We start from the raw sequence: 51,172 nt of genomic DNA, 5'->3' as shown, positions 1-51,172 counted from the left end.
AGACAACCTATAGTAGGATTATTAAGTTTAACCAGTCAACCAAAAACAGGACGATACACTTGTAGGAGGAGCTTTAACTCTCAATTCTCAACTAAAAAATAGTGCCTTCACTCTAATTGGCTATTCACTAATGATTTATATCCGGAGCGTGATAAGGTGAAGGTAGAAAAAGTATAATTTAAAATATGCATAAAAAGAGAAATCCGTGTTTGTGGACAGCACTATTTCAGGATTTAGCTTAGCTCCTTTTATTCTGATAAAATGATTTTAAATATCTTACACCCATCTTTTTCTTGTAGATATAGTAAATAGATGCCTTCGGGCAAATGCTTTATTGATATTTCCGGTTGTGATTCAGAACGTTGCATCAAGCATTTTCCTGCCAGATTGTATAACCGGAATCCATTATATTCTCCTGAAATGTAGATGGTTCCATCGGTAGTTTTGACAGAAATCTGATCCAATGATTTACTGTTAATATCCGATTCGCGCTTGGTGAGCTTCACTTGTGCGGAATTATAAATGATGCAGTTGGTGATATTGTCGCTATCATAGTTGCCAACGGAAGCTATAACGTGCATGTCATCACAACTCCATGTGCCGTCGATGGTTACTTGGTAATCTTTTGAGAAGTTGTCCGCATCTATAGCTTCCCCCCATGTATCTGTTAAGACTTGGCGGAGCGTATGCTGGTGGTAGAAACTGCCACCTGAACCGTCTTGTTTTGTTGTATGTATATTGTCTTCTGTCAGATAAATAAACAGCCGATTGTCGGTGCCGGATAAAGGTAAAAGTCGTTTCCCGTCTATATGTATAGTGGCTTCCCTACTTTCTTCGTTATATTCGGTAGTTAAATTAAGGCTGACGAAAGCTGGTAAATCCAGGAATTCGTTCAGTAGTTCCGTAGTTAAACTACCTGCACTAAATGAAGGGTTGGTAGCGCTTAATTGGGGAGCATATTGGTTGGGTTGTGTTCGGTCGATCATTAGAGTTGGCGCACTTCTGACGTCATAGAAACTTGCATACTCTGTACTTGCCGGGTGTGTATATGGATCATATCCATATCCGGCATGGTGACCCATCATGATGACACGATTGTTTCCATTGACGATACTCTTAATGTGTTCATGACCTTTGGGACAATTAGAACATAATTCTGTTGAATAAACTTCCATTAAAACATTTCGTTCGGTTAGGGATGCTACACATCCAATAGTATAAGGTTGTGAAATGTTGTCTGTCGGATCAATATCGACCTCACCGTTAAGGTCGCTGATGGAGACTTCCACGATGTATTCTCCTTCTTTTGGAAAAGTCAGATGGTCTGTTTTAAAATTGTATGAAGCTTCATACGGAATCGTTACATTCTCTATTTTCTCCGAAATCCACTCACCTCCATCTATCCGGTAATTTACTTTGAAATTATGAAGTGTTGCTGTCGCTACGTTAGTGAATGTTCCGGAAATCGTCGCGTTTTCACCTAACTTTACGAAAGCGGGGAGTTTGGTTTGCTGTAAGGTAATGTTGTACCGGGGTAACTGATCTCCTTTAACTATACCTTGTATAGCTAACGCGTGATCATGAATATCGGATGAAGGAATCCATGAGCCATCTTTATATACCCAGTCCATGGAGGTATCTTCTGTTGAGGTTAATTTACCTACAAGGTTATTACTTGATTTATATTCATATCCGATATAGATTCCTTCGTCAGTGTTTATTTTATATGGAGTATCCAGCTGAATACTATTCCAACCCGTCTTCTGTCTTGCGCTAACCGTCTGTTGATAGGTATATGGCTGATTTAAATCTTTCGTAACGAAGATATTCAGTTCTGTAAAGAATATATTCGGAGCCAGGGCGAATCTGATGGCGGTGATACTGTTGCCTTTATAAAGCTTCATCTTTGATGCGGGAATGTGGATGGCGGCAGCGCGTTTTAAACTCAGATCTTTATCCGGATTGCTCAACTTATCATATTTATCGTATGATTCATCAGAGTGACCTAGCCGGATGGAGTCTGCGAAGTTTTCATTGGCATATAAAGAAATCCCGGAGATAAATATTAGAAATAATATTGTAATCCGGATGAGTGCATGTCTTTTCATAATCTTTTATTTGCTTTTAAGTAAAGATGATATTCGCAAATATATAAGTTGGGAAAGACTTTTTTTATTTTTAAGGTTTGTAGTTTATCCTAAATCATGATTTAGTAAAAGAAAACCGATCAAACTGGTGTTTGCCCGCTAATTTATTTTCCCGTCCACCATGTGGATAGTCCTGTCTGTAAGAGCGGCCAGACCTTCATCGTGGGTGACGATAACAAAGGTTTGACCAAGTTTGTCGCGCAAATCAAAGAATAGTTGGTGAAGCTCTTCTTTATTGTGCGTGTCGAGGCTGCCGGATGGTTCATCGGCAAGAATGACGGCCGGATTGTTAATTAGCGCGCGAGCTACGGCGACGCGTTGTTTTTCTCCACCGGACAGTTCGTTGGGCTTGTGTTCGGAGCGATCGGAAAGACCCATGAAGTGCAGGATTTCTTTGGCTTGCTTCGTAGCTTTACTAACAGGAGTTCCGGCGATAAAAGCCGGGATCATAACGTTCTCCAATGCGGTAAATTCCGGCAGTAACTGATGAAACTGGAAGACGAACCCGATATGTTTGTTGCGGAAAGCGGAAAGTTCTTTCTCTTTCATGCGGCTTACTTCAACGGTGTTGAGGAAAATGCGCCCGGTGTCCGGCTGGTCCAGTGTGCCCATAATTTGCAGGAGTGTGGTTTTGCCGGCACCGCTCGGGCCTACGATACTGATAACTTCGCCTTTGTTTATTTCGAGGTCGATGCCTTTCAATACTTGCAGCTCGCCGAAACTTTTCGTGATTCCTTCTAGTTTTATCATTATTTTATAATTTTCTGATTACGTATTCCGCCAGATAGCACCCGAAGACGGCGGGCATATAACTTACCGTGCCGGCTGTGGACTTCTTGTTCTGTTCATCTTCCGTGAGTAGAATGGCGTGGGGATTGGCTTGCTCGGTGCTGAATACGACGGGTAGCTTATGCCTCATACCCATTTTTTGCAGGCGTTTCCTGACGGCTTTGCTCAGTCCGCAATGGTAGGTTTCCCATAAGTCGGCAAAACGGATTTTCGTGATGTCCGTTTTTGCACCGGCGCCCATGCTGGAAATTATTTTGATGCCTCGCGTGCACGCATTATATATAAGGTAGCATTTGGGGCTGATGGTATCGATTGCATCCACGATGAAATCAAAATGTGCCGAGTCCAGTAATTCGGGGATATTCTCGTCTTTCAGGTAGACGGGCATAACGTTTAATTTGATCTTGGGGTTGATATCCCGGAAACGTTCGGCAAGTATCTCCGCTTTGGACTGCCCGATGGTGGAGTGCAGGGCGGGAAGCTGACGGTTGATGTTGGTGGGCTGCACCGTGTCGGCGTCTACGATGGTCATTTTGCCGACACCTGCGCGGCAGAGCATTTCCGCTGCGTAAGCGCCTACGCCACCTAAACCCACAACGAGGATATGTGCCGTATGGAGTCGGTCTACTTTTTCTGCTCCCAGAAGGAGTTCTGTTCTTTGCTGCCAGTTTTCCATCCTTTACTTCTTAAACCATTTATAAATCCACTTGCCGATATCATCGTAGTGCTGAGATTCGTTGTGCCCGCGCGGATCGGAGAAGGAAACAATCTCTTCCGGATCACCGTACTGGTCGGGGTAGAGTATCAGCAGACTATTGTTGGAGAAGTACTTGCTGATTTGCGATGCCAGTTTCTCAAATGCGGGTGTATAGGAAATTCCTCCCGGACGGGCGCTGATGATGACCAGCAGGTGGTCGTAGTTTACCTGTGCCGTGAGCATTAACAGATCGTCCCACTCCTCAAGGACGGAGAACTCGGTAGGCGTTCCGTCGTACTTCTTACGGACGATGGCTTCGAGCTGCCGTAAGGTTTCCGTAGTGGCGAAGAAGTGCACACGGCAACCGAGTTGGCTACCCATGCGGCAAAAATGTTCCACCCACTTGTGAAATCCCGGCTCGTACTCCGCTTTCGGCGGCACGGCGATGATGACCCGGCGAAGGGTGTTGACAGGCATCAGGAACTTGGCAATCATAATTTGCCTGTGCGTACCTTTCAATAAGTTCTCGGTCAGCGAACCGAAGAAGGAGTCTACGATATTGGCTTTGCGGTGCAGACCGATAATGACATCCGTCACCTGATATTCTTTCATCGTATGGATGATGCCGGAAGCAATATTGAGGTCGTAACGGCTTACGGTACGTACCGGCACATCGGCGGCAGCGGCTACCATTGCCGTTCGCTCCAAGTTGCGCTTGCCTTGCAATTCTTTCGTTTCGGATTTGTTATTGTCGTTGATGACATTGAGCGCGATCAATTCGTTTTTCTGGCGCGGGTCTTTGATAACGAGTGCGAGGTTCACCAGTTCGTCGATAGTCTCCGGGTTGGCAACCGGTATCAAGAGCTGTTCTTTTTCTTTCGATTCGTCCTTGTTCAGCAGTATTTCCTCTTTGACGGCGATGCGGCGGGCGGCGCGTTCGGTGGCAAAGGAGCTGATGATACAGGTAAAGAGAATCATGACTACGGTGCCGTTCAGCACATCGTCGTTGAGCAGCCGCTCGCCGTTTTCCATGATGATGTCGTGCCCGATAAGGACGGCGGCAAGGGTGGCGGCTGCCTGTGCATTACTCAACCCGAACATCATGTTGCGCTCTTCGGGTTTCATGTGGTAGATCTTTTGGGTAATCCATGCGGCAATCCATTTGCTGGCGGTTGCCATGACGGTCATTACTACCGCCACTTTCAGCGCTTCTCCACCTGTGAAGAGACTGCGGACATCAATAATCATACCGACTCCGATCAGGAAGTAAGGGATGAACAGGGCGTTGCCGACAAATTCCAAACGGTTCATCAGGGGGGACACGTGCGGCACGAGGCGGTTCAGCACCAATCCGGCGAGGAATGCACCGAGGATACCTTCCATCCCCACAAACTCCATCAATCCGCTACCGAGAAACACCATCGCGAGCACAAAGACAAACTGCATCACGCTGTCTTCATATTTCCGGAAGAACCAGCGGCCGATGCGGGGAAAGAAGAAAATGATGAGGAATCCCAGAAAGATTACTTTCAGCAGCAGGAACACCCAGTACAAGCCGTTGACGTCTCCTTTGTACATGCCTCCGATGACGGCGAGTATCAAAAGCGCCAGGGCTACCGTGATAGCCGTTCCGCCGATGGTGATGCTCACACTCCGCAGGCGCGACAGGCCGTAGCGACTTACGATGGGGTAGGCTATCAATGTGTGCGAGGCATACATACTGGCGAGGAGCACAGAGGTGGTCATTCCGTAATCCAGCAGGCTCATGCTGCTCCATACGCCGAGAATCATCGGGATAAGGAAGGTGAAAAGACCGAAAACGAGCGCTTTGACCCGGTTCTTCTTGAAATCTTCCATATCCATCTCCAAGCCGGCAAGGAACATGATGTAGTAGAGCCCCACTTTTCCGAACAGCTCGAAACTGCTGTCGCGCTCCAGGATATTGAATCCGTATTGCCCTACGACAACTCCGGCAAGAATCATGCCGATGATATGCGGGATGTGCAAACGCCCCAACACCATCGGAGCAAACAGAATAATGATGAGCACAAGGAAGAATATCCATGTGGGATCGGTTATCGGGAGCTGTAAACTGAATTCCAATAGTTGCATATAAGACAATTTAAAAGGGATTGCACCTAAATCTCTTGCAAAATAACGAAAAAGTAAGGAAACTACAAGAAAAAACATCTACATTTGTACGCGTTAACTTAATAAACGTTGTGATAATGACACGTATTTTTCTGATCGGATACATGGGGGCAGGTAAGACGACGCTGGGAAAAGCGTTGGCGAGAGAAATGAATCTGTCTTTCATCGACTTGGACTGGCATATAGAGGGGAGGTTTCATAAAACGGTAAGCGAAGTGTTTGCCGAGCGGGGCGAGGACGGTTTCCGCGAGTTGGAACGGCAGATGCTCCATGAGGTGGCGGAATTTGAGGACGTCATTATCTCTACCGGCGGCGGCACGCCCTGCTTCTTCGACAATATGGACTTCATGTGCGAGCACGGTTCTACGGTTTTCCTGAATGCCAGCCAAGACACCCTTCTCCGCCGGCTGAAAGCCGCCAAGCAATCACGCCCCCTGCTTCGCGACAAATCCGACGAGGAGCTGATGGACTTTATACGGAATGCGCTGGAAGTTCGCCTACCTTATTATATACGCGCCGAATATGTAGTTCCTGCCGATGAGCTGGAGACTAGAGAACAAATAGCAGAAACGGTGCGCCGCTTCCGTGAACGGCTCGGAGTGTGAATGAAGCGGTAGTTATTTATCCTGACAGTCGTTTCCCATCGTTTCCCCCTTTTTCGCCCATGCGTGAAAGGGGTATTTTATTATTATCCCCTGCCTGTACCTCCTACACGGGCATCTCTCCTCGAAAGTAAAAAACAGCTCTAAAAAGTGCCCTACAGTACCCTGTAGAGGGGGCGAATTTTCGTCCCGATGATAATTATTTAGATGGCGATGATAATTATTATCGTCGGGAGTAGAATAATTATCATCGGGACGATAATTTTTATCTTCGCGGGAAAATTTTTTTTCCTGCCAAAAATAAAAATCGCGGGCTCGAAATCCTTGCAGATTCCCGGCTTGCGAAACGGTCGTAAAAACGTCTTATTTCTTCAAGAAATCTTGACGTATGGGACTGAACGTATCTATTAAAATTCCTGCCTCGAGACAAACACATCCATGCTCTGCTCCGGGTTTCATATAAACACCGTCTCCGGCGCGGACGATGCGGGTTTCACCGTCCGTGGTAAATTCAAACACGCCACTTGCTACATAGGTCGTTTGTGTGTGAGGATGTGTGTGCGGAGTGCCTGCCGCTCCTTTTTCAAACTTGACCTTTACCATCATCATGTTGTCATTATAACCCATAATCTGACGTGTCACGCCTTCGCCGGCAGGTTCCCAAGGCATCTCCCGTTCATACTGAAAGTTCGCACTTTGAAATTCCATATCTCTGTTGTTTTGAAATGAATGTAAATGGTGATTTTTTGCGGCAAAGATAAAATATTTGCGGTACTTTCCGCCGTATTTCTAAAAATAACGGATATTAAGGTTGTAAACTATAGATTATTACGTATTTTTGCCAAACTAATATTTTTCACTTAAAAACAGGATCATACGGAAATGAGAAAATGGCGTATTGAAGATTCAGAAGAGCTTTACAACATCACCGGCTGGGGCACTTCTTACTTTGGTATCAATGAGAACGGGCACGTAGTTGTCAAACCCCGCAAAGACGGTGTAGAGGTGGATTTGAAAGAATTGGTAGACGAGTTGCAGTTGCGTGACGTGGCAGCTCCGATGTTGCTTCGCTTCCCCGATATTTTGGACAACCGCATCGAAAAGATAGCCAAATGCTTTGAACAGGCATCGGAAGAGTACGGCTATAAAGCCCAAAACTTTATCATCTACCCGATTAAAGTGAATCAGATGCGCCCTGTGGTCGAGGAGATTATCGGTCACGGAAAGAAATTCAATCTCGGTCTTGAAGCCGGCTCCAAACCGGAACTGCATGCCGTGATTGCCGTGAACACGGATTCCGATTCCCTGATTATCTGCAACGGATACAAGGACGAAAGCTACATTGAGCTTGCCCTGTTGGCACAAAAGATGGGCAAACGTATCTTCCTCGTTGTAGAAAAACTGAATGAGCTGAAGCTTATCGCGCAAATCTCCAAACAACTCGGTGTACGCCCCAATATTGGGATACGCATCAAGCTCGCTTCCTCCGGAAGTGGCAAATGGGAAGAGAGCGGGGGAGACGCCAGCAAGTTCGGCTTGACATCCAGCGAGTTGCTCGAAGCGCTCGATTTCCTCGAAAAGAAAGACATGAAAGAGTGCCTGAAGCTGATCCATTTCCATATCGGCAGTCAGGTGACAAAGATACGCCGCATCAAGACGGCATTGCGTGAGGCTTCCCAGTTCTACGTACAGCTGCACGGCATGGGCTTCAATGTGGAGTTCGTGGATATAGGCGGCGGACTTGGAGTGGACTATGACGGCACCCGCTCGTCAAACAGCGAAAGCAGTGTCAACTATTCCATTCAGGAGTACGTGAATGACTCCATCTCCACGCTGGTGGATGTGAGCGACAAGAACGGTATTCCACATCCGAACATCATCACCGAAAGCGGACGCTCGCTTACGGCGCACCATTCCGTACTCATCTTCGAGGTGCTGGAGACTACCACCCTACCGGAGTGGGATGACGATATTGAAGTATCCGAAAATGACCATGAACTGGTGCGGGAGCTCTACGAGATATGGGATAAGTTGAATCAGAACCGGATGCTGGAGGCTTGGCATGACGCCCAGCAGATACGCGAAGAAGCGCTCGACCTCTTCAGCCACGGAATTGTGGACTTGAAGACACGTGCGCAGATCGAACGTCTGTATTGGTCCATCACCCGCGAAATCCATCAGATAGCTTCCGGCTTGAAGCATGCTCCCGACGAATTCCGTCAGTTGAGCAAACTGCTTGCCGACAAGTACTTCTGCAACTTTTCACTCTTCCAGTCCTTGCCGGACTCTTGGGCCATCGATCAGATATTCCCCATCATGCCTATCCACCGGCTGGATGAAAAACCGGATCGCTCGGCAACACTTCAGGATATCACCTGTGACTCCGACGGGAAGATTGCCAATTTCATTTCCACCCGCAACGTGTCACACTATCTGCCCGTACACTCCCTCAAGAATCGCGAACCTTATTATATAGGTGTATTCCTTGTGGGCGCTTATCAGGAGATATTGGGGGATATGCACAACCTATTCGGTGATACCAATGCCGTGCATGTTTCCGTGAGTGAAAAAGGCTACTCCATCGAGCAGATCATCGACGGTGAAACCGTGGCGGAAGTGCTCGACTATGTACAATATAGTCCGAAAAAGCTCGTGCGTACGCTCGAAACTTGGGTGACAAAATCCGTTAAGGAAGGCAAAATATCCGTAGAGGAAGGCAAAGAATTCCTCTCCAATTATCGTTCCGGACTATACGGATATACTTATTTGGAATAATTAGGAGATAGATAACGATGGACGAGAAAAGTGAAAGTATACTTCCGAAATTAACGCTAATCAAAGTAGGCGGAAAGATCGTTGAAGAAGAAGATTCGCTCAACCGATTTTTAGATGATTTTGCAGCCATCGAAGGACGTAAAGTCTTAATACACGGTGGTGGTCGTTCGGCAACAAAAATTGCAACTTCACTTGGTGTTGAGAGTAAAATGGTGAACGGCAGGCGTGTTACCGATGCCGAAATGCTGAAAGTAGTTACGATGGTTTATGGCGGGCTGGTCAATAAAAATATCGTAGCCGGTCTGCAAGCCCGCGGTATCAATGCTTTGGGGCTTACCGGAGTCGATATGAACATTATCCGTTCCGTAAAACGTCCTGTTAAAGACGTAGATTACGGTTACGTGGGCGATGTGAATCAAGTCAATGCCGCATTGTTTTCCTACCTTCTTTATAGAGGTGTAGTGCCCGTGCTCGCTCCCCTTACCCATGACGGTGAGGGGCATTTGTTGAACACCAATGCCGATACCATTGCCGGGGAAGTAGCCAAAGCACTTGCCGGTTTTTTTGATGTAACGCTGGTTTATTGTTTTGAGAAGAAAGGAGTCCTTCGTGATGAAAATGATGATAACAGTGTTATCCCGCAACTTACCCGTGCCGATTTTGATGCTTATGTGGCGGACGGAACGATACAAGGCGGTATGATTCCTAAACTGGAGAACTCTTTTTCTGCAATAGATGCCGGAGTATATCGAGTCGTAATAACTTCAGCTTCAGCTATTAATACAGGCACAGGTACGGTTATAAAAAAATAAATCGAAAAAATATCATTCCGGGTGTAACTTTTGTGTTACCAGCCCGTCATTATTATAGAGATGCAAGAAATCAGTTTCCGAAATGACATTCTGCCATTAAAAGATAAACTTTATCGGTTGGCTCTCCGGATAACACTGGATAGCGCTGAAGCGGAGGATGTAGTGCAGGAAACGATGATTCGAGTCTGGAACAAGCGGGAGGAATGGACACAGTTTGAATCGATTGAGGCTTATTGTCTGACGATAACAAGAAATTTGGCGATTGACAGAAGTCAGCTCAAAGAAGCCCAAAACGTAGAACTCACTCCCGAAACGCGTGAAACTCCGGACGCAGGCTCTAACCCTTATGACCAATTGGTGAGTGAAGAACGAATGAATATCATTCACCAATTGGTTAATCATTTGCCTGAAAAACAACGCACGGTTATGCAGTTGAGGGATATGGAAGGGAAAAGCTATAAGGAAATAGCAGAAGTCATGCAACTGACAGAGGATCAGGTAAAAGTGAACCTTTTCAGGGCGAGGCAAAAGATTAGGCAACAGTTTACAGAGATAGATGAATATGGATTATAAGTATATAGAACAGCTTTTGGAACGTTATTGGCAATGCGAGACTTCTTTAGAAGAAGAGCAGATATTGCAAGCCTTTTTCCGTCAGGAAGACATTCCTGTCCATTTGCTTCAATATAAGAGCTTGTTCGCTTATGAGCAGGTTCAGAAAGAAGTAGGGCTGGGTGAAGACTTTGATGCAAAGATTCTGGTTAAGATAGAGAAGCCTGTTGTAAAAGCACGTCGTCTGACTTTGGTGAGTCGGTTTATGCCGTTGTTTAAAGCAGCAGCTGTGGTAGTCGTTGTTCTTTCTTTGGGTACGTTTGCTCAACGTTCGTTCAACGGTGAAGATAATTTAGATTATAATTACGAAACATACAAGGATACATATGATGATCCGCAGGTGGCTTATGAGCAAATATCATCTGCATTGAAGATGGTATCCGAAGGTATTAATAAATCTCAGTCGCAACAGCATATTGCCGATAGCTTATCGCGTATGGAAAATGCAGGTGGGATTGATGAATGATGAAAAGAGTTCTATTAACAGGCTGGATAATGTTCATATCCTTGGCAGTGTCTGCACAGGATTTTGTAACTCGTTTCTTGGATAAACGCGAACCGGATGCCCATTTGATTTGTGTCAGTGTTAGTCCGAAAATGATGCAAGAAGTGTTGAAGATAGATGTGGTTGAGGAGAATAACGATCTGTTGGATATGATATCGAATTTAAAAAGTATGCAAATGCTGACATCCGAGGTAGAAGGTGCGAAGTATTTTAAGGAAGCATTAGGCATCTTAGATAAGAATTCAGAACGTTTCAAGATATTTGGTTCTTATGATGGTAATTCTGAAAATTATAGGATTATGGTTCGTAAGAGGAAAAATGAAATCGTAGAGTTGGTAATGTTGGTTAATGATAATAATAAGTTTGTTGTGATTAACTTTACTGGTAATATGAATGATAAGTTTATTAGTCGTGTAGTTGACTCTATGAAAATAAAGCGTTCTTAAAATTATGACATTTTCATTTGCTTAATAAATATAGTTAGTATGCTTAATTAAAACACTCGAAGCTGTGAAGTTTCAATTCTCTCAAATTTATGAATAACTAACTAAGATAAAAAGGATTACTGCGTGATGTAGTAATCCTTTTATTTTTGGTAATGCGGTGGTTAATAACGTGAATATTTATCCTTTTTAGCATACGGTCGATTGATTGCAAACGATAGGAGTTTGTGAATAATTGACCGTATCTTTGTTGTCAATCGTCCTAATGTTTTTTAATCATCAAGGTGATTTTGAAAATGTTATATCCCTTATGAAAATATTAGAGCTGTTTTGCATTAAATGGAATTACTTTTATTTGCTTTCCCTTTTCACGTTTTATGCTCTTGTGGTTGAATGTCAATGTGTTGTGGTGAAGGTACTTTTTTGTAGTCCCGCCGGGAATCGAACCCGGATCTAAAGTTTAGGAAACTTTTGTTCTATCCATTGAACTACAAGACCAACTGAATCTTTTGCAAAGGTAGCCCTTTTTATGAATATCGCAATATGGATAATTAAATTTTCCTTGTTTTGTTTTATGTTAAATAAAGAAAACGGATTAAACCTTTGATGAGAAAGAAAGTCATATGCCAATAAAGAAATAGAACGTCTTGATATGAAAAGGTTTTTAATAGGTATTGTCTTGGGATTATTGTGTGTGTATGTGAGTGCTGAACCCGATTTATCCGGAGGTGTAAAAGGTAAAGTTATTGATTCGAAGTCAAAAGAGGCATTAGAGTATGTGAACGTAAGTGTCAGGAAAAAAGGCTCTGATGAATTGGTAAAAGGTACAGTTACGGATCAAATGGGAGCGTTTGTCGTAGGGAATTTAGCTGACGGAACTTATGAAATGACCATCTCATATATTGGCTATAAGCCTTTTCTGAAAGAATTTGTGATTACATCCTCCAATAAAAACGTGAACTTACGGATGATTCCTTTATCAGAGGATAGTCAGGTGCTTGGTGAAATTCAAGTAGTCGGTCAGAAAGCCCAGATGAAATTCGAGATAGATAAGAAAGTTTTCAATGTTGACCAGAATATAGCTTCTACCGGAGGTTCAGCCAGTGATGTGTTGACTAATATCCCTTCTGTGGAAGTGGATAACGAAGGTGAGGTTTCTTTGCGGGGAAGTTCTAATGTGACTGTATGGATTAACGGGAAAGCTTCGGGACTGTCTGCTGATAATCGTGCACAAATTCTGGAGCAGATGCCGGCTGAAAGCATTGAAAAGATTGAAGTAATAACCAATCCTTCAGCTAAGTATAGCCCGGAAGGTACGGCGGGTATCATTAATATTGTTTTAAAGCAAGACCGTAAGGCTGGTTATTATGGTAGTGTACAAGCCGGAGTTGACACGAAAGGTGGTTATAATGCCAGTGCAAATATTAATTATAGTAGTAGTAAATTGGATGCGTATGCTAATTTGGGTTACCGGGAACGTAAGAGAGATGGAGGAGGGTACACCAACCGTCTGAATATTAATCCTAATGATACTACTTATCTGAATCAAAAATCATCAAGTGACGGTAGTGGCGGGAATTTATTTGCTCGTCTAGGATTAACTTATCACTTAACGAAAGATGACCATTTTACATTGAATGGCTTCGGTATGTTTGGAAATAGAACGAATAAAAATACAATAGATTATCTTAGTAATGTGCCGGGATCTTATCAAACGAGTCGACGTTTTTCTGATGCGGATAATGATATGAACGGGGGGAATGTGGAGCTTGGTTATAAACATGATTTTTCTAAGAATAGCAATATTGATTTTACGGTTTCTTACAATAATTGGGGGATGAATAATGAGACAAATTATATACAAACGTCTCAATATGCAACGGGCGTAGAAACTTCTTCTTTTCAACGGCAAACAAATAATATTCGTAACCATAATTGGGAAGCACAACTCGATTATGTAAATTCTTTTAATGATAATAATAAACTTGAAACGGGATATAAAGGAACCTTCTCAAGAGAAAATAGCCCTGTAGAAACATTTTCAAAACAAAATGCAGTAGCTATTTGGGAGGAAGATGAGGCATTATTCAATCGTTTCATGTACGATCAGGATATCCATGCTCTATATGCTACTTATTCCGGTAAGATAGAAAAATTGGGTTTTCAGGTTGGCTTGCGTGGAGAATACTCTCGTATAAATACAAAATCTTTAGCGTTTGGTCAATCGGAAGGTAATGTAGAACCATATAAGAATGATTATTTCAGCCTTTTTCCTAGTGTTTTTCTTTCTTATGCATTGCCTAAAGGTAATGAAATACAGGCAAATTATACAAGACGCATCTCCCGTCCATGGGGTGGTCAACTCAACTCTTTCATGAACATAACGGATTCTGCTAATATCTCTTTTGGAAATCCACATCTATCTCCACAATATTCCAATGCATTCGAAGTAAATTATATTAAGAACTGGGAAAATCATATGCTCTCTTTATCAGGGTATTATCGAACGACGGATGATGTAATTCAACGAATCCGTTTCTTGGATGGGAATGTGATGAAGACTACTTATGAGAATATTGCAAAGACCCGTTCGGCAGGTTTGGAACTTGTAGGGAAAAACAAGTTATTTACTTTCCTTGATTTAACCACTACTGTTAATCTTTATTATTCTAAACTTGATGGGTTTACTTATCAACCGGCCGATGCAAAAGAACCGGTTATCGGAAAACCGGAAGAAGACTTTTCATGGAATGCACGTATGATTGCGAATGTAATACTTCCTTATGCTATTTCTTTGCAAGTAACAGGAAATTACAATTCTCGTCAGGTGGTGGCACAAGGACACAGGGAAGCTAACTATTCGTTGGATGCAGGGCTAAGAAAATCTTTCTTGAATAAAAAGATTAGTGTGAGTATCAATGCACGCGATATTTTGAACTCTCGCAAATGGCATACAATTACCTCAGGTGCCGGTTTTGAACAGGATTCTAAGAATTGGAGGGGTGGCAGACAATTTGGCTTAACGCTTACACATAGTTTTGGAAATATGCGTGCGAAAGGTAATAAATCTACTAAACGTCCCGATAATGATAACAATATGATGGACTCGATGGATGCGGAATATTAGTTTTGTATATTTATTCTTATAATAAAAACAATCCGTATTTTTATTTGCCGATTTTGTTATATGATGGTATTTTAATGCAAAAAGATTTTGCAATTTCATTTAACTTTCCGACATTTGCAACCGCAAGTCAGTTAAAATACATCGGTAGGGTTATTATGTATAACTGCGTAAAATATTTATGCAAACCGATAGTATGGAATGGTTAATCTTAATTTAAAATAGCAAAGTTATGACAGATGGAATGATGGTTAAAGAGCTGAAAGAGGTTGTTGTCCGCTTTTCGGGAGATTCTGGTGACGGAATGCAGTTGGCAGGGAACATTTTCTCGAATGTATCAGCTACAGTGGGCAATGATATCAGTACATTCCCCGATTATCCGGCGGATATTCGTGCCCCACAAGGTTCACTAACCGGAGTATCAGGTTTTCAAGTGCATGTCGGCGCGGATAAAGTGTTTACTCCCGGTGATAAATGCGATGTATTAGTTGCCATGAATCCGGCAGCGTTAAAAACACAATATAAATTCTGTAAACCGCAGTCTGTTATTATTATAGATACGGATTCTTTTGGTAAGAAGGATTTGGAGAAAGCTCTTTTTACATTAGAGAATCCCTTCTCTGAACTAGGCATTAAGAATGAGGTGATTGAGGTGCCTATTTCTTCTATGTGTAAGGAAAGTCTAAAAGATTTTGGACTTGACAATAAAGCAGCGGTACGTTGCAAAAATATGTTCGCGTTGGGTTTGGTATGCTGGCTGTTTAATCGTGATATTGCGATTGCAGAGAAAATGCTCCGTGAGAAATTTGCTAAGAAACCACTTATCGCCGATGCAAACGTAAAGGTGTTGAATGATGGCTATAATTATGGTGCTAATACACATGCTTCCACTTCCCTTACCTTTAAGATAGAAAGTAAAGCTCCGAAAGCAAAAGGATTATATACTGACATTAATGGAAATAAAGCCACAGCTTATGGCTTAATCGCTGCAGCAGGGAAAGCTGGAATGGAATTGTATTTAGGTTCTTATCCTATTACTCCGGCAACGGATATTCTTCATGAATTGTCAAAGCATAAATCTCTAGGCGTTAAGACGGTTCAGTGTGAAGATGAAATAGCAGGGTGTGCTTCGGCTATCGGAGCTGCATTTGCCGGGGACTTAGCCGTGACAACGACTTCCGGGCCGGGTATCTGTTTGAAAAGTGAAGCGATGAACTTAGCTGTGATAACAGAACTTCCGCTTGTTATTGTTGATGTGCAACGTGGAGGACCTTCTACCGGTCTGCCTACCAAATCGGAACAAACGGACTTGTTGCAAGTCCTTTTCGGACGCAATGGCGAGAGCCCTATGCCGGTAATCGCTGCTACTTCCCCTACTAATTGCTTTGATGCTGCATTTATGGCTGCAAAAATAGCGTTGGAGCATATGACTCCGGTGGTTTTATTGACAGATGCATTTATCGCAAATGGTTCGGCAGCTTGGAGATTACCGGATTTGAGTGAATATCCGGAAATCAAACCTCCATACGTTACATCGGATATGGCAGGGAAATGGACTCCTTTCTTGCGGAATGAAGAAACAGGGGTGCGTTATTGGGCATTGCCGGGGACTGAAGGATTTATGCATCGTATTGGTGGCTTGGAAAAAAGTAATGAAACGGGTGCTATTTCAACGGACCCGAATAACCATCATTTAATGACGCAGCTTCGTCAGGCTAAAATCGATAAAATAGCTGATTGTATTCCGGCTCTTGAAGTTCAGGGCAATCCGGATGCAGATCTTTTGGTTGTTGGTTTCGGTGGTACATACGGACATCTTTATTCTGCTGTTGAACAAATGAATGAAGAAGGCAAAAAAGCTGCTTTGGCACATTTTGAATTTATCAATCCGTTGCCTAAGAATACAGAAGAGGTATTGCGTAAGTACAAAAGGATTGTTGTTGCAGAGCAGAATATGGGGCAGTTTGCCAATTATTTGCGCATGAAATTACCGGGAATTATGGTTCATCAATATAATCAGGTAAAGGGACAGCCTTTTGTGACAGAAGAACTTGTAAAAGCATTCACTAAATTATTGGAGGAATAGACATGAGCGAAACTAAATATACAGCAGCAGATTATAAAGCAGGATTACCACGCTGGTGTCCGGGATGTGGCGACCACGCTTTTCTGAATTCATTTCATAAAGCTTTGGCCGAATTGAATATACCTCCTCATGAAATAGCCGTTATTTCCGGTATCGGATGTTCGTCACGTTTACCTTATTATATGAATACATACGGTATGCATACAATTCATGGTCGTGCGGCTGCCATTGCTACGGGAGTTAAAGTAGCCAATCCGGAGTTGACTATTTGGCAAATTTCAGGTGATGGAGATGGTTTGGCTATTGGTGGAAATCATTTTATTCATGCTGTTCGTCGTAACATCGATTTGAACATAGTGATGCTGAATAATCGAATCTATGGCTTGACAAAAGGACAATATTCTCCGACTTCAGCGCGTGGCTTTGTTAGTAAATCTTCTCCTTATGGTACGGTGGAAGATCCATTTAGACCGGCGGAATTAACCTTCGGCGCACGCGGACGTTTCTTTGCTCGTTGTGTGGCTGTGGATGGTCCGGCTTCTGTGGAAGTGCTGAAAGCGGCAGCTAACCATAAGGGTACTTCTGTTGTGGAAGTACTTCAGAATTGTGTTATCTTCAATGATGGTACGCATGAATCTGTCGCTACGAAAGAAGGACGTATGAAAAATGCGATTTATTTGGAGCACGGTAAACCAATGTTATTTGGAGAAAACAAAGAATTTGGTCTTGCCCAGGAAGGCTTTGGTTTGAAAGTTGTGAAGTTGGGTGAAAACGGAATAACCGAGAAGGATATTCTCATTCATGATGCTCATTGTATGGATAATACTTTGCAGCTGAAATTGGCTTTAATGGAAGGTCCTGATTTCCCGATTGCTTTAGGAGTAATTCGTGATGTGGAGGCTCCGACATATAATGATGCATTGGTAGAGCAGATAGAAGAAGTTTCTTCTAAAAAGAAATACCATAATTTTGCAGAGTTGTTGATGACAAATGACACTTGGGAAGTGAAATAGTAATCACTTTGGGAAGTATTTATATTATTGAGAGCTATCTTTATCTATTTGTATAGGTGAAGGTAGCTCTTATTGGTTAGTAACACCTGCTTTTCAACATACGGTCGATTGTCTGTAAACGATAGGAGTTTGTGAACAATCGACCGTATCTTTGTCTTCAAACGTCCTTATGTTTTTTGAAAACAACCCGATGCTTTTAAAAAACATCAAGGTGTTTGCAGGTGAAAACAGTATAAAAAACAAATTCGCTCAAATAACCTTCAATCTTTCAGTCTGCGAATTTATGTTTGATTATCAGTGCGTTATCCTGAACTTTCTTTAGGGAAAACATTCAGCCGACGCAAGTGTTAAGTGAACTCGCTGAATGATCCTGTCTTTCAGCCTAACTTGTTAATTATCAGTATGAAATTGGCAAACTGAAGGATGAAGCTTATGGGTGATTATTGGTCTGAGAGTATGTAAAAAAGGGATACCTATGCGTATCCCCTACAAATATCGGATGAACCAAACTCTTACTTGGTGATTTATTTAATTGTCCTTTCCGTTTTCCTTATTCTTTCTCTCCGAAAGCAAGATCTCCGGCATCACCCAGTCCGGGAACAATATAAGAATGCTCATTGATCTCCGGATCTATTGCTGCACACCAAATGGTTGTTCTGTCTTCCGGAAATATTTGTTTAATATGTTCCACAGCTTTCTGGCTTGCGATGATAGAAGCCACATGTATTTCTCGTGGATGTCCTTTAGTCAGCATTGCTTGGTAACTTAGTTCCATCGAACTTCCGGTGGCCAACATCGGATCGGTGATGATGAGTGTTTTGCCGTCAATTCTTGGAGAAGCTATATATTCAATATGTATATCGAATTTTAATGTGTCTTTATATTTACGGTAAGCCGATACAAAAGCATTCTCTGCATAATCGAAATAATTTAAGAATCCCTGATGGAAGGGAAGTCCGGCACGGAGGATAGTGCTGATTACCAAATTATTATCGGGAGTGTTGACGGAAGCTATTCCCAATGGCGTTTGAATGTTCTTGGGCGAGTAAGTCAGTGTCTTGCTTATTTCATATGCCATCACTTCGCCTATACGTTCTATGTTCCGTCTGAATCTTAGGCGATCACCTTGTACTTCAATATTTCTGATCTCAGAAACATATTGGTTCAGGATAGAATTACTTTCATTTAAATTGATAATTTTCATGAGTTTAATGTTTAAAGAAAACGGTTTTGGTTACTGTTTCGCTTGCAAAATAAAGAATAAATTTCAAAAGTGTAATGTTAAAGTTGCATTTTTGTTACCTAAGTATAAAAGTATAAGCAATTAAAGAAAAATTTCTTTAATATGTGACTTGTTTAAAAATAAAGTATTACTTTTGTAGTCGATTTACAAGAGGATGTTGTAAAGCATATAATTTAACGGTGAAAGAGATTATAAAATTAGTATACCCAAATTTAAATTTAAAACAAAATGGCAAATTTAGATCTTAGCAAGTACGGTATTACCGATGTAAAAGAGATTGTTCACAATCCTTCTTATGACGTACTTTTTGCAGAAGAAACCAAACCAAGTTTGGAAGGTTATGAAAAAGGTCAGGTTACTGAACTAGGTGCTGTAAATGTAATGACTGGTATTTATACAGGTCGTTCTCCTAAAGATAAATTCTTCGTTAAGAATGAAGCCAGCGAAAAGACTGTATGGTGGACATCTGACGAATACAAAAATGATAATAAACCTTGTTCTGAAGAAGCTTGGGCTGATTTGAAGTCTAAAGCAGTAAAAGAATTATCAGGAAAGCGTTTATTTGTTGTTGATACTTTCTGTGGCGCAAATCCTGCTACTCGTTTGAAAGTACGTTTCATCATGGAAGTGGCTTGGCAAGCACACTTCGTAACAAACATGTTCATTCGTCCGACTGCTGAAGAATTAGCTAATTATGGCGAACCTGATTTCGTTTCATTCAATGCTTCTAAAGCAAAAGTTGACAACTATAAAGAGTTAGGTTTGAATTCAGAAACAGCTACAGTATTCAACTTAAGAACAAACGAACAAGTTATTTTGAATACTTGGTATGGTGGTGAAATGAAGAAAGGTATGTTCTCTATCATGAACTACTTGAATCCACTGCGTGGTATAGCTTCTATGCACTGTTCTGCTAATACTAACATGGAAGAGACTAGCACTGCTATCTTCTTCGGTTTGTCAGGTACTGGTAAAACAACTTTGTCTACAGATCCAAAACGTAAATTGATTGGTGACGACGAACACGGTTGGGACGATGAAGGTGTATTCAACTATGAAGGTGGATGCTATGCTAAAGTTATCAATTTGGATAAGGATAGCGAACCTGATATTTACAAAGCTATTCGTCGTGATGCTTTGCTTGAAAATGTAACGGTTGATGCTAACGGTAAGATTGATTTTGCAGATAAGAGCACTACGGAAAATACTCGTGTTTCTTATCCTATCTATCACATTGAGAATATCGTTAAACCGGTATCTAAAGGCCCGGCTGCACAACAAGTTATTTTCTTGTCAGCTGATGCTTTCGGTGTATTGCCTCCTGTATCTATCTTGAATTCAGAGCAAGCTAAATATTACTTCTTATCTGGTTTTACAGCTAAATTGGCTGGTACAGAACGTGGTATTACTGAGCCGACTCCGACATTCTCTGCTTGTTTCGGTGCTGCATTCTTGTCATTGCACCCGACTAAATATGCTGAGGAATTAGTGAAGAAGATGGAGAAATCAGGTGCTAAGGCATATTTGGTAAATACAGGTTGGAACGGTAGCGGCAAACGTATCTCTATTCGTGATACCCGTGGTATTATCGATGCTATCCTAGATGGTTCAATTGATAAAGCTCCTACTAAGGTTATTCCTTTCTTTGACTTTGTTGTTCCGACTACATTACCGGGAGTTGATCCGAAGATTCTTGATCCTCGTGATACTTATGAGTGCGCTTGTCAATGGGATGAAAAAGCAAAAGATCTTGCTGCTCGTTTCATTAAGAACTTTGCTAAGTTTGAAGGTAACGAAGCTGGTAAGAAGTTAGTAGCTGCTGGTCCGAAATTGTAATTCTAAGTAATTTTATATACGAAAAAAGGGAGTTGCCTGAAGGTAATTCCCTTTTTTTATTCTTGTATTGGGTTGCTATATATAATAAGGTGGAAAATAAACCAAATCAAAATGCAACTAAACAAAAAGAAAGTATTTTATTTTGTTTTTTGAAATTTTACCTACTAATTATATGTCTTTTTAACACAATAGTGCCAACTATTCAATATATAGGTTCTATATTTGTGATATAGAGGTTTTATATTGTTTCTACTTTCATATTATTACCTATCTTTACGTTCATCAACAAAAAATATCCAAATAATCTTTTCTTTTCGATAAAATTATATATCTTTGTGGCATATCAAAATGTAGCAATATTGTTTTATAAGTTTACATGATGAAAAACGAACCGTAATTTGGTACTTTTGTATAGCGAAATTTTGATAGATATCCCGATTAAGGGTGTATAAAGAATGAGATATTAGAGAGTAAATGATATTTCTTGTTTTTATTAAAATTGTGTATGCGTATGAAAAAATTAACCTCTACCTCAAACTACGTTTCTTTCAACATGGGTATAAGAATGCCCGGGTTTGTAGCTGCTTTAAGAACTGTTCCCGATAAACAGAAAAAGATTTAGTGAAATCATTTAAAACTTGTAAAGTAATAAAGTTATCTATTCAACATTGTAATTTTAATTTTTATAAATTCATTAAAATAAATCGAGAGTATTTATGAAGAATTATTTACGTATATTCCTACTATTCTTCTTTATCTCGTCTGTGGCTTATGCACAGCAGATAAAAGTGAATGGTGTGGTAATTTCGGCGGAAGATAATGAACCAGTTATTGGGGCATCTATCACGGTTAAAGGGAATACCTCTATCGGTACAGTCACTGATATTGATGGTAAGTTTCAATTGAGTGTGCCTTCGGGGGCAAAGACATTGGTCGTTTCTTATATTGGAATGAAAACTCAGGAAATTGCAGCAAAAGCTGGCTCTGTTAAGGTTATACTAAAATCTGATGCTCAGGAATTGGATGAGGTTGTGGTAACAGGTTATCAAAAGATTGACCGCCGTTTGTTTACGGGTGCCGCTGAAAAGATCAAAGGTAAAGATGCAAAAATTGATGGTGTAACAGATGTTAGCCAGATGTTGCAAGGTAAAGTTGCCGGTGTATCTGTTCAATCTGTTTCCGGTACTTTTGGCGCCGCTCCTAAAATGCGTGTTCGTGGTGCAAGTTCTATATATGGTGACCAACGTCCTTTGTGGGTAGTTGATGGTGTCGTTTTGGAAGATTTAGTAAATGTAAGTGCGGATGATTTATCTTCGGGTGATGCTAAGACTTTAATTAGTTCTGCTGTTGCGGGATTGAACTCTGATGATATTGAAGATTTTCAGATTTTGAAAGATGCTTCTGCTACTGCACTTTATGGTGCAAGAGCGATGAATGGAGTTGTTGTTATTACAACTCGTAAAGGCCGTACAGGTTCTGCTTCTATCAATTATGTAGGTGAATTTTCTACTCGTTTTAAACCGTCATACGGAGAATATAATATTATGAATTCTCAGGAACAGATGGACGTTTACAGACAAATGGAAAATTCCGGTTGGTTAAATAATGCTGCGATGGCACGTATTTCTAATGGTGGTGTATATTATAAGATGTATGATCTTATTAATCAGTATAATGAAACTAATGGAGGTTTTGGACTTCCTAATACAGCTCACGATCGAGCATTATATTTGCGGGATGCAGAAATGAGAAATACAAACTGGTTTGATGAATTATTTAGAAATTCATGGACACAGAATCATTCAGTTTCTCTTTCCGGAGGTACGGATCGCTCTCGTTATTATGCTTCATTGAGTTATTTTAATGATCCGGGTTGGTCTGTTGCAGATAAAGTAGAACGTTATACAGCAAATTTTAACTCATCGTTTGACCTTACTAAGAACTTTTCTTTATCGTTCTTAACTAACGCATCTTATCGTAACCAGAAAGCTCCTGGTACATTAGATAGAACGGTTGATGTTGTAAATGGTGAAGTAAATCGTGATTTTGATATTAACCCTTTCAGCTATGCTCTGAATAGTAGCCGTGCTTTGGATCCGAATGAATACTATCGTATGAATTATGCTCCGTTCAATATTAAAAATGAGTTGGAGAATAATTATATGGATATTAATGTGATGGATATGAAGGCGCAGTTGGAGTTAAACTGGAAGCCGATAAAGAAGTTAGATTTTAATGCAATCGGTTCTTTCCGTTATGCAAAATCGGTGAATCGTCATAAAATCATGAATAATTCCAATATGGCTAATGCTTATCGTGCAGATGACGATGCAATTATTCGTGATGGAAATAAATTCTTATTCCGTGATCCGGATGATCCTAATGGATGGGCTGAAGTCGTTCTTCCTAAAGGTGGATTTTTAAATTCATCTTCCAATTCTGTTTTGAATTATTATTTTAGAGGAACTGCCAATTATAATGACTCATTTAATGACAAACATATCGTTAATATTTTAGGTGGTGCGGAAGTAAGACATACCAATCGTGAAGAAGATTCTTATAATGGTTACGGATATGATTATGATAGTGGTGAACCATACGTAGATTATCGAATAATTCGTCAAATCTTGGAAGGAGGATTTAATTATTATTCATATGGAGAAAGTTGGGACCGTTTCGTTGCTTTCTTTGGTACGGCAAGTTATTCATATCAGGGAAAATACACAGTAAACGCTACCGGACGTTATGATGGTTCTAATAAAATGGGTCAATCAAAGAGTTCAAGATGGTTGCCGACTTGGAATGTCAGTGGTTCTTGGAACGCAAGTGAAGAAGAGTTTATGCGTGATATTGATTGGATATCCAGATTGAGTTTCCGTGGAACCTATGGATTGGTTGCAAGTATGGGACCTGTAACAAATGCTTTGACTGTTTATAAGTCAGGTACAACTTATAGACCTTATCAGAATGAAAAGGAACCGTATATTTATATTAGTGAATTGCAGAATAAGGATTTAACATGGGAAAAGCAATATGAAGGTAATGTCGGTTTTGATTTTGGTGTATTGAACAATCGTATTAGTTTAAGTTTGGATGCTTATTGGCGTAAAAGTTTTGATTTGATCGGTGTGATTTATACCGGTGGTACAGGTGGTCAGAAAGCTAAATATGCAAATTATGCCGATATGAAATCAAGAGGTGTTGAATTTACTTTGAATTTTAAACCGATTGTTTTAAAAGATTTCAAATGGAATACGGATATAACTTTCTCTTATAATCATAATGAGATTACAAAATTAGATTCTAAACCTCGTGTTATAGATTTAGTTTCAGAATCAGGTTATGCTTTGTTAGGAAAGCATGTAAGAGGTCTATATTCATTGCAGTTTAAAGGATTGGATGAAAATGGTATCCCGACTTATATTAATGAAGATGGGGAACTTACCAATGGTGATATTGATTTTCAAGAAAGTGATAAGTTGGGACATTTGAAATATGAAGGTTCTGTAGATCCTCCTTATTCCGGTGGTATGAATAACTCTTTCCAGTATAAGAATTGGAAATTAAATGTTTTCATTACATATCAATTTGGTAATGTAATTCGTCTGAATAGTGCATTTAAGTCTTCTTATTCCGATTTGGACGCAATGCCTCGTGAGTTTAAGAACCGTTGGCGTACTGCAGGTGATGAAGACCTGACATCTATTCCTACAATTTTAAGTGCTTATCAACAAAGTGCAGATAGTAATTTGAAGATAGCTTATAATGCCTATAATTTCTCTACAGAGCGAGTTGCGAAAGGTGATTTCATTAGAATGAAAGAAATTTCATTATCTTATGATTTCCCTCAGGATTGGATTTCGAAAGCGAAATTTAAATCTCTTCAGTTGAAAGCACAGGTTACAAATCCGTTCTTGATTTATGCAGATAAGAAATTGAATGGACAAGATCCTGAGTTCTTACGTTCGGGTGGTGTGGCTATGCCTAATGCACGCCAATTTACACTAACTTTAAGATTTGGTTTATAATAAAGGTAAAGACTATGAAGTTGAAAAAATATAATATTATATTATTGGCAAGTGCTTTTACTCTACTTGCTTGTGACGATTACTTGAGCCAAGTTCCGGATAATCGTGCTAATCCTCAATCTCCGGAAGCCGTACAAGAACTTCTTGTTTCCGCTTATCCTGAAACTTCTTATACATTTGTGGAATTGATGTCTGATAATGTAGGCGATGTAGGAAAATGGACTATGGATTATGATAGAGCACAAGAAGAGGCTTATTATTGGAAGGATGTATCTGGGGATAATGTAGATACTCCTGATGGTTTTTGGGATGCTTCTTATGCAGCTATAGCTGCTGCCAATCATGCCCTTTCTATCATAGAAGAAGCAGAGAATCCTGCTGATTATGATGCTCAAAAAGCAGAAGCCTTATTATCCAGAGCTTATAATCATTTTATGCTGGCTAGTATTTTTGCGAAACCATATGACCCTAAAACAGCTAAGACAGATTTAGGAGTACCTTATGTTACGACTCCTGAAAATGTTCCTTTGAGGGATTATTATCGTGAAACGTTGGACAAGACCTATGAATTGATCGAAAAAGATTTGTTAGAGGGTATAAAACTCGCAAATGATAATATTTATAATAATAGTACCGCAGGCGAACTTGCTTATAAATATCATTTTACTAAGTCTGCGGCTTATGCTTTTGCTGCACGCTTCTATCAATATCGTGGATTATTCAATAATCCGGAGAATTCTTTGAATGAATATGGTAAAAATGACTGGGAAAGAGTAATATTCTATGCAAATAAAGTTTTATATGCTGAGCCTGCCGCTCAATTAAGGGATTGGAACGGAACCTATAGTTCGATGTCTTATAGTGAGTTGGAAATAGCCTATTCAAAGGCAGAGCAGACTCCTAACATCATGTTAATAAGTCAGATTACACTTTGGGGACGTTATGCTATGTACCGTTATAAGATGACTCCGTCTTTTGTTGCGAATGTTATTCAAGGGTTGCAGCCTTGCCCAATGGGATCTAGTAATAGTTTGTCATTCCCAATCTTTGGTCAGAATATTTTAAATCACATACCGAAGTTTAAAGAACATTTTAAATATGCCAGTATTAATGCTACGACTGGTTGGCCGTATGTTATGTTTACTGCATTTACAATGGATGAACTGTTATTAAACAGGGCTGAAGCTTATATAATGACCGAGGATTATACTTCTGCATTGAAAGACTTGAATTCTTATTATTCAAAACGTGTTGATAATTATAGTTCTAGAACTAATACTGTGACTGATGCGACCATTGCGAAGTATAAAGCACGTTCTATTGTTGATCCTTGTTATACCTTGAATGATAAGCAGGCTTTGTATCTTTCTGCTTTGGCTGATATCAGACAATTAGAATTTTTGGAAGAAGGATTACGTTGGTTCGATGTTCGTCGTTTTAATATAGAAGTGACTCATATGTCTTATGATGAGAAAATAAAAGATGTATTGAAAAAAGGGGATCCGCGGAGAATTGTTCAGATACCTTCTCAAGCCAGAAGTTTGGGACTTACTCCTAATCCGAGATAGTAATTCATTTAAATCGTAGACAAATTATGAAAGTAAAGTTTATAAAATTTATAAATATAGCAATGCTTGCCGGTTTATTCCTGTCTGCATGTTCAAATGATGATGTTGATAGTACATCACGTATTACAGTTCCTGAACTTCCTAATGAAACTTCTGTTAGTGAAGATTATTGGATCTATCAAAATCTGGTGGTTCCTTATAATATGGAAGTTAAATATCGTTGGGATGATTCAGAGGCTGACTTGACAAAGAATTTGATTCCACCACGTTTAGATTATGTTGTGCCGTTGCTAAGTATCATTAAAAAAGCATGGATTGAACCTTATCAAAAGTTGTCGCAAAAAGGTGGAGAAGAAATGCATTTTATGGAAAAGTACATTCCTCGTCTTTTCTATTTAATTGGTTCTGTGGAATATAATAGTGATGGAACTGTTACGGAAGGATCGGCAGAGAGTGGTCGTAAGATTATTATTAATAATGTTAATGCTTTTACGAAAGATGAATTGATTGCTAAGTATGATACATTAGAAGATACACATACTTTCTTCCATGTAATGCACCATGAATTTGCACATATTTTGAATCAAAAGAAGAATTATGATGCGGATTTTAAGAATGTAACTCCGAGTGATTATACAGCTCAATGGTTCAATGAGAATTTTATGAAATGTCGTAGATTAGGATATATTTCTAAGTATTCAAGGGAGAATCCTGATGAGGATTTTGCAGAGATGGTTGCTTGGATGCTAACCAGAACTAAGGAGGATTTTGATAAACTGATTGATGATCCCCGTTTGCCTGCTGAAGCTCAAAATAAATTACGTCGTAAAGAGGAGTTTGTTCGTAAGTATTTCAAAGAAGCTTATGGTATTGAAATTTATGAGTTACAAGCGGAAATAATGAAACAAGTCAGTGAAATTATCAGTGATGATTATGACTTGTTTAATGTTCCTGGTTATACTCCTTCGATTACTAACAATTAATAGATAAATTGGTATATGAAAAAATATATTGTAATATTATTAGCTTGTATTTGTGGCGTATCATGTTCTCGATATGAGGATGATATATTTCCGGAAGGCCGTATGGAAAAACTAGCCACAGAGTGTGATAATTTATTGGTTTCGGCTGATAATGGGTGGAAGGTTCTTTATTATCCTAATCCGGAAAAATTTGGAGGGTTTACATTAGCGATGAAGTTTACTGCTAGTGGTAAATCGGATGGAAAAGGTACTGTTGTTGTATATGGCGATGAAAAACAATTTGGTAGTGAAGGTACTAAAGGTTATTCCAGCCATTATTCAGTTTCATTGAAACAAGGCGTAGATTTGACTTTTGATACCTATAATAATATTATTTCTTATTTGTCCGATCCGGAAAATGTACTTGGATATGGTACAGGTTATGAGGGAGATAATGAGTTTATATACGTATCTACAAGTGCTGCAAAAGATTCGATTCGTTTTAAAGGAAAGAAAAGAGGAGGTAATATAATTTTTATAAAATTGAATGAATCTCCTGTTGATTATATGACTAAAGCAAATCAGAGCCTTTCCAGTTATGCAGCAGATCCTTATTATTTTAAGGAAGTTGAATTTCCAAATGGTAAGAAGATGACATTGGTAGACTGTAATAACTTTGTGATTAGAGCAGCACGCCCGATTGTTGAGGAAGAAGGGGCTTTTGAAGATGATTATGTACTTCCTTTTGGTTTTGACGACCAAGGAATGAATCTTTATCATCCGTTAAACTATGGGGAATATAGCATTTCATCTTTTGTAAATAAAGGGTCTCAATATTATGCGAAATTGGCAGATGGTCAAGAATTGTTATTGAAAGGTGTAGTACGCCCAAGTCAAACTTTGTCGCAGGCAGTTTATTTCTTTGATAAAAATGCGGATTCTGACCTTCGTGTTTCAACAGCTTCTCCCGATATTGAAGAAATGATAGATGCATATAAAAAGGCTTTTGAGGAATCGGTGGAAAGCACTCCCGCTCTGAAAGATAAGGCTTTTGTGTTTTATGATATGCGATTCGTCAAGAATATGAATGTAGATATCAATAAAGGAGAGACCCGAGAGAGTGTTACCTATCCAGACGCATTTATTTCTACAGCATTTAGTGTGAAAGAAAATAAATTGTATATTTATGAAGATATGAGTTGCAAATTTGAACAGGCTACGGAAGACGAAATTACTTTTTCTTTTAATAGATTCTCTTCTTCTGGATTGAAGCCAATATTTTCATTTTTGGATAAAAGAATAAATAATGCTACTATAGTAGTGGTTCCATCTGCTGATTATTCTTCTTCTGTACTGGTTAGCACAGTTGATCAACAATGGATACAGTTAAATTAAGATACAGTTAAGTTATATATTATTTTTGTTAAAAAAAAGTGTTATGAGAAGAATGTTACTATTAGCAGGTATGGCTACATTCCTGTTTGCATTTTCTGCAAATGCGCAGAATAGTGTTAATGCTTCATCTTTAAAGAAGCAAGTTGTGATGGAGAAAATAACTAATAAATCTCCGTTGAAAGTACAGTCAGTTCAAGTTTCTGATTTCTCTATTTCTAAAGATGGAAGAGGAATTATTAAAGCTTCAACTTCTACAAGAGCTGACGCATATAATGTGATGTATCCACGTCCGGTAGGTTCTTTCCTTGCTGGTGTTGACGAGGATGGTGGTCTATATAAACCTTTATTTATCGCTCCTGCTAGTTTTGATCTTCAATTTTTAGCATATTCCAATGCTAATGGTCAAGGAAATTTTTCATGGTATGCCCTTAATGATAATGAGCAAGAAGTGGATTTGAGTGAGTATGTTACAGACGGTGTATTATCTTTTAAAGGAGATGCAGGGGACGCTTATTTTATGCCGATTCTTGAAGGAGAATATAATGGTGCAACTGCTGAATATAGATATGGAGATGAGAATGCAGGGTATGTTTTCTTTAGCCCGAACGATGCATTCCCTTTAACAAATGGAGATTTTTATGGTGATATATATACTGGTTTTGATAATGCTACTGGCTTTTTCCCGGGTTACAAAGTAGGTGGTGTTCCGTGTACGGGCTTTTTGTCTCGTTTTGATGCTCTCAATGCTCCATTAATGGTTGATCATATAAGTCTATTTGCATATTTAAATGATGAAAATGGAGGGGATATTATTCCTGCAGGGACAACAATGACTGTTGATTTATCTAAATTAGAGAATGGGACGTTCCAGCAACCATTTGCTACAGCAACTGCTACTCCTGATGATTGTATTGAATTGCTTGATAAAGGTGCATCTACTGGTGTATTCGTTATTAACTTTTATTTCCCTAATAAACAAAGTGCGAAAATTGATAGTGGGACAGCATTTGGAGCATTAGTAAATGTTACAGCACAAAATAATATACTTCTTCCATTTTCTGAAAATGCTTTTGGTTTAGGAAGTGCTTATACGTTGCATGGTGATAAATTTGATTATTTTATCTCTTCCCAAAAAGTTAATGTTTGCGATATCTTCCTTCAATTGAATGGTAAATTTGAAACAGATCCTTCTTCAATTGCTAGTGCTAAGTCTGAGGCTGATATTAAGGTTGTATCTTCTGTTAATGCATTTGAATTAACTTATCCAGAAGCTGTAACTTCTGTTCAGGTAGTAAATGTTGCCGGTCAAGTAATTGCTACATACGCATTGGAAGGAACTTCTGCTACAATTCCTGCCGCTAACTTAGTTAACGGTTTGTATTTGCTGAAGTTTGATAATGGTGCTACAGTTAAGGTAATGAAGTAAAATACATTATCCATATGATATTGGAAAAAAGGATGCTAGTAATAGCATCCTTTTTTATTACCATAGTGTCAGTGAAAAAGACTAACCTATATCTAATCCAATCTTTTTCTCTATCCTTTTGATATTTTTATCCCTCCGAATAGCAATTTTTTCAATACTTTTTCTGATATTTGCTAAAAATCTAATAACATGGAACCGATAAGAAACTTTAATCAATTGACTGCTCACCTGCAAACATTGAAAAAACGCAAAAGGGTTGCTGTGGTATGTGCTAATGATGAAAACACAGAATACGCTATTGCCCGTGCATTGGAGGAAGGTATTGCAGAATTCCTGATGATAGGAGACTCTACCGTCTTGGAGAAATATCCTGCATTAAAAAAGTATCCTGAATTTATTTCTGTAATTCATGTGGAGGATTCGGATGAAGCGGCGCGTGAGGCTGTGCGTATCGTGCGTGAGGGAGGAGCGGATATTCTGATGAAAGGTATTATCAATACGGATAATCTGTTGCATGCTATTCTGGATAAAGAAAAGGGTTTATTGCCCAAAGGAAAGGTGCTTACCCATTTAGCGGTAATGCAAATACCTACTTATGACAAGCTGTTGTTCTTTTCGGATGCAGCGGTAATTCCTCGTCCTACCTTGCAACAACGCATTGAAATGATTTGGTATGCTATAAATACTTGCCGTCATTTTGGGATTGAACAGCCACGTATTTCTTTAATTCACTGTACGGAGAAGGTAAGTGCTAAATTCCCTCATTCATTGGATTATGTGAATATTGTGGAACTTGCCGAAGCCGGAGAATTCGGTAATGTAATCATTGATGGTCCGCTTGACGTGAAAACATCTTGCGAGAGGACAAGCGGAAATATCAAAGGTATTGTTTCTCCGATTAACGGGGAAGCCGACGTCCTGATCTTTCCTAATATCGAGTCGGGAAATGCTTTCTACAAAGCTGTCTCTTTATTCTCTCATGCAGATATGGCAGGATTGCTACAAGGACCGGTTTGTCCGGTTGTACTCCCTTCTCGAAGTGATTCCGGTTTGTCGAAATATTACAGCCTAGCCATGGCATGCTTAACCAGTAATTAACCTTTTAAACTTTAACCTTATGAGAATACTTGCTATTAATCCGGGTTCTACCTCCACTAAGATTGCTGTCTTTGAGGATGAACAACCTATTCTTCGTACCACAATCCGACACTCTGCTACAGAGTTGGCCCGTTTTAATACCGTGGCGGAACAATATGATTTTCGTAAACAGTTGATTCTGGAAGAGTTGGATAAAGAGAATATTCCTTTGAACTTTAACGTGATAATGGGACGTGGCGGTTTGCTAAAACCCATGTCCGGTGGAGTGTTCGAAGTAAATGAATTGATGCGTGAGGAGATTGTTCATGCACGTCGCCAGCATGCTTGTAATTTGGGAGGTCTGATTGCGTCCGAACTTGCTTCGGGTATCGAAGGATGTCGTGCTTATATAGCCGATGCCGGGGTTACAGATGAACTGGATGAAGTAGCCCGTGTGACAGGATGCCCTTTAGTGCCTAAAATTACTATTTTTCACGCATTAAATCAGAAGGCGGTAGCACGCAAATATGCGGCTTCTATTGGTAGGCATTATGAGGATTTGAATTTGGTTATTGCTCATTTAGGTGGAGGAATCTCTGTCGGAGCGCATCGTAAAGGTCGTGTGGTGGATGTAAATAACGCTTTGGATGGCAGTGGCCCTTTCTCTCCGGAGCGTTCGGGTACTATGCAGGCAGGAGAATTGGTTAGTCTTTGTTTCAGTGGAAAATACACGCAAAAAGAAATTACTTCGATGATATTTGGCAAAGGCGGTTTGATGGCTCACTTCGGGACTAATGATGCTAAAACTTTATCTGACGAAGCTAAGGCGGGAAATGAACAAGTGAAATTGGTGCTTGACGCTATGCTTTATAATGTAGGCAAAGAGATTGCGGCAATGAGTGCTGCCCTTTATGGTAAAGTGGATGCCATTTTGCTAACCGGGGGTATGGCTTACGATAAAGAATGGATGGAAGCAATTGAAGAACAAGTTGCATTCTTAGCTCCTGTTCATGTATATCCGGGCGAGGATGAGCTCGAGGCATTAGCCATGAGTGGTTTAAGAGTTTTGCGTGGAGAAGAAGTCGTTCAGGAATATTGTTGATATATTTTCTCGGGATTTGTTCGCCGATTTATATAGATATATACGTTTTTCAAATTGTATTCACTTTGCCTTCACTTATCACTTTTTGAATGTATAGTGTTGATATATAGCATATTAAAGTGAAGGCACTTTTTGTTTGAGAGTTAAGAGTTCAGAGTGGAAGGCGTTTGGATGGAAATTTTAAATTTCAACTCTCAATTAAAGAAAGCCGATGGTTCACGGATAACACGGATTAAGCCGATGAAGACGGATTTTAAAATTATTAATCCGTTATAATCAGCTTAATCCGTGTTATCCGTGAACCAAGTTCTTTAAGTTTCTTGTAGAAAAAGTTTATGCAATCTATTTTGGGGGTGCAGTTCAAAATGAGTTACCTTCACTATAACCAATTGAGAACCAGTAGCAAAGGTGCAAATGGTGATAAGGTGAAGGCAAGTCCAAGTAAAAGTTGAAACTGTTAAATTGACAGAAGGAGCGAGCTAAAACGCCTAAGGGGGCGATAGACAACGCTCCAGTAGATGTAAGCTATCGCTCCCTTAAGCGTTAAGCAACGCCTCCTTGAGTGATAGACAACACTCCCTTAGACGATTAAAAACGACCTTGATGTTTCTCACAAACACCTTGATGTTTTTTAAAATCATCAGGTTGATTGAAAAGAACATCAGGACGATTGAAAACAAAGATACGGTCGATTGATTACAAACTCCTATCGTTTGCAATCAATCGACCGTATCCTGTAACTATAGACAAAATGTCGATAAGGAACGGATCAGTATTTTCTTTTGGGATTCTTGGGGAACCATCCCTTTTTTACCCGTTCTACTTGTTCGAAGATCTCTTTGATAGTCCAGAAAGATGAAAAGGCAAACACGCCTAACAGGGAAGATATTAAGATGTTTTCTACATATATGGAGCCGATGACTCCGCCTATCCCCAGTAATAAGAATATCCACCAGCTCTTTGTTCCCCAGTAATATTCCGCTTTAACGACGATGGGATGGAACAAGCCTATAATGAGAAATGTACAGATTCCGATGAATAGTCCGGAAAGGTGGTATGTGCTTAAAAACTCCATGTGAATGATTTTAGTATTTAATATAGACAACAATTGGCTGAACCCTTTGTTTCAAAGAGTCAGCCAATTATCTTGTTTTTTTGTATTGAAAGATTTATTTCTCCGTTCTGATCGGAATTTCTTTCTTGATACTTTGCTCTAATGAAATAAGTGTCTCGGTAGCAACGACTCCGGGTATTTCTTGCATTTTTGAATTCAGAAGTTCCATCAGGTGCTCATTGTCGCATGCATATACTTTGGTAAGCATGGTGTAAGGACCGGTGGTGAAATGACATTCTACAATTTCCGGGATCTTCTTTAATTGGGCAACCACATCTTTGTACATAGAGCCTTTTTCCAATTTGATTCCTACATAAGTACAAGTTCTGTAACCTAAGCTTTTAGGATTAACATGATATCCTGAACCTATGATGACGCCAAGATCGATCAATCTTTGTACGCGTTGGTGAATGGCTGCACGTGAAACTCCACATTCTGCTGCAACATCTTTGAATGGTATGCGGGCATTTTGGGAAATAATCTCCAGAATTTGTCTGTCGAGGCTATCTATTTTTTCCATGTTTATGAGTATTAAATTGCTATCATTGTCATATTGTAAGCAAATATAGGGAAATTTTTCAATTTATCTATATAAAAGAAAGAAAAAACGAAATAATTGCATAATTTTATTGCTTTAGTTCCGGATATACAGAGAAAAAGGGGCGTGAAACCCTTTCACGCCCCTTTCTTAAATGTATGTTTTACTCTTATTTTTCGATGTCAACAAGCTCAACTTCGAATATCAAAGTAGAATAAGGTTTGATTTTACCCATATTTCTTGAACCGTATGCTAATTCTTCAGGAATATAAAGCATCCATTTTGAACCGACAGGCATCATTGTCAAAGCCTCTGTCCAACCTTTGATAACTTGGTTGGCAACGAATGTTGTAGGTTCGTTACGAGAATAAGAACTGTCGAATTCTGTTCCGTCAACCAAAGTTCCTTTATAATTTACTTTAACCTTGCTTGTATCGGCAGGAATAGCACCTTTACCTTCTACAAGAACCTTGTATTGCAATCCGCTGGGAGTAGTCTTAACACCTTCTTTTCCTTTGTTTTCTTCCAGGAATTTAACACCTTCGGCTTTATTATCGGCGAATTGTTTTTCGTTGGCTTTTTCTTTGATGACTTCCATCATTGTACGAGTGTACTTCTGTGCACTATCCATGCTCATGATGCCACCTTTTCCGGTAGTTCCTGCGATGAAACCTGCAAGGAAGTTAGGAAGACTGATTGTCTGAGTAGAGTCTTCACCGAATAATTCGTGATTGATTCCTTTCATCATTTGAGTGCTGATTTGTTGTCCGATCTGGATACCTGCCATATAAGCGGCATCTTTCTTGCTGCTTTTCTTTGCACCGTCGTTCAAGCCTTTGATGAATTCGTTCATATAAGCAGTATCAACATTTAATCTGCCTACCAGATATTCTTTCAAACCCTGTGTTTGAGCCATACCGATAGCATATGACAATGAGTCAACATCTGATTTCAAACTTGCCTTTGGGCTTTGAGCCGTGCAAGAGGCAAAACTTGCTGCAGCTATTGCTGCTACTGCTAAAATACTAATCTTTTTCATTTGCTTAAAAGTTTTATTATAATACTTCAATAAGTTCTACATCAAATATCAATGTGCTATGAGGAGGAATCATTTCTCCGGCTCCTTGAGCACCATAACCTAACTCTGCCGGGATGTACAATCTCCATTTTGCACCTTCGCTCATCAGTTGGAGAGCTTCAACCCATCCCGGAATAACCTGGTTAACTCCAAATACAGCCGGCTGACCTCTTTTGATGGAGCTGTCAAACATGGTACCGTCTATCAATGTGCCTTCATAATCACATTTTACTTTATCGGTAGCTTTAGGTTGTTTTCCGTTTCCTTCTTTTAAGACCTCGTATTGAAGTCCGCTAGGTAAGGTATGAATGTTAGGATTCTTTTTGTTCTCTTCCAAGAACGCTTTTCCGTTCTCTATGTTGGCTGCATTCATCTTGGCTTCCAGTTCCTCGAAATACTTGTTTACTATTTCGCGTGCTTCAGTATGACTGATTGCTGTTTCTTTTCTATCCAATACGTCTTTGATTGCCTGAGCAAAGTCTTCAACGTTAATGCCCTGAGCTCCCATGCTCAAAAGGTTTTGTCCGATTCCCAGACCGATGGCGTAACTAAATTTATCCATTTTAAAGTTCTAAATATTATCAAATAACTCTTTGTTTCACTAAACTCAAAATCAGTGTTTTACAAAAAGCATACAAAAATAAGGCTTTTATTTGAATGAATCTTCTTTTACTGTTTTAAATTTTATTATTTTTGCTTCCATACTTAACTGAAACAGGAGGGAAGTAGTATGAAAAAGAAATTAGTTATATTGTCCGGTGCAGGTATGAGCGCAGAGAGTGGAATCAGTACTTTTCGCGATGCAGGAGGACTTTGGGACAAATATCCGGTGGAACAGGTTGCCACCCCAGAAGGTTATGCACGCAATCCTGAATTGGTAATTAACTTTTATAATGAGCGCAGGAAGCAATTGCTGACCGTTAAGCCGAACCGTGGACATGAGATTATAGCTGAACTTGAAAACCATCTGGATGTAACGGTGATAACGCAGAATGTGGATAACCTCCATGAGCGTGCTGGAAGTTCCAAAGTTATTCATTTGCACGGAGAGCTGACCAAAGTTTGTTCCAGCTATGACCCTAATAATCCACATTATATAAAAGAATTACTTCCCGATCAATATGAGGTTAAGATGGGGGATTTGGCAGGAGACGGTTCGCAGCTTCGTCCGTATATCGTTTGGTTCGGAGAGTCGGTGCCTAAGATTAATGATGCGATTGATATAGTGATGCAGGCCGATTATTTCGTAGTTATCGGCACTTCGTTGAATGTTTATCCTGCTGCGGGGTTGCTGAATTATGTACCGGACAAAGTCCCGGTTTATTTGATAGATCCCAAAGAAGTCAGAGTGCCTTCGGACTGTCATGTGCACGTAATTCAAAAAGGTGCATCGGAAGGTATGGAGGAATTGAAAAACAGTTTAATTTGATTATTGGTAAACAATTAAGTTCTTATAATTGTTCCTATATATATAAACATTAAAAAGCAGAATAGAATTATGAAAAAGTACATTTGCACAGTTTGCGATTACATTTACGATCCGGAAAAAGGTGATCCCGATGGTGGAATAGATCCGGGAACGGCATTCGAAGATATACCTGATGATTGGGTATGCCCACTTTGCGGGGTCGGAAAAGAAGATTTCGAACCTGTAGAAGAATAAAAAAACGTCCTGACGTAAATCAAATCGTCAGGACGTTTCTTTTTTATATATCGCTTAAGCCTTCTTTTCTTTTACATCACTACTTGCCTCGACTACATTGACTACATAATCTCCTAATTTTTCACATTCACCGATGATATCCATATAATGTACTCCCATCTGGTAGTCATACTCTTTGTTGTTTACGTCGATAATGTTCTGATTCTTTAATTGATTGCGATAATTATTTATCTCGTTCTCAATGTTGAATGATTTGTTGACATCCTGTGTATGACGTTCTTGCTTTTCTACGATAATAACCATCTGATGTAGTGCCTGGTCTGTAAGGTCAAGCATGGTACGGATATGCTCGTACTGCTTTTCCGTGAAATCCTGATTACCACGATGTTTGCGATTGATAGTTCGTGCGAGGTTGTAACAGCTGTCGCCTATACTTTCTATTTCGGTTACTTCACGGAGCATAGCCCGAATTTGTAGCTTGCTTTCGGAGCTTAACCTTCCTTCGGATACCATATTCAGATAGTTAGCGATTTCCAGTTCCATGTTATCGCTGATATTCTCATATTTCTCTACTCTGCTGAAAAGTTTGTTGAAATCATTATCATTGGTAGTGGTCAGCAGGTCGCGAATCATATTGAACATACGATGCGTACGTTCTGCAAAGAGACAGATCTCTTTTCGTGCCTGAAGAATGGAAAGTTCTGCCGTGGATAACAGACCGCCTGTGATATACCGAAGCCGGTATTCGTCGTCGTCTTTTTGTTTAATAAGCGTACAAACTGTTTTTTCGATGAAGTTGACAAACCATATCATGATAAGTACGTTGCCGATGTTGAATGCGGTATGGAATGCCGATAACTTGAAAGAAACGGCAACGGCCGGATCGGTAGTCTTCATCACATCTTCTACAAACCATGAAATCCCATACGTAAACGGTTTGAACAGACAAAGTACCCAGATGACTCCGAATACATTAAATACAAGATGTGCCAATGCGGCCCTTCTTGCTTGGGTATTTCCTGTTAATGCCGCCAAATTTGCCGTGATGGTAGTTCCGATGTTTTCTCCTAATACAAGTGCTGCACCCAGTTCGAAGCTGATCCAGCCGTTGGCACACATAATCAGCGTAATGGCCATTGTAGCGGCAGAAGCCTGTACAATCATTGTCAGTATCGTTCCGATGAATACAAAAAGGAGAATGGAAAGGAATCCCATATCCGTGTAATTTTGAACGAATGCCAACATATCGGGATTATGGCTGAGGTCGGGAGCGTTTTTCTGTAAGAAAGAGAGGCCCATGAAGAGGAAAGAAAAGCCGAATATAAACTCACCGATGGATTTTCTTGTACTTTTTTGCGAGAATAATAATGGGATACCGAATGCTAATAACGGGAGTGCGAATGCTGCGATGTCTACTTTAAAACCGAATACTGAAATAATCCATGCTGTAACTGTCGTTCCGATATTGGCTCCCATAATGACACTGATAGATTGAGTCAGGGTGAGTAGACCGGCGTTGACAAAACTAACGACCATTACTGTTGTGGCGGAAGACGATTGAATAAGTGCGGTTATTAAGATTCCTGTGAGTACTCCGGTAACTCGGTTGGTCGTCATTGCCGTCAGAATCTTTCGAAGTCTGTCGCCTGCGAATTTTTGCAGACCTTCACTCATTATTTTCATTCCGTATAGGAATAAAGCAAGAGAACCAATGAGCTTTAAAAAATCATAAAAAGAATATTGCATCTATAATTAATTTGATGGTTTGTTGTCATTCATCCAATTATATGATATATTTATCCGTCTTAATACAAACTGGTGCATTATGAAACAGATGTTACAAATATGTTGCAAAAATAATAATATTATTAAAAATATCCCCATTGGGAGCTCACTTTTGGATATTTATAATGATTTTAATCTGGAAATGCCTTATGGAGTGGTTAGTGCGAAGGTCAATAACCGCACGGAAGGATTGAACTTCAGGGTATATAATAATAAGGATGTGGAATTTATGGATGTCCGGGAATCTTCCGGTATGCGTACTTATGTGCGTTCTCTCTGCTTTGTACTTTGCAAAGCTGTTGAAGAAATATTTCCGGACGGTAGAATCTTGTTGGAACATCCCATCTCAAAAGGTTATTTTTGTAATTTGAAAATAGGGCGGCCGATAACTTTGGAAGATGTAAGCCGAATAAAGCAACGTATGATGGAGATCATCGTAGAGGACATTCCTTATCATCGGATTGAATGTCATACGACGGAAGCTGTCAGATTGTTCAGTGAAAGGAATATGATGGATAAAGTGAAGTTGCTTGAAACATCAGGGTCTCTTTATACCTATTATTATACCTTGGGTGACACAATAGATTATTATTATGGTAGCTTATTGCCAAGTACAGGCTATTTGAAGGTTTTTGATATTGTGAAATATTACGATGGGGTTTTGCTCCGTATTCCAAATAAGAATAATCCTCTTGTACTTGAAGAAGTCATCAAGCAAGAGAAGATGTTGGAAGTATTTAAAGAATACCTTCATTGGTTGGATATTATGGAGCTGAGTAATGTAGGCGATTTTAATGTCGCTTGCAATGAGGGATTTGCAACAGATCTTATCAATGTGTCCGAAGCTTTGCAGGAGAAAAAGATTTCGCATATAGCGGATGATATTTATAATCGTGGTAAAAATGGCGACCGTGTAAAAATGGTATTGATTTCAGGTCCTTCTTCTTCGGGAAAGACCACCTTTAGCAAACGTTTGTCAATTCAGTTAATGACAAATGGTTTGCACCCTTTTCCTATTTCGTTGGATAATTATTTCGTGAATAGGGAAGAAACGCCAAGAGATGAGAATGGAAACTACGATTATGAATCACTCTACGCACTTGATTTGAAGTTCTTTAATGAACAGCTTCAAGCTCTGTTGAGAGGTGAGGAAGTGGAATTGCCGAGATTTAATTTCTCTACGGGTAAACGGGAGTTCAAAGGAGATAAATTGAAGATACATGAAAACACAATACTTATCTTGGAAGGTATTCATGCACTGAATCCGGAATTGACACCTCAGATTCCCGATGCGAATAAGTATAAGGTTTATGTGTCGGCTTTAACGACTATATCCCTTGACGACCATAACTGGATACCGACGACGGATAACCGTTTGCTTCGCCGCATAATTCGTGATTTTAATTATCGCGGATATTCTGCACAGGAAACTATTTCACGGTGGCCGAGTGTGCGTGCGGGAGAGGATAAATGGATTTTCCCGTATCAGGAGAATGCTGATGCAATGTTTAATTCGGCACTATTGTTTGAATTTGCGGTTTTGCGACGTTATGCGGAACCTATATTGAATGCTGTTCCCCGTAACTGTCCTGAGTATTCGGAGGCGTACCGTTTATTGAAGTTCATAAAGTACTTTGTTCCGGTGCAGGATAAGGAAATTCCACCTACTTCTTTGTTAAGGGAGTTTTTGGGTGGCAGTAGTTTCAGGTATTAATGGAACATTTCCGGATAGTGCTTGTTAAATATCATCGTTGAAAGCTATGGTATATCCAACTAATCATTAATTTTGTAGCGGAATTATAAATCAGACAAGAAAATGAGTCAAGGTTCTCGTCAAATACAATCGCAGGCACAACAGCAGTTGCAAACGTTGTCGCCCCAACAGATATTAGTCGTCAGGCTATTGGAACTTCCGGCTTTGGAGCTGGAAGACCGTGTGCATGCCGAACTGTTGGAGAATCCGGCATTGGAAGAAGGGCGTGAACAACCGGATGCCGAAGACAGCCTGGATACGAATCAGGTGGATGAGGATGGAGAGCGTTTGGAACCGGAAGATTTATCTTTGGGGGATTATCGGACGGAAGATGATATTCCCGATTATAAGTTACAGGATGGTAATTATTCTTCAAAAGAAGAACAAGCGGAAGAGATCCCTTTTTCCGATAATGTTTCTTTCTATGAAATATTGCAGGAACAGTTAGGAGAACGTGACTTGACGGAACATCAACGTCAGCTTGCGGAGTATCTGATCGGGTCGTTGGATGATGATGGATTATTGCGAAAGAGTTTAGATAGTATTTCAGATGAGCTGGCTATTTATGTGGGGGTGGAAACTTCAGAAAAAGAATTGGAGGAAATTCTTCACATTATACAGGATTTTGATCCGGCGGGAATTGGTGCGAGAAATCTTCAGGAATGTTTGTTGTTGCAAATAAAGCGGAAAGATAACGGTCCTTTGAAACAGATTGAAACAGATATTGTAGAGAAATGTTATGAAGAATTCACCCGCAAACATTGGGAGAAGATAGTGCAGCGTCTGAATTTGCCGGAGGATGAATTTAGAGAAGCAATATCGGAGCTGACAAAGCTAAACCCTCGTCCCGGTAGTTCTTTAGGAGAGGCTATGGGCAAAAATTTGCAGCAGATAATACCGGATTTTATTGTGGAGACGAATGATGATGGCAGTATAACATTAAACTTGAATAATAGAAATGTGCCGGAACTTCGTTTGAGTCGTTCGTTTACGGAGATGTTAGAAGAGCATACAAAGAATAAAGCGAACCAGTCCAAGGAATCGAAGAATGCAATGATGTTTCTTAAACAGAAAGTGGATGCGGCTCAGGGATTTATTGATGCGGTCAAACAACGTCAAAATACGCTGATGACTACAATGCAAGCTATAATAGATTTGCAGCGTCCTTTCTTTCTTGAAGGTGATGAGTCATTGTTGAAGCCGATGATTCTTAAGGATGTAGCGGAACGTACAGGTTTGGATATTTCTACTGTTTCCAGAGTGAGTAATAGTAAGTATGTACAGACGAATTATGGCATTTATTCTTTAAAGTTTTTCTTTAGTGACGGATATACCACGGAAGACGGTGAGGAATTATCGGTTCGTGAAATCCGTAAGATTTTGAAAGAGTGCATAGATAATGAGGACAAAGCATGTCCTTTGACGGATGATGAGTTGGCCGGTATATTAAAGGAGAAAGGTTATCCTATAGCTAGGAGAACGGTAGCAAAATATAGGCAGCAGTTGAATATACCCGTTGCCAGATTGAGGAAATAGTATGAATGAGAAAAGATTAAGAACAGCCTCACGGATTATATCGGGAATATTTAATCCGTTTATCATTCCTTTCGGAGGTTTCTTGGTGTTGTTCCTGTTTTCTTATTTGAGGATTATGCCATTTCAGTACAAATTGATTGTATTGGCAGTGGTTTATTGCTTTACGATTTTAATGCCTATGCTTACCATCTTTTTATTTCAAAAAATAAACGGTTGGGGCATTAAAGAGCTTAGCCATCGTGAAAAACGCTTTATTCCGTATATTCTCACGATAATGGCTTATGTGTTTTGTCTGTTGATGATGTATAAATTGAATTTACCCCGCTATATGTCCGGAATTATTCTGGCAACATTAATCGCGATGGTTATTTGTATATTTATTAATTTGAAGTGGAAAATTAGTGAGCATATGACAGGTATGGGAGGTGTAGTTGGCGGATTGATCGCTTTCAGCTTTCTGTTTAATTATAATCCGGTGTGGTGGCTTTGCTTTTTTATTTTAATAGCCGGTATGCTGGGTACTTCACGTATTATTCTGAAACAACATACTCTGGGACAAGTTTTGTCGGGGTTTGTGGTTGGGGTGATATGTGCTGTTTATGGAATTTTGTATTCTTAAAATATTAACCATTAAAACTTATTATTATGAAGTTTCCAGAAAATTTGAAGTACACGAACGAACATGAATGGATTCGCCTTGAAGGTGATGTAGCTTATATCGGTATTACTGATTATGCGCAAGAACAATTGGGAGACATTGTATTTGTTGATGTTACAACCGTAGGTGAGACATTGGATGCTAATGAAGTCTTTGGAACAATTGAAGTTGTTAAAACGATTTCAGATTTGTTCTTGCCGGTTGCCGGGGAAGTCCTAGAACTTAATGAAGCTCTGGAAGAGAATCCGGATTTAGTTAATAAAGATCCTTATGGTGAAGGATGGATTATTAAAATTAAGCCGTCTGATGTAAGTGAGTTGGATAACTTACTGGATGTTGAGGCCTACAAGAAAGTTATTAATGCTTGATTGAAAATTGAATATAACTAATTAAAGAGAGAATGAATCCAGTTGTAAGTATAATTATGGGTAGCACATCGGATCTTCCTGTTATGGAAAAAGCTGCTAACCTTTTGAATGATTTACATGTGCCGTTCGAAATGAATGCACTCTCAGCGCATCGTACTCCGGAAGCTGTAGAGGAATTTGCAAAGAATGCTAAAAGTAGAGGCATTAAAGTTATTATTGCTGCTGCCGGAATGGCCGCACACCTACCGGGGGTAATTGCTGCTTCTACAACTTTGCCGGTTATCGGGGTACCTATAAAATCATCACTTGAAGGTATGGATGCCTTATTGGCCATCGTACAGATGCCTCCGGGTATTCCTGTTGCTACAGTGGGAATTAATGGTGCTCTTAATGCTGCGATTCTTGCTGTACAGATGCTTTCGTTGGGTGATAAAGAACTGGAGAATAAATTCTCTGCTTATAAAGAAGGTTTGAAAAAGAAAATCGTGAAAGCAAACGAAGAACTGAAAGACGTTAAGTTCGAATTTAAAACAAATTAATTGATTGAAAGTGGAGAACTGGATAGGGAAGCCGTTTTTGTTACGACTTCATTATAGTCCGTTCTCCACTTTGATTTTAATATATTAGAAATGGATTACTTTAATTATTCTCGCCGTCAAACTTCTGTCGTAAATATAGGTGCAGTACCTTTAGGAGGCGATAATCCTATCCGTATACAGTCAATGACAAATACTTCAACGCAAGATACGGAAGCATCTGTTGCCCAGGCAAAGCGCATAGTAGATGCCGGTGGTGAATATGTGCGTTTAACGACACAGGGAATAAAAGAGGCGGAAAATCTGAAAAATATAAATATAGGTTTGCGTTCTCAGAATTATATGGTACCTCTAGTTGCTGATGTTCATTTCAATCCGAAAGTTGCTGAAGTCGCTGCTTTATATGCTGAAAAAGTTCGGATTAATCCGGGTAATTATGTAGATCCGGCACGTACTTTTAAGAAAATGGAGTATACAGATGAAGAATATTCGCAAGAACTTCAGAAGATTCGCGAGCGTTTTATTCCATTTTTAAATATTTGTAAAGAGAATCATACTGCCATTCGTATTGGCGTAAATCATGGTTCACTGTCAGATCGCATTATGTCCCGCTATGGCGATACCCCTGAGGGTATGGTAGAATCTTGCATGGAATTTCTTCGTATCTGTGTAGAACAATGTTTTACGGATGTGGTAATTTCTATTAAGGCTTCGAATACAGTGGTGATGGTGAAGACCGTTCGTTTACTTGTGTTTGTAATGGAACAGGAAGGAATGAGTTTTCCTTTACATCTGGGAGTAACGGAAGCCGGTGACGGTGAAGACGGTAGGATAAAATCTGCATTAGGTATCGGAGCTCTTCTTGTTGACGGATTAGGTGATACAATTCGGGTATCTCTAAGTGAAGAACCTGAATTGGAGATTCCTGTTGCCAAGAAAATCGTTGATTATGTTACTTGTCTGGAAAAGCATCCGTATATTCCCGGCACGATGGGGCAAGGTTTTAACTATCTAACACCTTCCCAGCGTAAAACACATGCTGTAAGAAATATAGGGGGTAATAATCTTCCTGTCGTTATATCAGAACGTCTTGATAAAAGTCAGGAGATTGACTTGCAATTTAAACCGGATTATATTTATGTTGGAAAAGAGTTGCCGGAAATTCGTCAACCGGGTGTATCTTATATTTTAGATGCCGATTCATGGCAAGGTGAAGATGGAACTTATCCTACCTTCAATTATCAGCAATTAATGTTTTTAGGTACTTGTCATACGGATTTGAAATTTCTTTTTGTGTCTTATATGACTTTAACGGAAGAAGTGATTGCATGTATTAAAGCATATCCGGAGTTAGTTATTGTATCACAAAGTAATCATATAAATCGTGTCGGTGAACATCGTGCCTTAGTTCATCAGTTGATATCCGAAGGAATAACTAATCCGGTTGTTTTCTTTCAACATTATCAGGAAGATGAACAAGACAATTTTCAAATTAAATCTGCGATAGATATGGGAGCTCTTATATTCGATGGCTTATGTGATGGTGTTTTTTTATATAATCAGGGGCAAATATCACATTCTATAGTAGATGCAACAGCATTTGGAATTCTTCAAGCCGGAAGAATTCGTACAAGCAAGACAGAATATATCTCATGTCCTGGATGTGGGCGTACTTTATTTGATCTTCAGAAGACAATAGCACGTGTAAAAAACGCAACTTCTCATCTTAAAGGATTAAAAATTGGTATTATGGGCTGTATTGTTAATGGTCCTGGCGAAATGGCAGATGCCGATTATGGCTATGTTGGTGCAGGACGTGGAAAAATCAGTTTATATAAGAAAAAAGAATGCATAGAAAAGAATATTCCGGAAGAAGAGGCTGTAGATAAATTAATAGAACTTATCAAAGTTAATGGGGATTACAAAGATAAGGTATAAAAAAGGAAAGGTATGGAAAATGCAATACGATGGGCAGATGAAATGAATTGCGCTGTTACTGTATGTAATACGGATGGGGTGATTTTTTATATGAATGAGAAAGCTAAAAAAACTTTTGCAAAGTACGGTGATTTGATTGGTAGTAATTTAAAAGATTGCCATAAAACAGAGCGTGCCTTAAAAACAATAGACGAATTACTCTTAACAGGTGGAACAAATGTTTATACAATTGATAAACAAGGGATAAAGAAAATGATCTATCAAACGGCATGGTTTAAAGATGGAGTCATAGCCGGATTAGTGGAAATTTCAATGGAAATTCCTACTGAAATGCCACATTATGTTCGTGGATAATATATGGATTTCTCTCCCTGTATTTTAGGGAGAGAAGATTTTATTTTTCCCAATAAATAAATATCTTGATATTATCTTGGTTTCTAATATCTTTAGTTAGTTCAAAAAACATTTCATGTCGTGAGTTTCGATACATTTCTGTAATTATTCCTCTGAATATGTACCAAGTTTCGCTTCTTTGTTTCCATTCGAAATAATCAGTTCTTGTCTGTTTTAAGCCGATGTTCTCATTGTTATTTTGTAGCTTCAGATCAAATTTTTGAGATTTATCTAAGGAGAGTATTTCAGGTATTGTATATTCAACCAAGCAATGTGACATACCTTTGAATATCCTCTCTAGTCTTAATAAGTCTTCTGTCTCAAGATGTATTAATATATGATCTTCTTCGTTCTCGTTTCGTGTTAATCCTAATTGAATGGCCATTGTTGTATTGTTTTTAATTTAGTAATCTTTAGAAATTCTTTTTACTTGTTCTTTAATAAGTTTAATATCGTTCTGCTCTATTGATTTAAGGAGCAATAATTTCGAATAATATTTATCTCGGAACTTAAAAATGAAATCACATTTTTATTAGATTATAAAGTCGAATCTTATTTAGAGACTATATCTATTTATTTTGCAAATATGCAAAATAAATAGATATAATAGGCTCTTTTTTTTTAGCTTTTTTACCAAGTTCGGTATATAATACTCCATTTAAAGATTGTACTTTTGCGAAAGTTATCTTCCTAATGTATTGATAAATTTTATTATGAAAAAAATAATAATAGCTTTGTTTATTAGTTTTTTGTGTGGATATTCCTCATGGATAGAAGCTCAACGGGCTTCATCATTTATTTCCCCTATTAATTTATATCTTGAGGGAGAACAGCTTTTTCTTCATAAAGATTATATTGGGGCACGACAAATTTTTAAAGAACTTCTTGATTCAGATTTGGCTGATGTATATCGACAGAAAGCAGAATATATGCTTGCTTGTACTGACTATGAATTGAGTTCGAAGAATTGTATTGAGGTATTAAGAAGTTATTTGGATAAATACCCGGATTCTCCTTATGCTAATAGAATTTATTCATTGATTGCTTCAGCCTATTTCTTTGATGGAAAATATGATGAGTCTATTGCCGTTTTTAATTCCTGTGAGCTTTATTTGTTAGGGAATGAGGAAAGAGATGCTTGTACATATCGTTTAGCTATGTCTTATATGGAGGTAGGGCAATTGCAACAAGCTGCAGTTTGGTTTAGAACATTAGAAGAAAGTAGTGTCGTATATCGTAAGGATGCACAATATTATTTAGCTTATATTGATTACGTACAGAAACGCTATGATAAAGCATTACCGATATTTTTGAGTTTACAGAGTGATGATAAATATAGGGAACTTGTTCCATACTATATAGCAGAGATTTATTTGGTGAAGAAAAACTATGATAAGTCTGAGATTGTGTCTGAAAATTATCTGTCTGCTTATCCTCATAATAGTCATGCTGTAGAGATGAAACGTATTTTAGGTATGTCTCAATATTACCTGAATAAGTATGTTCAGGCTTCAGAGGCTTTGTTCTCGTATGTGAATGCAGTTAGCAGGCCTAATAGAGAAGCCCTTTATTTGTTAGGAATGTCTTATTATCAAACAAGAGTGTTTTCTCATGCTGCAGAAATGTTTGGGGCTGTGACGACAGAAAGAGATGCATTATCTCAGAATGCTTATTTGCATATGGGGTTGTCTTATTTACAGTTGCAGGATAAGAATAAAGCTCGTATGGCTTTTGAACAAGCTGCTTCGATGGATTTTAGTCTGAAAGTAAAGGAAGAGGCTTTGTACGATTATGCGCTTTGTATCCATGAAACATCATATTCTCCTTTTGATGAATCTGTTACGGTTTTTGAACGCTTCTTAAATGAATATCCGAATTCACAGTATGCAGGAAAGGTTAGTGATTATTTAGTAGAGGTGTATATGAATACCAGAAGTTACGATGCTGCTCTTAAATCAATAGCCAAAATAGCTCATCCGGATACACGTATTTTAGAGGCAAAGCAAAAGATTCTATTCCAATTGGGGACACAGGCTTTTGCAAATGCAAATTTTGATGAGGCTATTGGTTATTTTAATCGTTCGTTGGAACTTTCTCGTTATAGTCTTCAAACAAAAGCGGATACATATTATTGGAGAGGAGAGGCATATTATCGTTTAAATCATTTGGAAGATGCGGCTCGTGATATTCGTATGTATTTGGAATTTACAAATATAAAGAATAATGAGATGTATGGATTGGCTCATTATACTTTGGGATATATTGCATTTAAACAAAAAGAGTATGCGAAAGCGGAGAATTGGTTTGCTCGCTATGTGGAGCTTGCGAAAGAGAACTCTAACAAGGCAGTATTAGCCGATACTTATAATAGAATGGGTGACTGTAATTTTTATGCCCGTCGTTTTGCCGAAGCGCAGCAGGATTACTCTAAAGCAGCGCAATTAGATCCATCTTTGGGAGATTATTCTTTGTATCAAGAGGCTTTTGTCTTGGGATTGCAAAAAGATTATTTGGGTAAGATTCATGTACTTAATAAGCTGATAGGCGAATATCCTACATCACAATATCAAGACGATGCTCTTTATGAAAGAGGTCGGGCATATGTAATGATGGAGGATAATAGTCGTGCGATTGATTCATTTCGCGAGTTGCTGAATAAGTTCCCTGAGAGTTCGGTGGCGCGTAAAGGAGCTAATGAAATCGGTTTACTTTATTATCAAAACGATGAATATAAGAATGCGATAGAAGCTTATAAATATGTTATAGTAACTTATCCGGGTAGTGAAGAAGCACGTTTGGCACAACGTGATTTGAAGTCTATTTATATTGATTTGAATAAAGTAGATGATTATGTGAATTTTGTATTTTCTATTCCGGGAGGAGTGAGTTTTGATGGGAATGAACGTGATTCTCTTACTTATATTGCAGCAGAAAAAGCATATATGAGAGGTGAGGTGAGAGAAGCAAAGAATAGTTTTACTCGTTATTTACAGACATTTCCGGAAGGAGCTTTTAGTTTGGATGCACATTATTATATTGGTTTAACTGATTATAATCAGAAGAATTATCAAGAGGCGCTAACGCATTTTGAGAAAGTGCTGGAATTTCCAAATAATAAGTTCTCAGAAGATGCAATGGTGCTGGCTTCAGAGATTTTGTTTAACTCTAGAGATTTTGAACGCGCTCTAATTGTATATAAACATCTGAAAGAAAAATCGTCCACGGCAGAGAGACGACAATTGGCAGAGATTGGCATTTTACGTAGCGCTTATATATTGAATGATGAGTTGGAGGTGATTAGTGCTGCTACAGAGCTGTTATCCGAAAGTAAAATATCTCCGGAACTGATTAATGAGGCCCGTTATTATCGTGCTAAAGCCTATCTAGGACAGAATGCAGCAAATACAGCAGTCAAGGATCTGAATGAGCTTGCTAAAGACACACGCAATCTATATGGTGCGGAAGCAAAATATTTATTGGCACAACTATATTATGACCAAGGTGAGATGGATAAATCGGAAAAAGAAATATTGGATTATATTGACCGTAGTACTCCTCATGCTTATTGGTTGGCGCGTAGTTTTATTCTTTTATCAGATGTATATATGAAAATGGGACGAAATTTGGATGCAAAACAATATTTGCTTTCCTTGCAGCAGAACTATCATGCAGATGATGATATAGAACGTATGATTGAGGCTCGTCTTAAAAAACTAAATTAATGATCTTATAATGGAAAAGATAAATAAAAAACAAGCAGGTATCATTCTTTTATCTTTATTGTCGATAAATTCTTTTGCACAGAAGATTGATAATGATAGTACACTAAACCGTACTGTGGTGGTAGAGCAGGAATATAATCCGGATATATTGGATGCTTCAAAGATTAATATTTTACCGAAAGTAGAAGAACCGACGGTTGCGAAAAAGGAAATAGAATATTCTATCGTATCTATGCCTTTGTCTTCGTTTGATACTTATCAGGAAATGGCTCCTTTTACTTATCCGGAGAAGCAGCAGGTTGCAAAACGTGGTTTTGTCCGTTTGGGATATGGTAACTATGGCAATATGGATGGGAAATTGAATTATTTATTCCGTTTATCGAGTAAGGATCAATTGGGAGTTGCTGCGGGTATCGATGGAATGAAAGGGAAATTAGAATTTGGAGATGGGAAGCACAGGCTTCATTATTATCATTCAATGGCAAAAATTGATTATCTGCATCAGTTTGATAGAGTAGACATGGACATTGCCGGACGGTGGGGATTAAGTAACTTCAATTATCAACCATTGGCACCTTTGACACATCAGCGCTTTACTTCCGGTGATGTTCATCTTGGCGTAAAATCTACCGATGAGATGCTTCCGGTGAATTTTGATGTGGAAACAAATCTATTGTTGTTCTCAAGAGTCCATAATTGGACTGGTATTGGAGCTGAGGCAGATAAGGTCAATGAAAGTAGAATCTATACAAAGGCGAATATCAAGGGGAATATCAATGAAGAGCAACAAGTTGGTATTGCCCTGCAGATGAATAATCTTTTTTATACAGAAGGATATCAGGATAATTATACCTCTTTACAGTTGAATCCTTATTATGAGTTTGATAATGAGGATTGGAAGTTACATCTGGGAGTAAATGCAGATTTATCTTTAGGTTTAGGGCAAACAGTGCAAGTATCTCCGGATATAACTGTACAATATGTCTTTAGCGATAGCTATGTACTTTATGTAAAAGCTACCGGAGGACGACAGGTGAATGATTTTAGAAAGCTGGAGCAATTTTGTCCGTATGCAGAATTATTAAAAGGTGAAAAGATTGATAATACTTACGAGCAAATCAATACTTCATTGGGATTTAGGGCAAGTCCTTATCCGGGTGTTTGGTTTCATTTGTTCGGAGGATACCAAAATTTAAAAGATGATCTGTACCAACTTAATGATGTACTTATTGGAGGGGTTTCTTCACCTTTTATTTCCATAGGACAGGAGAATAGTAGTAATGTTTATGGTGGAGCCAATATCTCATACGGCTACAGAGATTTATTGAATATTTCGGCAGAAGGTGTTTACCGCCATTGGAATATGAGCGATGAGGCTCTTTTCTTTAAGCCGGCTTTCTTGCTGAACCTGAAGATGGATATTCATCCGTTGAAAGCTTTAACAGTAAACGTAGGTTATCAATATCTTCAACGTGAGAAAGTTGTTAATGAACGAATCGCTTCGATTAATAATCTTTATGCGGGTGCTACTTATGACATCTATAAGGGGCTTTCTGCCTATGTGAAATTGGATAATTTATTGAATAAACAGTATAGTTATTATTGGAGTTATCCGCTAGAAAAGTTTAATTTCATAGCCGGTATATCCTATCGTTTTTAAGTGAAAATCAATGAAAAGAATCTATTTTGATAAAAAA

41 protein-coding genes, 1 tRNA gene and 1 pseudogene are annotated in these 51,172 nt (G+C 39.1%); 30 read left to right on the top strand and 13 right to left on the bottom strand.

Annotation, left to right across the window (positions count from 1 at the left end):
• Nucleotides 1–248: 248 nt before the first annotated feature.
• The 4 genes from DXB63_RS10140 to DXB63_RS10125 all read right to left on the bottom strand — a co-directional run bounded on the left by DXB63_RS10140 (nt 249) and on the right by DXB63_RS10125 (nt 5,745).
• On the bottom strand, nt 249–2,108 hold the full coding sequence (locus DXB63_RS10140; RefSeq protein WP_122126296.1) for an Omp28-related outer membrane protein: 1,860 nt from the start codon (nt 2,106–2,108) through the stop codon (nt 249–251).
• Nucleotides 2,109–2,246: 138 nt separating this feature from the next.
• Nucleotides 2,247–2,897, bottom strand: coding sequence for an ABC transporter ATP-binding protein (locus tag DXB63_RS10135; RefSeq protein ID WP_122126295.1), 651 nt, complete (start codon nt 2,895–2,897; stop codon nt 2,247–2,249).
• A 4-nt stretch (nt 2,898–2,901) separates the two neighbouring features.
• A complete protein-coding gene (locus DXB63_RS10130) occupies nt 2,902–3,612 on the bottom strand; it encodes a ThiF family adenylyltransferase (protein WP_122126294.1) in 711 nt (236 codons plus the stop codon).
• A gap of 3 nt (nt 3,613–3,615) precedes the next feature.
• Nucleotides 3,616–5,745, bottom strand: coding sequence for a cation:proton antiporter (locus DXB63_RS10125; RefSeq protein ID WP_122126305.1), 2,130 nt, complete (start codon nt 5,743–5,745; stop codon nt 3,616–3,618).
• Nucleotides 5,746–5,861: 116 nt separating this feature from the next.
• Here DXB63_RS10125 and DXB63_RS10120 point away from each other — a divergent pair, with 116 nt between their 5' ends.
• Nucleotides 5,862–6,389: a shikimate kinase gene (locus DXB63_RS10120; protein WP_122126293.1), complete on the top strand. Its 528-nt coding sequence runs from the start codon at nt 5,862–5,864 to the stop codon at nt 6,387–6,389.
• Nucleotides 6,390–6,749: 360 nt separating this feature from the next.
• On the opposite strand, the gene DXB63_RS10115 is transcribed toward DXB63_RS10120, so the two are convergent.
• A complete protein-coding gene (locus DXB63_RS10115; protein WP_122126292.1) occupies nt 6,750–7,094 on the bottom strand; it encodes a cupin domain-containing protein in 345 nt (114 codons plus the stop codon).
• Between the two features lie 174 nt (nt 7,095–7,268).
• Here DXB63_RS10115 and speA point away from each other — a divergent pair, with 174 nt between their 5' ends.
• Genes speA through DXB63_RS10090 form a run of 5 tightly spaced genes read left to right on the top strand, consistent with a single transcriptional unit; the run spans nt 7,269 to nt 11,536 of the window.
• Nucleotides 7,269–9,161 (top strand): biosynthetic arginine decarboxylase, encoded by a 1,893-nt coding sequence (speA, locus tag DXB63_RS10110; RefSeq protein WP_122126291.1) that lies wholly within the window; start codon nt 7,269–7,271, stop codon nt 9,159–9,161.
• A 38-nt stretch (nt 9,162–9,199) separates the two neighbouring features.
• Nucleotides 9,200–9,973, top strand: a complete 774-nt coding sequence (gene argB / locus DXB63_RS10105; RefSeq protein WP_122126304.1) for an acetylglutamate kinase — start codon at nt 9,200–9,202, stop codon at nt 9,971–9,973.
• Between the two features lie 60 nt (nt 9,974–10,033).
• Nucleotides 10,034–10,546, top strand: a complete 513-nt coding sequence (locus tag DXB63_RS10100; protein WP_122126290.1) for an RNA polymerase sigma factor — start codon at nt 10,034–10,036, stop codon at nt 10,544–10,546.
• Nucleotides 10,536–11,051 carry a hypothetical protein gene (locus DXB63_RS10095; protein ID WP_122126303.1) on the top strand — a complete coding sequence of 172 codons (516 nt, stop codon included), beginning with the start codon at nt 10,536–10,538 and terminating at the stop codon, nt 11,049–11,051. Before DXB63_RS10100 ends, DXB63_RS10095 begins: the two co-directional genes overlap by 11 nt.
• 29 nt (nt 11,052–11,080) lie before the next feature.
• The gene (locus tag DXB63_RS10090) at nt 11,081–11,536 is read left to right on the top strand and encodes a DUF4252 domain-containing protein (RefSeq protein ID WP_233522842.1); all 456 of its coding nucleotides are present in this window, start codon (nt 11,081–11,083) and stop codon (nt 11,534–11,536) included.
• Between the two features lie 423 nt (nt 11,537–11,959).
• Here the strand turns inward: DXB63_RS10090 and DXB63_RS10085 are convergent.
• Nucleotides 11,960–12,031 (bottom strand) — tRNA-Arg (locus tag DXB63_RS10085).
• Between the two features lie 154 nt (nt 12,032–12,185).
• Here DXB63_RS10085 and DXB63_RS18415 point away from each other — a divergent pair.
• The 5 genes and pseudogenes from DXB63_RS18415 to DXB63_RS10065 form a co-directional block, all read left to right on the top strand.
• Nucleotides 12,186–12,848 (top strand): annotated as a pseudogene (locus DXB63_RS18415) (carboxypeptidase-like regulatory domain-containing protein); the annotation flags it as partial.
• A 52-nt stretch (nt 12,849–12,900) separates the two neighbouring features.
• Entirely contained in the window at nt 12,901–13,047 is a 147-nt protein-coding gene (locus tag DXB63_RS18410) for a hypothetical protein (protein ID WP_369869601.1), read from the top strand.
• 134 nt (nt 13,048–13,181) lie between these two features.
• Nucleotides 13,182–14,660: an outer membrane beta-barrel family protein gene (locus DXB63_RS18405; protein WP_369869600.1), complete on the top strand. Its 1,479-nt coding sequence runs from the start codon at nt 13,182–13,184 to the stop codon at nt 14,658–14,660.
• Nucleotides 14,661–14,889: 229 nt separating this feature from the next.
• Nucleotides 14,890–16,743 carry a 2-oxoacid:acceptor oxidoreductase subunit alpha gene (locus DXB63_RS10070; RefSeq protein WP_122126287.1) on the top strand — a complete coding sequence of 618 codons (1,854 nt, stop codon included), beginning with the start codon at nt 14,890–14,892 and terminating at the stop codon, nt 16,741–16,743.
• A 2-nt stretch (nt 16,744–16,745) separates the two neighbouring features.
• Nucleotides 16,746–17,756 (top strand): 2-oxoacid:ferredoxin oxidoreductase subunit beta, encoded by a 1,011-nt coding sequence (locus DXB63_RS10065; protein ID WP_122126286.1) that lies wholly within the window; start codon nt 16,746–16,748, stop codon nt 17,754–17,756.
• Nucleotides 17,757–18,306: 550 nt separating this feature from the next.
• Here DXB63_RS10065 and upp read toward each other — a convergent pair.
• Nucleotides 18,307–18,960: a uracil phosphoribosyltransferase gene (upp, locus tag DXB63_RS10060; protein ID WP_122126285.1), complete on the bottom strand. Its 654-nt coding sequence runs from the start codon at nt 18,958–18,960 to the stop codon at nt 18,307–18,309.
• Nucleotides 18,961–19,227: 267 nt separating this feature from the next.
• On the opposite strand from upp, the gene pckA reads away from it, so the two are divergent.
• From pckA to buk, 8 genes are all read left to right on the top strand, one after another.
• Nucleotides 19,228–20,835 (top strand): phosphoenolpyruvate carboxykinase (ATP), encoded by a 1,608-nt coding sequence (gene pckA, locus DXB63_RS10055; protein ID WP_122126284.1) that lies wholly within the window; start codon nt 19,228–19,230, stop codon nt 20,833–20,835.
• 716 nt (nt 20,836–21,551) lie between these two features.
• Complete coding sequence (locus tag DXB63_RS10050) at nt 21,552–24,863, top strand: SusC/RagA family TonB-linked outer membrane protein (protein ID WP_122126283.1); 3,312 nt, start codon at nt 21,552–21,554, stop codon at nt 24,861–24,863.
• 14 nt (nt 24,864–24,877) lie between these two features.
• Complete coding sequence (locus DXB63_RS10045; RefSeq protein ID WP_122126282.1) at nt 24,878–26,431, top strand: RagB/SusD family nutrient uptake outer membrane protein; 1,554 nt, start codon at nt 24,878–24,880, stop codon at nt 26,429–26,431.
• A 26-nt stretch (nt 26,432–26,457) separates the two neighbouring features.
• Nucleotides 26,458–27,414, top strand: coding sequence for a substrate import-associated zinc metallohydrolase lipoprotein (locus DXB63_RS10040; RefSeq protein ID WP_122126281.1), 957 nt, complete (start codon nt 26,458–26,460; stop codon nt 27,412–27,414).
• A 15-nt stretch (nt 27,415–27,429) separates the two neighbouring features.
• Nucleotides 27,430–28,788: a DUF4302 domain-containing protein gene (locus tag DXB63_RS10035; protein WP_122126280.1), complete on the top strand. Its 1,359-nt coding sequence runs from the start codon at nt 27,430–27,432 to the stop codon at nt 28,786–28,788.
• Between the two features lie 43 nt (nt 28,789–28,831).
• Nucleotides 28,832–30,214 (top strand): T9SS type A sorting domain-containing protein, encoded by a 1,383-nt coding sequence (locus tag DXB63_RS10030; protein ID WP_122126279.1) that lies wholly within the window; start codon nt 28,832–28,834, stop codon nt 30,212–30,214.
• Nucleotides 30,215–30,403: 189 nt separating this feature from the next.
• Nucleotides 30,404–31,312, top strand: a complete 909-nt coding sequence (locus DXB63_RS10025; protein ID WP_122126278.1) for a phosphate acyltransferase — start codon at nt 30,404–30,406, stop codon at nt 31,310–31,312.
• A 19-nt stretch (nt 31,313–31,331) separates the two neighbouring features.
• Entirely contained in the window at nt 31,332–32,393 is a 1,062-nt protein-coding gene (gene buk, locus DXB63_RS10020) for a butyrate kinase (protein WP_122126277.1), read from the top strand.
• 769 nt (nt 32,394–33,162) lie between these two features.
• On the opposite strand, the gene DXB63_RS10015 is transcribed toward buk, so the two are convergent.
• The 4 genes from DXB63_RS10015 to DXB63_RS10000 form a co-directional block, all read right to left on the bottom strand.
• The gene (locus DXB63_RS10015; protein WP_122126276.1) at nt 33,163–33,468 is read right to left on the bottom strand and encodes a DUF4491 family protein; all 306 of its coding nucleotides are present in this window, start codon (nt 33,466–33,468) and stop codon (nt 33,163–33,165) included.
• A gap of 94 nt (nt 33,469–33,562) precedes the next feature.
• Entirely contained in the window at nt 33,563–34,027 is a 465-nt protein-coding gene (locus DXB63_RS10010; protein WP_122126275.1) for an Lrp/AsnC family transcriptional regulator, read from the bottom strand.
• A gap of 187 nt (nt 34,028–34,214) precedes the next feature.
• The gene (locus DXB63_RS10005) at nt 34,215–35,084 is read right to left on the bottom strand and encodes an FKBP-type peptidyl-prolyl cis-trans isomerase (RefSeq protein ID WP_122126301.1); all 870 of its coding nucleotides are present in this window, start codon (nt 35,082–35,084) and stop codon (nt 34,215–34,217) included.
• A 16-nt stretch (nt 35,085–35,100) separates the two neighbouring features.
• Complete coding sequence (locus tag DXB63_RS10000; RefSeq protein ID WP_122126274.1) at nt 35,101–35,685, bottom strand: FKBP-type peptidyl-prolyl cis-trans isomerase; 585 nt, start codon at nt 35,683–35,685, stop codon at nt 35,101–35,103.
• A gap of 168 nt (nt 35,686–35,853) precedes the next feature.
• Here DXB63_RS10000 and DXB63_RS09995 point away from each other — a divergent pair, with 168 nt between their 5' ends.
• Both DXB63_RS09995 and rd read left to right on the top strand, forming a co-directional pair.
• A complete protein-coding gene (locus DXB63_RS09995; RefSeq protein ID WP_122126273.1) occupies nt 35,854–36,552 on the top strand; it encodes an NAD-dependent deacylase in 699 nt (232 codons plus the stop codon).
• A 69-nt stretch (nt 36,553–36,621) separates the two neighbouring features.
• Nucleotides 36,622–36,786, top strand: coding sequence for a rubredoxin (rd, locus tag DXB63_RS09990; protein ID WP_122126272.1), 165 nt, complete (start codon nt 36,622–36,624; stop codon nt 36,784–36,786).
• A 54-nt stretch (nt 36,787–36,840) separates the two neighbouring features.
• Here the strand turns inward: rd and DXB63_RS09985 are convergent, their stop codons facing one another.
• Complete coding sequence (locus DXB63_RS09985; RefSeq protein WP_122126271.1) at nt 36,841–38,532, bottom strand: Na/Pi cotransporter family protein; 1,692 nt, start codon at nt 38,530–38,532, stop codon at nt 36,841–36,843.
• A gap of 79 nt (nt 38,533–38,611) precedes the next feature.
• On the opposite strand from DXB63_RS09985, the gene DXB63_RS09980 reads away from it, so the two are divergent.
• From DXB63_RS09980 to DXB63_RS09950, 7 genes are all read left to right on the top strand, one after another.
• Nucleotides 38,612–40,285 carry a nucleoside kinase gene (locus DXB63_RS09980; protein ID WP_122126270.1) on the top strand — a complete coding sequence of 558 codons (1,674 nt, stop codon included), beginning with the start codon at nt 38,612–38,614 and terminating at the stop codon, nt 40,283–40,285.
• A 102-nt stretch (nt 40,286–40,387) separates the two neighbouring features.
• Entirely contained in the window at nt 40,388–41,860 is a 1,473-nt protein-coding gene (gene rpoN, locus DXB63_RS09975) for an RNA polymerase factor sigma-54 (RefSeq protein WP_122126269.1), read from the top strand.
• A 1-nt stretch (nt 41,861) separates the two neighbouring features.
• Nucleotides 41,862–42,479: a hypothetical protein gene (locus DXB63_RS09970; protein ID WP_122126268.1), complete on the top strand. Its 618-nt coding sequence runs from the start codon at nt 41,862–41,864 to the stop codon at nt 42,477–42,479.
• Nucleotides 42,480–42,505: 26 nt separating this feature from the next.
• Entirely contained in the window at nt 42,506–42,886 is a 381-nt protein-coding gene (gene gcvH / locus DXB63_RS09965) for a glycine cleavage system protein GcvH (protein ID WP_122126267.1), read from the top strand.
• Nucleotides 42,887–42,918: 32 nt separating this feature from the next.
• A complete protein-coding gene (gene purE, locus DXB63_RS09960) occupies nt 42,919–43,425 on the top strand; it encodes a 5-(carboxyamino)imidazole ribonucleotide mutase (protein WP_122126266.1) in 507 nt (168 codons plus the stop codon).
• Between the two features lie 90 nt (nt 43,426–43,515).
• Nucleotides 43,516–45,360: a 4-hydroxy-3-methylbut-2-en-1-yl diphosphate synthase gene (locus tag DXB63_RS09955; protein WP_122126265.1), complete on the top strand. Its 1,845-nt coding sequence runs from the start codon at nt 43,516–43,518 to the stop codon at nt 45,358–45,360.
• Nucleotides 45,361–45,372: 12 nt separating this feature from the next.
• Nucleotides 45,373–45,714 (top strand): PAS sensor protein, encoded by a 342-nt coding sequence (locus DXB63_RS09950; protein ID WP_122126264.1) that lies wholly within the window; start codon nt 45,373–45,375, stop codon nt 45,712–45,714.
• Nucleotides 45,715–45,754: 40 nt separating this feature from the next.
• Here DXB63_RS09950 and DXB63_RS09945 read toward each other — a convergent pair whose 3' ends face one another.
• On the bottom strand, nt 45,755–46,138 hold the full coding sequence (locus tag DXB63_RS09945; protein ID WP_122126263.1) for a hypothetical protein: 384 nt from the start codon (nt 46,136–46,138) through the stop codon (nt 45,755–45,757).
• 328 nt (nt 46,139–46,466) lie between these two features.
• Here DXB63_RS09945 and DXB63_RS09940 point away from each other — a divergent pair, with 328 nt between their 5' ends.
• Nucleotides 46,467–49,475 carry a tetratricopeptide repeat protein gene (locus tag DXB63_RS09940; protein WP_122126262.1) on the top strand — a complete coding sequence of 1,003 codons (3,009 nt, stop codon included), beginning with the start codon at nt 46,467–46,469 and terminating at the stop codon, nt 49,473–49,475.
• A gap of 10 nt (nt 49,476–49,485) precedes the next feature.
• Nucleotides 49,486–51,135, top strand: a complete 1,650-nt coding sequence (locus tag DXB63_RS09935; RefSeq protein ID WP_122126261.1) for a TonB-dependent receptor — start codon at nt 49,486–49,488, stop codon at nt 51,133–51,135.
• The last annotated feature ends 37 nt before the right edge of the window (nt 51,136–51,172 follow it).

Source organism: Bacteroides sp. OM05-12, assembly GCF_003438995.1.
GTDB lineage: Bacteria > Bacteroidota > Bacteroidia > Bacteroidales > Bacteroidaceae > Bacteroides.
This window is presented reverse-complemented; position numbering and strand designations above follow the sequence as displayed.

Excerpts from the sequence above, each read along its gene's own strand:
- DXB63_RS10050 (WP_122126283.1), top strand. The coding sequence starts at position 21,552 with ATGAAGAATTATTTACGTATATTCCTACTATTCTTCTTTATCTCGTCT.
- DXB63_RS09950 (WP_122126264.1), top strand. The coding sequence starts at position 45,373 with ATGGAAAATGCAATACGATGGGCAGATGAAATGAATTGCGCTGTTACT.
- DXB63_RS09995 (WP_122126273.1), top strand. The coding sequence starts at position 35,854 with ATGAAAAAGAAATTAGTTATATTGTCCGGTGCAGGTATGAGCGCAGAG.
- DXB63_RS10015 (WP_122126276.1), bottom strand. The coding sequence starts at position 33,468 with ATGGAGTTTTTAAGCACATACCACCTTTCCGGACTATTCATCGGAATC.
- DXB63_RS10120 (WP_122126293.1), top strand. The coding sequence starts at position 5,862 with ATGACACGTATTTTTCTGATCGGATACATGGGGGCAGGTAAGACGACG.
- DXB63_RS09985 (WP_122126271.1), bottom strand. The coding sequence starts at position 38,532 with ATGCAATATTCTTTTTATGATTTTTTAAAGCTCATTGGTTCTCTTGCT.
- DXB63_RS10045 (WP_122126282.1), top strand. The coding sequence starts at position 24,878 with ATGAAGTTGAAAAAATATAATATTATATTATTGGCAAGTGCTTTTACT.
- DXB63_RS10030 (WP_122126279.1), top strand. The coding sequence starts at position 28,832 with ATGAGAAGAATGTTACTATTAGCAGGTATGGCTACATTCCTGTTTGCA.
- speA (WP_122126291.1), top strand. The coding sequence starts at position 7,269 with ATGAGAAAATGGCGTATTGAAGATTCAGAAGAGCTTTACAACATCACC.
- rpoN (WP_122126269.1), top strand. The coding sequence starts at position 40,388 with ATGAGTCAAGGTTCTCGTCAAATACAATCGCAGGCACAACAGCAGTTG.
- DXB63_RS09945 (WP_122126263.1), bottom strand. The coding sequence starts at position 46,138 with ATGGCCATTCAATTAGGATTAACACGAAACGAGAACGAAGAAGATCAT.
- DXB63_RS10090 (WP_233522842.1), top strand. The coding sequence starts at position 11,081 with ATGTTCATATCCTTGGCAGTGTCTGCACAGGATTTTGTAACTCGTTTC.
- DXB63_RS10135 (WP_122126295.1), bottom strand. The coding sequence starts at position 2,897 with ATGATAAAACTAGAAGGAATCACGAAAAGTTTCGGCGAGCTGCAAGTA.
- DXB63_RS09970 (WP_122126268.1), top strand. The coding sequence starts at position 41,862 with ATGAATGAGAAAAGATTAAGAACAGCCTCACGGATTATATCGGGAATA.
- DXB63_RS10115 (WP_122126292.1), bottom strand. The coding sequence starts at position 7,094 with ATGGAATTTCAAAGTGCGAACTTTCAGTATGAACGGGAGATGCCTTGG.
- DXB63_RS10065 (WP_122126286.1), top strand. The coding sequence starts at position 16,746 with ATGAGCGAAACTAAATATACAGCAGCAGATTATAAAGCAGGATTACCA.
- pckA (WP_122126284.1), top strand. The coding sequence starts at position 19,228 with ATGGCAAATTTAGATCTTAGCAAGTACGGTATTACCGATGTAAAAGAG.
- DXB63_RS09980 (WP_122126270.1), top strand. The coding sequence starts at position 38,612 with ATGAAACAGATGTTACAAATATGTTGCAAAAATAATAATATTATTAAA.
- DXB63_RS10025 (WP_122126278.1), top strand. The coding sequence starts at position 30,404 with ATGGAACCGATAAGAAACTTTAATCAATTGACTGCTCACCTGCAAACA.
- DXB63_RS10000 (WP_122126274.1), bottom strand. The coding sequence starts at position 35,685 with ATGGATAAATTTAGTTACGCCATCGGTCTGGGAATCGGACAAAACCTT.
- DXB63_RS18405 (WP_369869600.1), top strand. The coding sequence starts at position 13,182 with ATGTTTGGAAATAGAACGAATAAAAATACAATAGATTATCTTAGTAAT.
- DXB63_RS10035 (WP_122126280.1), top strand. The coding sequence starts at position 27,430 with ATGAAAAAATATATTGTAATATTATTAGCTTGTATTTGTGGCGTATCA.
- DXB63_RS09955 (WP_122126265.1), top strand. The coding sequence starts at position 43,516 with ATGGATTACTTTAATTATTCTCGCCGTCAAACTTCTGTCGTAAATATA.
- upp (WP_122126285.1), bottom strand. The coding sequence starts at position 18,960 with ATGAAAATTATCAATTTAAATGAAAGTAATTCTATCCTGAACCAATAT.
- DXB63_RS10140 (WP_122126296.1), bottom strand. The coding sequence starts at position 2,108 with ATGAAAAGACATGCACTCATCCGGATTACAATATTATTTCTAATATTT.
- DXB63_RS10040 (WP_122126281.1), top strand. The coding sequence starts at position 26,458 with ATGAAAGTAAAGTTTATAAAATTTATAAATATAGCAATGCTTGCCGGT.
- DXB63_RS10005 (WP_122126301.1), bottom strand. The coding sequence starts at position 35,084 with ATGAAAAAGATTAGTATTTTAGCAGTAGCAGCAATAGCTGCAGCAAGT.
- DXB63_RS10100 (WP_122126290.1), top strand. The coding sequence starts at position 10,034 with ATGCAAGAAATCAGTTTCCGAAATGACATTCTGCCATTAAAAGATAAA.
- gcvH (WP_122126267.1), top strand. The coding sequence starts at position 42,506 with ATGAAGTTTCCAGAAAATTTGAAGTACACGAACGAACATGAATGGATT.
- DXB63_RS18410 (WP_369869601.1), top strand. The coding sequence starts at position 12,901 with ATGGTAGTGTACAAGCCGGAGTTGACACGAAAGGTGGTTATAATGCCA.
- DXB63_RS10130 (WP_122126294.1), bottom strand. The coding sequence starts at position 3,612 with ATGGAAAACTGGCAGCAAAGAACAGAACTCCTTCTGGGAGCAGAAAAA.
- DXB63_RS10125 (WP_122126305.1), bottom strand. The coding sequence starts at position 5,745 with ATGCAACTATTGGAATTCAGTTTACAGCTCCCGATAACCGATCCCACA.
- DXB63_RS09935 (WP_122126261.1), top strand. The coding sequence starts at position 49,486 with ATGGAAAAGATAAATAAAAAACAAGCAGGTATCATTCTTTTATCTTTA.
- DXB63_RS10070 (WP_122126287.1), top strand. The coding sequence starts at position 14,890 with ATGACAGATGGAATGATGGTTAAAGAGCTGAAAGAGGTTGTTGTCCGC.
- rd (WP_122126272.1), top strand. The coding sequence starts at position 36,622 with ATGAAAAAGTACATTTGCACAGTTTGCGATTACATTTACGATCCGGAA.
- buk (WP_122126277.1), top strand. The coding sequence starts at position 31,332 with ATGAGAATACTTGCTATTAATCCGGGTTCTACCTCCACTAAGATTGCT.
- DXB63_RS09940 (WP_122126262.1), top strand. The coding sequence starts at position 46,467 with ATGAAAAAAATAATAATAGCTTTGTTTATTAGTTTTTTGTGTGGATAT.
- DXB63_RS10010 (WP_122126275.1), bottom strand. The coding sequence starts at position 34,027 with ATGGAAAAAATAGATAGCCTCGACAGACAAATTCTGGAGATTATTTCC.
- purE (WP_122126266.1), top strand. The coding sequence starts at position 42,919 with ATGAATCCAGTTGTAAGTATAATTATGGGTAGCACATCGGATCTTCCT.
- DXB63_RS10095 (WP_122126303.1), top strand. The coding sequence starts at position 10,536 with ATGGATTATAAGTATATAGAACAGCTTTTGGAACGTTATTGGCAATGC.